Annotated in this window: 49 protein-coding genes and 3 pseudogenes (1 of these 52 only partly in view); 31 read left to right on the top strand and 21 right to left on the bottom strand. The window is 73.4% G+C overall.

Annotated features, from left to right (window positions below):
• Positions 1 to 76: 76 nt before the first annotated feature.
• The 10 genes from WIS52_RS30095 to WIS52_RS30050 form a co-directional block, all read right to left on the bottom strand.
• Positions 77 to 1189: a YeiH family protein gene (locus WIS52_RS30095; RefSeq protein WP_349301803.1), complete on the bottom strand. Its 1113-nt coding sequence runs from the start codon at positions 1187 to 1189 to the stop codon at positions 77 to 79.
• Positions 1174 to 1341, bottom strand: a complete 168-nt coding sequence (locus tag WIS52_RS30090) for a hypothetical protein (protein WP_349301802.1) — start codon at positions 1339 to 1341, stop codon at positions 1174 to 1176. Before WIS52_RS30090 ends, WIS52_RS30095 begins: the two co-directional genes overlap by 16 nt.
• A gap of 85 nt (positions 1342 to 1426) precedes the next feature.
• Complete coding sequence (locus tag WIS52_RS30085) at positions 1427 to 1567, bottom strand: hypothetical protein (RefSeq protein WP_349301801.1); 141 nt, start codon at positions 1565 to 1567, stop codon at positions 1427 to 1429.
• A gap of 89 nt (positions 1568 to 1656) precedes the next feature.
• Entirely contained in the window at positions 1657 to 2562 is a 906-nt protein-coding gene (locus tag WIS52_RS30080) for a sulfite exporter TauE/SafE family protein (RefSeq protein WP_349301800.1), read from the bottom strand.
• Between the two features lie 73 nt (positions 2563 to 2635).
• The gene (locus WIS52_RS30075; RefSeq protein WP_349301799.1) at positions 2636 to 2788 is read right to left on the bottom strand and encodes a hypothetical protein; all 153 of its coding nucleotides are present in this window, start codon (positions 2786 to 2788) and stop codon (positions 2636 to 2638) included.
• Between the two features lie 171 nt (positions 2789 to 2959).
• Positions 2960 to 4240 carry a sulfate adenylyltransferase subunit 1 gene (locus WIS52_RS30070; RefSeq protein ID WP_349301798.1) on the bottom strand — a complete coding sequence of 427 codons (1281 nt, stop codon included), beginning with the start codon at positions 4238 to 4240 and terminating at the stop codon, positions 2960 to 2962.
• The gene (gene cysD, locus WIS52_RS30065; RefSeq protein ID WP_349301797.1) at positions 4240 to 5154 is read right to left on the bottom strand and encodes a sulfate adenylyltransferase subunit CysD; all 915 of its coding nucleotides are present in this window, start codon (positions 5152 to 5154) and stop codon (positions 4240 to 4242) included. Before cysD ends, WIS52_RS30070 begins: the two co-directional genes overlap by 1 nt.
• A gap of 28 nt (positions 5155 to 5182) precedes the next feature.
• A complete protein-coding gene (locus WIS52_RS30060) occupies positions 5183 to 5887 on the bottom strand; it encodes a phosphoadenylyl-sulfate reductase (RefSeq protein WP_349301796.1) in 705 nt (234 codons plus the stop codon).
• Positions 5884 to 6084: an Insertion element protein gene (locus WIS52_RS30055; RefSeq protein WP_349301795.1), complete on the bottom strand. Its 201-nt coding sequence runs from the start codon at positions 6082 to 6084 to the stop codon at positions 5884 to 5886. Before WIS52_RS30055 ends, WIS52_RS30060 begins: the two co-directional genes overlap by 4 nt.
• A gap of 11 nt (positions 6085 to 6095) precedes the next feature.
• Entirely contained in the window at positions 6096 to 7763 is a 1668-nt protein-coding gene (locus WIS52_RS30050) for a nitrite/sulfite reductase (protein ID WP_349301794.1), read from the bottom strand.
• Between the two features lie 269 nt (positions 7764 to 8032).
• Between WIS52_RS30050 and hemW the strand changes: the two genes are divergently transcribed.
• The 17 genes and pseudogenes from hemW to WIS52_RS29965 all read left to right on the top strand — a co-directional run bounded on the left by hemW (position 8033) and on the right by WIS52_RS29965 (position 23777).
• On the top strand, positions 8033 to 9229 hold the full coding sequence (gene hemW / locus WIS52_RS30045) for a radical SAM family heme chaperone HemW (RefSeq protein WP_349301793.1): 1197 nt from the start codon (positions 8033 to 8035) through the stop codon (positions 9227 to 9229).
• 147 nt (positions 9230 to 9376) lie between these two features.
• A complete protein-coding gene (gene hrcA / locus WIS52_RS30040) occupies positions 9377 to 10396 on the top strand; it encodes a heat-inducible transcriptional repressor HrcA (protein ID WP_349301792.1) in 1020 nt (339 codons plus the stop codon).
• An 85-nt stretch (positions 10397 to 10481) separates the two neighbouring features.
• Positions 10482 to 11648 carry a molecular chaperone DnaJ gene (gene dnaJ, locus WIS52_RS30035; RefSeq protein WP_349301791.1) on the top strand — a complete coding sequence of 389 codons (1167 nt, stop codon included), beginning with the start codon at positions 10482 to 10484 and terminating at the stop codon, positions 11646 to 11648.
• Positions 11649 to 11661: 13 nt separating this feature from the next.
• On the top strand, positions 11662 to 12408 hold the full coding sequence (locus tag WIS52_RS30030) for a 16S rRNA (uracil(1498)-N(3))-methyltransferase (protein ID WP_349301790.1): 747 nt from the start codon (positions 11662 to 11664) through the stop codon (positions 12406 to 12408).
• Positions 12409 to 12568: 160 nt separating this feature from the next.
• Positions 12569 to 13492: an alpha/beta hydrolase family protein gene (locus WIS52_RS30025; RefSeq protein ID WP_349301789.1), complete on the top strand. Its 924-nt coding sequence runs from the start codon at positions 12569 to 12571 to the stop codon at positions 13490 to 13492.
• Between the two features lie 101 nt (positions 13493 to 13593).
• A pseudogene (locus WIS52_RS30020) lies at positions 13594 to 14352 on the top strand (PhoH family protein); the annotation flags it as partial.
• Positions 14341 to 15168 (top strand): annotated as a pseudogene (locus WIS52_RS30015) (LAGLIDADG family homing endonuclease); the annotation flags it as partial. The pseudogenes WIS52_RS30020 and WIS52_RS30015, both read left to right, overlap by 12 nt.
• 258 nt (positions 15169 to 15426) lie before the next feature.
• Positions 15427 to 15792 (top strand): annotated as a pseudogene (locus tag WIS52_RS30010) (PhoH family protein); the annotation flags it as partial.
• Between the two features lie 69 nt (positions 15793 to 15861).
• Entirely contained in the window at positions 15862 to 16407 is a 546-nt protein-coding gene (ybeY, locus tag WIS52_RS30005; protein WP_349301788.1) for an rRNA maturation RNase YbeY, read from the top strand.
• Between the two features lie 4 nt (positions 16408 to 16411).
• The gene (locus tag WIS52_RS30000; protein ID WP_349301787.1) at positions 16412 to 17845 is read left to right on the top strand and encodes a hemolysin family protein; all 1434 of its coding nucleotides are present in this window, start codon (positions 16412 to 16414) and stop codon (positions 17843 to 17845) included.
• The gene (gene lhgO / locus WIS52_RS29995) at positions 17842 to 19077 is read left to right on the top strand and encodes an L-2-hydroxyglutarate oxidase (protein ID WP_349301786.1); all 1236 of its coding nucleotides are present in this window, start codon (positions 17842 to 17844) and stop codon (positions 19075 to 19077) included. Before WIS52_RS30000 ends, lhgO begins: the two co-directional genes overlap by 4 nt.
• The gene (era, locus tag WIS52_RS29990) at positions 19074 to 19967 is read left to right on the top strand and encodes a GTPase Era (protein ID WP_349301785.1); all 894 of its coding nucleotides are present in this window, start codon (positions 19074 to 19076) and stop codon (positions 19965 to 19967) included. The genes lhgO and era overlap by 4 nt, the downstream gene beginning before the upstream one ends.
• Positions 19968 to 19977: 10 nt before the next feature.
• Positions 19978 to 20877, top strand: coding sequence for a DNA repair protein RecO (gene recO, locus WIS52_RS29985; protein ID WP_349301784.1), 900 nt, complete (start codon positions 19978 to 19980; stop codon positions 20875 to 20877).
• A gap of 91 nt (positions 20878 to 20968) precedes the next feature.
• On the top strand, positions 20969 to 21346 hold the full coding sequence (locus tag WIS52_RS29980) for a hypothetical protein (RefSeq protein WP_349301783.1): 378 nt from the start codon (positions 20969 to 20971) through the stop codon (positions 21344 to 21346).
• Positions 21347 to 21392: 46 nt separating this feature from the next.
• On the top strand, positions 21393 to 22172 hold the full coding sequence (locus WIS52_RS29975) for an isoprenyl transferase (RefSeq protein WP_349301782.1): 780 nt from the start codon (positions 21393 to 21395) through the stop codon (positions 22170 to 22172).
• A 20-nt stretch (positions 22173 to 22192) separates the two neighbouring features.
• The gene (locus tag WIS52_RS29970) at positions 22193 to 22570 is read left to right on the top strand and encodes a hypothetical protein (protein ID WP_349301808.1); all 378 of its coding nucleotides are present in this window, start codon (positions 22193 to 22195) and stop codon (positions 22568 to 22570) included.
• Between the two features lie 34 nt (positions 22571 to 22604).
• A complete protein-coding gene (locus tag WIS52_RS29965) occupies positions 22605 to 23777 on the top strand; it encodes a multidrug effflux MFS transporter (protein WP_349301781.1) in 1173 nt (390 codons plus the stop codon).
• On the opposite strand, the gene WIS52_RS29960 is transcribed toward WIS52_RS29965, so the two are convergent.
• The 4 genes from WIS52_RS29960 to WIS52_RS29945 all read right to left on the bottom strand — a co-directional run bounded on the left by WIS52_RS29960 (position 23778) and on the right by WIS52_RS29945 (position 25694).
• Positions 23778 to 24113: a DUF2795 domain-containing protein gene (locus WIS52_RS29960; RefSeq protein ID WP_349301780.1), complete on the bottom strand. Its 336-nt coding sequence runs from the start codon at positions 24111 to 24113 to the stop codon at positions 23778 to 23780.
• Positions 24114 to 24174: 61 nt separating this feature from the next.
• Positions 24175 to 24813, bottom strand: a complete 639-nt coding sequence (locus WIS52_RS29955) for a hypothetical protein (RefSeq protein ID WP_349301779.1) — start codon at positions 24811 to 24813, stop codon at positions 24175 to 24177.
• A 63-nt stretch (positions 24814 to 24876) separates the two neighbouring features.
• Positions 24877 to 25326: a Fur family transcriptional regulator gene (locus WIS52_RS29950; RefSeq protein ID WP_349301778.1), complete on the bottom strand. Its 450-nt coding sequence runs from the start codon at positions 25324 to 25326 to the stop codon at positions 24877 to 24879.
• The gene (locus tag WIS52_RS29945) at positions 25323 to 25694 is read right to left on the bottom strand and encodes an ArsR/SmtB family transcription factor (RefSeq protein ID WP_349301777.1); all 372 of its coding nucleotides are present in this window, start codon (positions 25692 to 25694) and stop codon (positions 25323 to 25325) included. The genes WIS52_RS29950 and WIS52_RS29945 overlap by 4 nt, the downstream gene beginning before the upstream one ends.
• A 101-nt stretch (positions 25695 to 25795) precedes the next feature.
• Here WIS52_RS29945 and WIS52_RS29940 point away from each other — a divergent pair, with 101 nt between their 5' ends.
• The 3 genes from WIS52_RS29940 (at position 25796) to WIS52_RS29930 (ending at position 28805) form a co-directional block, all read left to right on the top strand.
• Positions 25796 to 26125: an antibiotic biosynthesis monooxygenase gene (locus WIS52_RS29940; RefSeq protein WP_349301776.1), complete on the top strand. Its 330-nt coding sequence runs from the start codon at positions 25796 to 25798 to the stop codon at positions 26123 to 26125.
• Between the two features lie 170 nt (positions 26126 to 26295).
• On the top strand, positions 26296 to 27222 hold the full coding sequence (locus WIS52_RS29935) for a hypothetical protein (RefSeq protein ID WP_349301775.1): 927 nt from the start codon (positions 26296 to 26298) through the stop codon (positions 27220 to 27222).
• 176 nt (positions 27223 to 27398) lie between these two features.
• Positions 27399 to 28805 carry a glycine--tRNA ligase gene (locus WIS52_RS29930; protein WP_349301774.1) on the top strand — a complete coding sequence of 469 codons (1407 nt, stop codon included), beginning with the start codon at positions 27399 to 27401 and terminating at the stop codon, positions 28803 to 28805.
• Between the two features lie 4 nt (positions 28806 to 28809).
• On the opposite strand, the gene WIS52_RS29925 is transcribed toward WIS52_RS29930, so the two are convergent.
• From WIS52_RS29925 to WIS52_RS29915, 3 genes are all read right to left on the bottom strand, one after another.
• Complete coding sequence (locus tag WIS52_RS29925) at positions 28810 to 29010, bottom strand: hypothetical protein (protein ID WP_349301773.1); 201 nt, start codon at positions 29008 to 29010, stop codon at positions 28810 to 28812.
• Between the two features lie 104 nt (positions 29011 to 29114).
• A complete protein-coding gene (locus WIS52_RS29920) occupies positions 29115 to 30104 on the bottom strand; it encodes a hemolysin family protein (protein WP_349301772.1) in 990 nt (329 codons plus the stop codon).
• Positions 30101 to 31522: a hemolysin family protein gene (locus tag WIS52_RS29915; RefSeq protein ID WP_349301771.1), complete on the bottom strand. Its 1422-nt coding sequence runs from the start codon at positions 31520 to 31522 to the stop codon at positions 30101 to 30103. The genes WIS52_RS29920 and WIS52_RS29915 overlap by 4 nt, the downstream gene beginning before the upstream one ends.
• 272 nt (positions 31523 to 31794) lie before the next feature.
• On the opposite strand from WIS52_RS29915, the gene WIS52_RS29910 reads away from it, so the two are divergent.
• From WIS52_RS29910 to WIS52_RS29895, 4 genes are all read left to right on the top strand, one after another.
• Entirely contained in the window at positions 31795 to 32166 is a 372-nt protein-coding gene (locus tag WIS52_RS29910) for a VOC family protein (protein ID WP_349301770.1), read from the top strand.
• 54 nt (positions 32167 to 32220) lie between these two features.
• On the top strand, positions 32221 to 33297 hold the full coding sequence (locus tag WIS52_RS29905; RefSeq protein ID WP_349301769.1) for an XdhC family protein: 1077 nt from the start codon (positions 32221 to 32223) through the stop codon (positions 33295 to 33297).
• Between the two features lie 137 nt (positions 33298 to 33434).
• Positions 33435 to 34013 carry a YdcF family protein gene (locus WIS52_RS29900; RefSeq protein WP_349301807.1) on the top strand — a complete coding sequence of 193 codons (579 nt, stop codon included), beginning with the start codon at positions 33435 to 33437 and terminating at the stop codon, positions 34011 to 34013.
• Complete coding sequence (locus tag WIS52_RS29895) at positions 34010 to 35311, top strand: deoxyguanosinetriphosphate triphosphohydrolase (RefSeq protein ID WP_349301768.1); 1302 nt, start codon at positions 34010 to 34012, stop codon at positions 35309 to 35311. The genes WIS52_RS29900 and WIS52_RS29895 overlap by 4 nt, the downstream gene beginning before the upstream one ends.
• A 275-nt stretch (positions 35312 to 35586) precedes the next feature.
• Here the strand turns inward: WIS52_RS29895 and WIS52_RS29890 are convergent, their stop codons facing one another.
• Together WIS52_RS29890 and WIS52_RS29885 are read right to left on the bottom strand one after the other, a co-directional pair.
• Positions 35587 to 36393, bottom strand: coding sequence for an HNH endonuclease family protein (locus WIS52_RS29890; RefSeq protein WP_349301767.1), 807 nt, complete (start codon positions 36391 to 36393; stop codon positions 35587 to 35589).
• Positions 36394 to 36485: 92 nt separating this feature from the next.
• Entirely contained in the window at positions 36486 to 37742 is a 1257-nt protein-coding gene (locus tag WIS52_RS29885) for a metal-dependent hydrolase family protein (RefSeq protein ID WP_349301766.1), read from the bottom strand.
• Between the two features lie 78 nt (positions 37743 to 37820).
• On the opposite strand from WIS52_RS29885, the gene WIS52_RS29880 reads away from it, so the two are divergent.
• The 3 genes from WIS52_RS29880 (at position 37821) to WIS52_RS29870 (ending at position 40877) form a co-directional block, all read left to right on the top strand.
• On the top strand, positions 37821 to 38759 hold the full coding sequence (locus WIS52_RS29880) for a MurR/RpiR family transcriptional regulator (RefSeq protein WP_349301765.1): 939 nt from the start codon (positions 37821 to 37823) through the stop codon (positions 38757 to 38759).
• 41 nt (positions 38760 to 38800) lie between these two features.
• The gene (locus tag WIS52_RS29875) at positions 38801 to 40207 is read left to right on the top strand and encodes a sodium:solute symporter family protein (protein WP_349301764.1); all 1407 of its coding nucleotides are present in this window, start codon (positions 38801 to 38803) and stop codon (positions 40205 to 40207) included.
• 70 nt (positions 40208 to 40277) lie between these two features.
• The gene (locus tag WIS52_RS29870; RefSeq protein WP_349301763.1) at positions 40278 to 40877 is read left to right on the top strand and encodes a carboxymuconolactone decarboxylase family protein; all 600 of its coding nucleotides are present in this window, start codon (positions 40278 to 40280) and stop codon (positions 40875 to 40877) included.
• Here the strand turns inward: WIS52_RS29870 and sigJ are convergent.
• Complete coding sequence (gene sigJ, locus WIS52_RS29865) at positions 40844 to 41698, bottom strand: RNA polymerase sigma factor SigJ (protein WP_349301762.1); 855 nt, start codon at positions 41696 to 41698, stop codon at positions 40844 to 40846. The genes WIS52_RS29870 and sigJ overlap by 34 nt on opposite strands.
• A 67-nt stretch (positions 41699 to 41765) precedes the next feature.
• Here sigJ and WIS52_RS29860 point away from each other — a divergent pair, with 67 nt between their 5' ends.
• The 4 genes from WIS52_RS29860 to WIS52_RS29845 are packed head-to-tail and all read left to right on the top strand — an operon-like array spanning position 41766 to position 45876.
• On the top strand, positions 41766 to 42689 hold the full coding sequence (locus tag WIS52_RS29860; protein ID WP_349301761.1) for a DMT family transporter: 924 nt from the start codon (positions 41766 to 41768) through the stop codon (positions 42687 to 42689).
• A gap of 42 nt (positions 42690 to 42731) precedes the next feature.
• Positions 42732 to 44594 (top strand): DNA primase, encoded by a 1863-nt coding sequence (gene dnaG / locus WIS52_RS29855; protein WP_349301760.1) that lies wholly within the window; start codon positions 42732 to 42734, stop codon positions 44592 to 44594.
• Positions 44591 to 45109, top strand: coding sequence for a hypothetical protein (locus WIS52_RS29850; RefSeq protein WP_349301759.1), 519 nt, complete (start codon positions 44591 to 44593; stop codon positions 45107 to 45109). The genes dnaG and WIS52_RS29850 overlap by 4 nt, the downstream gene beginning before the upstream one ends.
• The gene (locus WIS52_RS29845) at positions 45106 to 45876 is read left to right on the top strand and encodes a trans-aconitate 2-methyltransferase (protein ID WP_349301758.1); all 771 of its coding nucleotides are present in this window, start codon (positions 45106 to 45108) and stop codon (positions 45874 to 45876) included. The genes WIS52_RS29850 and WIS52_RS29845 overlap by 4 nt, the downstream gene beginning before the upstream one ends.
• 45 nt (positions 45877 to 45921) lie before the next feature.
• Here the strand turns inward: WIS52_RS29845 and WIS52_RS29840 are convergent, their stop codons facing one another.
• Positions 45922 to 46027, bottom strand: the 3' portion of a protein-coding gene (locus tag WIS52_RS29840; protein ID WP_349301757.1) for a GNAT family N-acetyltransferase. It continues 326 nt past the right edge of the window; 106 of the gene's 432 nt are visible here — the last part of the coding sequence; its start codon lies off the right edge, out of view; it ends in the stop codon at positions 45922 to 45924.

The raw sequence follows: 46027 nt of genomic DNA, 5'->3' as shown, positions 1-46027 counted from the left end.
CTCATGGAGCTTGAGTTCGGTGCCACCGAACTCAAGCTCCATGAGTCCGGGCTGGGGTGGGACGGCTGGGGTGGGGTCAGACCGTGACGTTCGAGAAGAGCAGCACGGCCAGGCCCAGGCCGACGGCCAGGTTCATCCCGGTCGCGGCGGCGAACACCCCGATCGGCCGCCAGCCGGCCTCGCGCAGCGGCGCGACCCGGAACTCCAGCCCGATCGAGACGAACGCGAGGATCAGGAACGTCGTCCGGAACGCGTTGACGTCGCTGATCAGCGGGTCGGCCACGTCCTCGCCCACCGCGGCGACGAAGACGGTCGCGACGACCGAGGCGGCCAGGAAGCCGAGCACGAACTTCGGGAACCGCTCCCAGAAGTCGCGCAGCCCCGGACGCGTCGCGGCCCCGGCGCGCTCGACCTTCAGCGCGAAGTAGGCGGTGAGCGCCACCGCGACCACGCCGAGCAGCGCGTTCTGCGTGGTCTTGACGATGGTGGCGATCTGCAGCGCCTCCTCGCCGACGATCGCCCCGGCCGCGCTGACCGCCGCGGTGGTGTCGATGTTGCCGCCGATCCAGGCACCGGCGACGGCGGGGGACAGGCCCATCGCCTGCACCGCGGCGGGCAGCAGGAAGATCGACGGCAGCGCGAAGATGATCACCAGGCTGGCGGTGTAGGCGAGCTGTTCCTTCTTCGCCTGCACCGCACCGGCCGCGGCGATCGCGGCGCTGACCCCGCAGATCGACACCGCGGACGCCAGTAACGCGCGCAGCTTGTCGTCCACGCCGAGCTTCCCGGCCAGCCACCACGTGAACCCGAACACCACCGTGATCAGGACGAACGCCTGCAGCACCGCGGGCCCGGCGGCGCCGACGATCACCGAGAAGTCGATCGAGGCGCCGAGCAGGACCAGCCCGGTCTTGATGAAGAACTCGGTACGGAAGCCGCCGGAGAGCCGCTCGCGCAGCCCGGTGACGGTGAGCAGCACGTTGCCGAGCAGGCCGAGCAGGATCGCGTAGACCGGGTACTCGATCGCCCCGGCGATCTCGGCCCAGGCGGTGCCCTCGGCGGCGTCCGGGACGGTCTGTTCCAGGAAGCGGACGAGCGCGCCGATGGCCAGGACGACGGCGACGCCGCCGAGCGCCCACGCCGTCGTCGAGCGGGTCGTCGTCTGCTGGTCGGTCACGGGACCAGCCACCCGGGCCAGAGTCCGGCGAGGACCAGGACGAGCAGCAGCAGGCCGACGATCGTGGCCGCCCAGTCCTCGTTGAGGGCGAGGCGACGCTGGGTGGAGACCTCCTCGCCGACGGGGTCGGGCTCGGGGTCGGAGGGGGTGCCGGGCGCGCTCATGAGCGCCCCCCGGTGCGGGGCATGCGGATCACGGGAGTTCCTTCGAGGAGTTCGGACGCGTGGGCGTGGACCGGCCGCGCGCGGGTCAGCGGCGCGGGCCGGTGCCCGGACAGAACTCGTCGAAGGCGGCGGGGCGGCGCGACGGCCAGAACTCCTCGAGGTGCACGACGAGGTGCCCGGCGGCGGCCGGGTGCGTCGCACCGGCACGGGAGTCCGAACACCTCACCCGGCAATCGTGAGCGGCGAGCACGATCAGGACAACCGGGCGTCCACCCGGCGGACGACTGTCCGGACAACCGCGTCGCCGGTGGTCGGTCAGGGCTGCGCGCCGACCTCCTCGGGCTGCGCGGCGCCCTCGTCGCGGCTGCGGCGCAGCCGGGTGACGGCGACCGAGATCGCGGCGATCCACGCGGCGACGACCACCACGTAGGTGGCGACGGTCGTGGCGGTGCCCACCTCCAGGGTGCGCAGGATGGTGCGCGCGTTGGTCAGGATGATGATCCCGCCGACCGCGGTGCCCAGCACCGGCGCGGGGATCTTCGTGACCAGCCAGGCCGCGAGCGGCGCGGCGAGCACGCCGCCGATCAGCAGGCCGCCGATCGTGTACGGGTCGAGCACCTCGTGGCCCAGCCCGATCAGGAACCCGATGCTGGCGGCGACGGCGACCATGAACTCCGAGGTGTCGACCGAGCCGACGACGGTGCGCGGCGCGGTCTTGCCGGCGCCGAGCAGGGCCGGGGTGGACACCGGGCCCCAGCCGCCACCGCCGGAGGCGTCGACGAAGCCGGCGACCAGGCCGAGCGGGGACAGGAACCGCGCGCCGTGCGGGGACCGCCGGGCCGTCGCGACCTTCGGCGGGCGGATCGAGAAGCGCAGCAGGATGTAGACGCCCAGCGCGAGCAGGATGCCGGCCATGTACGGGGCGGCGGACTCGGTGGACAGCGCCGACAGCATCGTCGCGCCGAGGAAGGCGCCGACCGCGCCGGGGACGCCGAGCTTGAGCACCAGCTTCCAGTCGACGTTGCCGAACCGCCAGTGCGCGGCACCGGAGGCCAGCGTGGTGCCGACCTCGGCGAGGTGCACCGAGGCGCTGGCGGTGGCCGGGTTGATGCCGGCGACCAGCAGCAGCGACGTCGAGGTGACGCCGTAGGCCATGCCGAGGGCGCCGTCGACCATCTGGGCGGCGAAGCCGACGATCGCGAAGACGATGAGCGTGCGCACGAGTGATCCCTGGTGAGGTGGCGGCGGGCACGACAGGTGACCCGCCGGAACGAGCGGGGTGGCAGGCGGAGTCTCAGCAGGGGCGACAGAACTCGTCGAAGGCGTCGAGGCGGCGCGAGGGCCAGAAGCGCTCGAGGTGCGCGACGAGGTGCCAGGAGACCGCGGGAGCCGACGCCGAGCGGCCGGACGGGGGCGTCCGGTCGGCGCGGTCGGTGGCGTCCTGCATCGTTCCATCGTGAGTCGGTCCACCGGTCGCGACAACTCGGTGTCCGGCGGGCGGGACGGGCCGGAACCTGTCCGGACACCCGGGGTGGAGAGGCTCGGGGGGCGACGGCGGCCGCCCGATAGCGACGGGCCCCACCGCGCCGTACGCGATGGGGCCCGGGGTGCACGCCGCTCAGCCGGCGGAGACCGCCGCCAGCGGGTCGCCGACGAGACCGGCGGCGAGGGTGTTGCCGGTCGGCGGGTCGATCAGCAGGAACCCGCCGGTCGTCCGGATCCGGGCGTAGGGGTCGACGGGCAGCGGGTCGGCGACGCGCAGCGTCACCCGCCCGATGTCGTTGATCTCCAGCCGCTCCGGGGCGTCGGTGTAGGACACCGTCTCGGTGTCCAGCCGGGACGCCAGCCCGCCGACGATCACCTGCGTGGTGCGGGTGCCGTGCTTGAGCAGCAGCCGGGCGCCCGGCGTCAGCGGCTTCTCGGCGAGCCAGCACAGCGTCGCGTCGAGCTCGGAGACGACCTCCGGCGCATCGGCCGCGGTGGCGATCAGCGCGCCGCGCGGGGCGTCGATGTCGTCGGTCAGCAGCACGGTGACGCTCAGCCCGGCGCTCGCGGCGTCGAGCGGGCCGTCGGCGGTGCGGACCTCGGAGACCGTGGTGCGCTGCCCCTCGGGCAGGACGACGACCTCGTCGCCGGCCCGGACGGTGCCCGACGCGACCTGGCCCGCGTAACCCCGGTAGTCGTGCAGCTGCTCGGTCCGGGGACGGATCACGTACTGGACCGGCATCCGGAACGGGGCGTCGGCGTCCGGTCCCTCCACGGGCACCGACTCCAGGTGCTCGAGCAGCGTCGGGCCGTCGTACCAGGGGGTGTGCGCGCTCCGGAACGCGACGTTGTCGCCGACCAGCGCGGAGAGCGGGATGACCTCGATCGACGCGTCGTCGAAGCCCAGCGAGCGGGTGAGCTCGGAGAACTCGGCGGCGATCGTGCGGATCTTGTCCTCGTCGTAGTCGATGAGGTCGATCTTGTTGATCGCGAGCACCAGGCGCGGGACGCGCAGCAGCGACAGCACCGCGGCGTGCCGGCGGGTCTGGGCGACGACGCCGTTGCGGGCGTCGACCAGCAGCACCGCCAGCTCGGCGGTGGAGGCCCCGGTGACGGTGTTGCGGGTGTACTGCACGTGGCCCGGGGTGTCGGCGAGCACGAACTCCCGGGTCGGCGTGCCGAAGTAGCGGTAGGCGACGTCGATCGTGATGCCCTGCTCGCGCTCGGCGCGCAGGCCGTCGACCAGCAGGGAGAGGTCCGGTGTGGACATTCCCTTGTCGACCGAGGCGCGCTCGACGGCCTCGATCTGGTCGGCGAGCACCGACTTGGTGTCGTAGAGCAGGCGTCCGACCAGGGTGGACTTGCCGTCGTCCACCGAGCCGGCCGTCGCGAACCGGAGAAGGTCACGCCCCATCAGAAGTAGCCTTCCTTCTTGCGGTCCTCCATGGCGGCCTCGGACAGCCGGTCGTCGGCCCGGGTGGCGCCGCGCTCGGTCAGCCGGGACGCGGTCACCTCGTCGATCACCTCGTCCAGAGTGGACGCGGTCGACTCGACGGCGCCGGTGCACGAGCCGTCGCCGACGGTGCGGTAGCGCACCGAGCGGGTCTCGAGGGTCTCCCCGTCGCGCGGGCCGCCCCACGGGCCCTCGGCCAGCCACATCCCGTCGCGGCGGAACACCGGCCGCTGGTGGGAGTAGTAGATGGACGGGAGCTCGATGTTCTCCCGGCGGATGTAGCGCCAGACGTCGAGCTCGGTCCAGTTCGAGATCGGGAACACCCGGACGTGCTCGCCGGGGGCGTGCCGTCCGTTGTAGAGGTTCCACAGCTCGGGGCGCTGCTTGCGCGGGTCCCAGCGGCCGAACGCGTCGCGCAGCGACATGATCCGCTCCTTGGCCCGGGCGCGCTCCTCGTCCCTGCGCCCGCCGCCGAACACGGCGTCGAACCGGTGCTCGGCGATGGCGTCGAGCAGCGGCTGGGTCTGCAGCGGGTTGCGGGTGCCGTCGGCGCGCTCGACCAGCCGGCCGTCGGCGAGGTAGTCCTCGACCCGCGCGACCTCCAGGCGAAGGCCCAGCTGCGCGGCGATCCGGTCCCGGAACTCGATGACCTCCGGGTAGTTGTGCCCGGTGTCGACGTGCAGCAGCCCGAACGGCACGGGGGCCGGCGCGAACGCCTTCACCGCCAGGTGCACCAGCAGCGTCGAGTCCTTGCCACCGGAGAAGAGGATCACCGGGCGGTCGAACTCGCCGGCGACCTCGCGGAAGACGTGGATCGCCTCGGACTCCAGTGCGTCGAGCGCGTCCAGCGTCGGGGTCGTGACAGCGGTGGTCACGGGCTCTCCTTCATCGACGTCGGGGTGGTCATCCGTGCAGGCCGCACTCGGTCTTGGCCCGGCCGGACCAGCGACCGGAACGCGGATCGGAACCGGGTGCGGGCTTCGCCGTGCAGGGCGCGCAGCCGATGCTCGGGTAGCCGGCGTCGACCAGCGGGTTGACCAGGACGCCGTGTTCGGCGATGTAGGCGTCCATCTGCTCGTCGCTCCACGCCGCGATCGGGTTGATCTTGACCAGCCCGAACTTGTCGTCGTAGGTGATCAGCGGGGTGCCGGCCCGGGTCGGGGCCTCCACCCGCCGGACGCCGGTGACCCAGGCGTCGTAGCGGGACAGGGTGTCCTGCAGCGGCGCCACCTTCCGCAGCGCACAGCAACGGTCGGGTTCGCGGGCGAACAGATCCTTGCCGTACTCGGCGTCCTGCTCGGCGACCGACTGCCGGGCCGTGGCGTTCACGATCGACAGCTCCGGGTAGACCGCGTCGACGGCGTCGCGGGTGCCGATCGTCTCGGCGAAGTGGTAGCCGGTCTCCAGGAAGAGGATCCGCACATCGGGCTTGGCGCGGTGGGCCAGGTCGATCAGCACCGCGTCCTGCATGTTCGACGCGACGATCAGCTCGTCGCCGAAGGTCTCCGCCGCCCAGGCGAGCAGCTGCTCGGCGGTCGCGTCCGGCCCGAGCTCGTCGGCGCCACGCTCGGCGGTGGTGCGCAGGTCGGTCTCGAGGGCAACACTCATGACGGCTCCGTTCCCGAGGGGACCGTGGGGGACGAGGGGCCCGAGGGCACACCGATCCCGACGAAGGACACGACGAAGGTGCGCAGGCAGCCCGCGCACCACCAGGCGGCGCCGGGGACCTTCTCCGACCTCTGGGCGGGTCGCAGGTCCTCCTCGCCGCAGTACGGGCAGTAGAACGGTGCCGCTCGCTCGCTCATTCCGGGCGCCCCTACTTGAGATCGTTCTCGTCGGCCCGCAGCACCCACTGCGCGAACCGCTCGTCGCCGTCGCGCTGGTCGGCGAAGTTCCGCACGACGCGCTCGACGTACTCGCCCAGCTCCGCGCTGGTCACCTTCAGGCCACGCAGCTTCCGCCCGAAGCCGGCGTCGAGCCCGAGCCCGCCGCCCAGGTGCACCTGGAAGCCCTCGACCTGGTTGCCGTCGGCGTCGGTGACGATCTGGCCCTTCAGCCCGATGTCGGCGACCTGGGTGCGCGCGCAGGCGTTCGGGCAGCCGTTGAGGTGCAGCGAGATCGGGACGTCCGGCACGACGTCGGCGAGCCGCTTCTCGAGGTCCTCGACCAGCCGGATCGCGCGCTCCTTGGTCTCGACGATCGCGAGCTTGCAGAACTCGATGCCGGTGCAGGCCATCGTGGCCCGGCGCCAGGTCGACGGCTGGGCGGGCAGGCCGAGCGTGTTGAGGTCCTCGATCAGCCCGTCGAGCTTCTCGTCGGCCACGTCCAGCACGACGATCTTCTGGTACGGCGTGAAGGTGATCCGGTCCGACCCGGCGCGCTCGGCCGCCTCGGCGACGGCGACCAGCGTCGTCCCGGACACCCGGCCGGACGGCGGCGCGACGCCGACGTAGTTGCGGCCGTCCTTCTGCTTGTGGACGCCGACGTGGTCGATCGGCCGCTCGGGGATCTCCGGCGCGGGGCCGTCGACCAGCTTCCGGCCCAGGTACTCGTCCTCCAGGATCTGGCGGAACTTCTCGGCGCCCCAGTCGGCGATCAGGAACTTGATCCGGGCCCGGTGCCGCAGCCGGCGGTAGCCGTAGTCCCGGAACACCTGCACGACGCCGTGCCACACGTCGGGCACCTCGTCGAGCGGCACCCAGGCGCCGAGCCGCTGCGCGATCTTCGGGTTGGTCGAGAGCCCGCCACCGACCCAGAGGTCGAAGCCCGGACCGTGCTCGGGGTGGTCGACGCCGACGAAGGAGATGTCGTTGACCTCGTGCGCGACGTCCTGCTGCCAGGAGATCGCCGACTTGAACTTGCGCGGGAGGTTGGACAGCTCCCGGTCGCCGATGAACCGGCGGACGATCTCGTCGATCGCCGGCGTCGGGTCGATCTTCTCGTCGGCCGACACCCCGGCCACCGGCGAGCCCATCACGACGCGCGGGCAGTCGCCGCAGGCCTCGGTGGTCTGCATGCCCAGCGGCTCGATCATGTTCCAGATCGCGGGCACGTCCTCGACGCGGATCCAGTGGTACTGGATGTTCTCCCGGTCGGTGACGTCGGCGGTGTCCCGGCCGTAGCGCTGGGAGACCTCGCCGAGCGCCCGGAGCTGGGCGACGTTCACGGCGCCGCCGTCGAGCCGGACCCGCATCATGAAGTAGGAGTCGTCGAGCTCCTCGGGCTCCAGCGCCGCGGTGCGTCCGCCGTCGATCCCGGGCTTGCGCTGGGTGTAGAGGCCCATCCAGCGGAACCGGCCGCGCAGGTCGGCCGGGTCGATCGAGTCGAAGCCCCGCTCGGCGTAGATGTTCTCGATCCGGGTGCGGACGTTCAGCGGGTTGTCGTCACGCTTGCTGCGCTCGTTCGGGTTGAGCGGCTCGCGGTGGCCGAGTTTCCACTGGCCCTGGCCTTTCGCTCGGCCGGGGGCGGTCTTCGAGGGCGCCATGTGGTGGGTGCTCCGGGAGTCGGGTTCCGGGCACACGGCACACCCGGGACGGGGCGCGACGCGACCCGGGAGATGTCAGACGGGGCCGTCAGGAAGGACGGCGACAGAGCGCGCTGCGGGTCCGGTTCAGGTCCACGTGGCGTCGGGCCACGAGGCGGAGACGGAGCGCGTGCACGTCGTCCAGCTTCGCACGGTGTCCGGACGTGGGCCACCGTGACGTCCGGATCGTGGGAGTCGGCACATCGACCCGCCTGGCAGACTCGGGAGACGTGCCACCCGCCGTCGGGAACCCCGCCGATCCACCGCCCTTCGGGCTGTACGTCCACGTGCCGTTCTGCGCGACCCGCTGCGGCTACTGCGACTTCAACACCTACACCGCCTCCGAGCTGGCGGGCGATGCCTCGTCCCCGGACGGCTGGCTCGCCGCGGCCCGCGCCGAGATCGCGCTGGCCGCCCGCACGGTCGGCGACCGCACCGTGCAGACGGTGTTCGTCGGCGGCGGGACGCCGTCGCTGATCGGCGCCGATCGGCTGTCCGCGGTGCTGGCCGCTGTGAAGGAGCACTTCCCGCTCGCCCTGTACGCCGAGGTCACCACCGAGTCGAACCCCGAGTCGACGTCGCCGGAGTTCTTCGCCCGCATCCGCGAGGGCGGCTTCACCCGGGTCTCGCTGGGGATGCAGTCCGCGGCCCGGCACGTCCTCGCGGTGCTGGACCGCACGCACACCCCGGGGCGCGCCGTCGAGGCCGCGCGGGAGGCGCGGGCGGCCGGGTTCGGGCACGTCAACCTGGACCTGATCTACGCCACGCCGGGCGAGCGCGACGAGGACCTCCAGCGCTCCGCCGACGCCGTACTCGAGGCCGGGGTCGACCACGTCTCGGCCTACTCGCTGATCGTCGAGGACGGCACCGCACTGGCCCGGCGGGTCCGCCGTGGCGAGCTCCCGGCCCCCGACGACGACGTCGCCGCGCACCGCTACGAGCTGCTCGACGCGCGGCTGCGCGCGGCCGGGATGGCCTGGTACGAGGTGTCGAACTGGTCGCTGCCGGGTGCCGAGTGCCGGCACAACCTCGGGTACTGGCACGACGGCGACTGGTGGGGGATCGGCCCGGGCGCGCACTCGCACCTGGCCGGCCGGCGCTGGTGGAACGTGAAGCACCCGGCCCGCTGGGCGGGGATGCTGGAGGCCGGCGAGCGCCCCGAGGCGGGCGGCGAGGACCTCACCGACGAGCAGCGGCACACCGAGCGGGTGATGCTGCGGCTGCGGTTGGCCGAGGGGCTCCCGCTGGAGCTGCTGGAGCGCGACGCCAGGGCCGCCGCGGCCCGGGCCGTCGCCGACGGTCTGCTGGTCCACGACGCGCACGCGGCCGGCCGGGCGGTGCTGACCGACCGGGGACGGCTGCTGGCCGACCGGGTGGTGACCGACCTGCTGGTGCCCGAGCCGGCCTCGGCGTCCGGTCCGCGCTGACGCGTCCGGGACCCGCGGGACGCCGAGCGGGCGGGGTGAGCAGCGCCGACGCGCGGTCTCGGCCGTCCGGTGCACGGGACGCCTACGATGGTGGCGGAACGTCAGGTTCGTTCCGAGGAGTCCGCGTGACCCGGGGAGGTGCGCCGAGTGAACGCCGATGAACGACGCTTCGCGGTGCTGCGGGCCATCGTGGCCGACTACGTGGCGACCCAGGAGCCGGTCGGGTCCAAGGCGATCGTCGACCGGCACAACCTGGGTGTCTCGAGCGCCACCGTCCGCAACGACATGGCCGTCCTCGAGGACGACGGTCTGATCGCGCAGCCGCACACCAGCGCCGGGCGGATCCCGACCGACAAGGGCTACCGCCAGTTCGTCGACCGGATCTCGCAGGTCAAGCCGCTCTCGGCGGCCGAGAAGCGGGCGGTGCAGACCTTCCTCGACGGCGCGGTGGACCTCGACGACGTGCTGCGCCGCAGCGTCCGGCTGCTGGCCCAGCTGACCCGGCAGGTCGCCGTCGTCCAGTACCCGACGCTGACCCGGTCCACGGTGCGGCACCTGGAGGTCGTGCAGCTGACCCCGGCCCGCCTGATGCTGGTGCTGATCACCGACTCGGGCCGGGTCGACCAGCGGGTGGTCGACCTGGGCGACGTGCTCGACGACGCCGCGCTCGCGCGGGTGCGGGAGATCCTGGGCAACGCGCTCAACGGACGCCGGCTGGCCGAGGCCTCGGTCGCCGTCGCCGAGCTGCCCGAGACCGGGCCGGACGACCTGCGCGTCCCGCTGACCCAGCTCGCGACGGTGCTCATCGAGACCCTCGTCGAGCACCCGGAGGAGCGCATGGTGCTCGGCGGCACCGGGAACCTCACCCGCGGTCACGCCGACTTCCCGGGCTCGCTGCGCCAGGTCCTGGAGGCGCTGGAGGAACAGGTCGTGGTGATGCGGCTGCTGGCCGCGTCCCAGGAGTCCGGCCTGGTCACGGTGCGGATCGGCGAGGAGAACGAGTCCGAGGACCTGCGGACGGCGTCGGTGGTGACGATCGGGTACGGCGCGGGCACCCCGCTGGGCGGCATGGGTGTCGTCGGGCCGACCCGGATGGACTATCCGGGCACGATCTCGGCGGTGCATGCCGTCGCCCGGTACGTGGGTGAGATCCTGGCCGGGCGCTGAACATCACGGAGAGACACACACATCCGCGCCCGCCCGGACGATCCCGGGCGGGCGTTGTCGAGGGACATTGAGGACGAGAAGCCAGGTGGCACGCGACTACTACGGGATCCTGGGCGTCGAGCAGGGCGCCGACGCGACGGAGATCAAGCGGGCATACCGCAGGCTCGCCCGTGAACTGCACCCCGACGTCAACCCCGACGAGGCGGCGAAGGAACGCTTTCGCGAGGTCAGCACCGCCTACGAGGTGCTGACCGACCCGGAGAAGCGCCGGATCGTCGACCTCGGCGGCGACCCGATGGACCCGCGCGGCGGGGGCGGGACCGGCGGCCAGGACCCGTTCGCCGGGTTCGGCGGATTCAGCGACATCATGGACGCCTTCTTCGGCGGGACCGCCGGCGGTGGCCGCGGTCGCGGCCCGCGCAGCCGGGTGCAGCCCGGTGCGGACGCGCTGATCCGGATGGAGCTGTCGCTGCAGGAGTGCGCGGCCGGCGTGCAGCGCGACCTCGCGGTCGACACCGCGGTGCTGTGCACCCTGTGCCAGGGCTCCGGCTGCGCCGAGGGCACCCACCCCACCGCCTGCGACACCTGCAACGGCTCCGGCGAGATCCAGAGCGTGCAGCGCTCGTTCCTCGGCCAGGTCGTCACCGCGCGGCCGTGCCCCACCTGCCGCGGGTTCGGCGAGGTCATCCCCGAACCCTGCCGGCAGTGCGCCGGCGACGGGCGGGTCCGGTCCCGACGCACGGTGTCGGTGAAGATCCCGGCCGGCGTCGCCGAGGGCATGCGGGTGCGGCTGTCCGGGCAGGGCGAGGTCGGCTCGGGCGGCGGCCCCGCCGGCGACCTCTACGTGGAGGTCGAGGAAGCCCCGCACGAGATCTTCACCCGGGATGGCGCGGACCTGCACTGCACGCTGCCGCTGCCGATGACGGCGGCCGCGCTCGGCACCACCCTGCCGCTGGAGCTGCTCGACGGGACGGTGCAGGAGCTCGACGTCGAGGCCGGCACCCAGCACGGCACCGTCCGCACGCTGCGCGGCAAGGGTATGCCCCGGCTGCGCTCCACCGGGCGGATCGACGGCTACGGCGACCTGCTGGTGCACGTCGAGGTGGCGGTCCCGAGCAAGCTGGACAAGGAGCAGACCGAGCTGCTGCGCCAGCTCGCCAAGATGCGCGGCGAGGAGCAGCCGGACCTGGTCGGCGGCAACCGGAACGGGCACGGCCTGTTCTCCCGGCTGCGCGACTCCTGGACCCGGTGACCGGCTCCGGTTCATGACGACCGCTCCGCTCTTCCTCGTCGACGCGCTTCCCGCCGCGGGCGCCGAGGCCGTCCTCGACGGTCCGGAGGGGCGGCACGCCGCGACCGTGCGGCGGCTGCGCCCCGGCGAGGAGCTGGTGCTGTCCGACGGCCGCGGCGGCGTCGCGCACGCGTCGGTGGTCGCCGCCGCCGGGCGCGACGCGCTGTCGGTGCGGGTGGCCTCGGTCGAGACCGTGCCCGCGCCCGCGGTCCGGGTCGTCGTCGCGCAGGCGCTGGTGAAGGGCGACCGGGGCGAGCTCGCGGTCGAGACGGCCACCGAGGCCGGCGCGGACGGGTTCGTGCCCTGGCGGGCGGCCCGCTGCGTCGCCCGCTGGGACGACGGCCCGCGCGGCGCGAAGGCCCTGGAACGCTGGCGCAGCAGCGTGCGGGAGGCGGCCAAGCAGGCCCGCCGCCCGTGGCAGCCGGAGGTCGCGGCACCGCTCAGCACCCCGCAGCTGGCGCGGCGCGTGGCCGAGGCCGACACCGCACTCGTGCTCCACGAGTCGGCCAGGACCGGTCTGGCCGACGTCGACCTCCCGGCCGCCGGCGAGGTGCTGCTGGCCGTCGGGCCCGAGGGCGGGGTCGACGACGGCGAGCTGGCCGCGCTGACCGCCGCCGGTGCGGTTCCGGTGCGGCTGGGGCCCGAGGTGCTGCGCGCCTCGACCGCGGCCTGCGTGGCGCTGGGCGCGCTGGCCGTGCGCACCGGGCGCTGGGCCCGCTGACGCCGGGCCCGCCGAACCGCTCGCGCGGTGCCGGTCCCCGCCGAGATACGGCTGAGCGGGCCACAGAGATCAACAATCCCCGCTGAGGCGTATCTCGGCGGTGAGAACCGGGGCAGGACGTGCCACGGCTCCCGTCCCGGCGCACTGACATGATCGGCGGATGGACGTCCCGGCCAGGATCCCCGACGGCGCCCGCCGGCTCGACCGGCGCGGCTTCGGCCGCCTCGTCGGTGCGGTCGCGGCGACGTCGCTGGTGGCGGGCTGCGGGCCGGATCGTCCCGCCGGGTTCGACAGTGCGCCGATACCCGCGGCGCCGCCGCCGGCCGGGGCCCGGCGGATCGCGTACGGCGACCACCCGGACCAGTACGGCGACCTCACGCTGCCCGAGGACCGGCCGGAGCCGCGCGCGCTCGTCGTCGTCGTACACGGGGGGTCGTGGCGGGTCGGCGTCGGTCCGGAGAACATGCGCTCGGTGGTCCCCGCCCTGGTCGCGGCCGGGTACGCGACCTGGAACATCGGGTATCGGCGGGTCGGTTCCGGTGGCGGCTGGCCGGGCACGCTCTCCGACGTCGCCGCGGCCACCGACCACGTGACCGAGCTGGACGCGGTCCCGTTCGACCCGGACCGGACGTTCGCGCTCGGGCACTCCGCCGGCGGGCACCTGGCGATGTGGCTGGCCGCGCGCGGGCGGCTGCCGGCGGGAGCGCCCGGTGCGGACCCGCGGGTCACCCCGGCCGGTGTGGTCAGCCAGGCCGGGGTGCTGGACCTGGTCAGCGCCGCGGGGCACCGGGGCAGCAACGTCCCGCCGCTGCTCGGCGGCACCCCGGAGGAGGTCCCCGACCGGTACGCGGTCGCGAGCCCGATCGCGCACGTCCCGTCGGGCGTGCCGTCGGTGTGCGTGCACGGGACCGCCGACCAGGTCGTGCCGATCGCGCAGAGCGAGGAGTTCCTGGCCGCCGCGACGGCCGCCGGGGACCGCTCCGAGCTGGTCCGCGTGGACGGCGCGACGCACATCTCGGTGATCGACGCGAGCACCCCCGGCTGGCGGGAGTCCCTGGCGGGCCTGGAGCGGCTCACGGGATGACGTCCGGCTCGCCCGGAATCGGCGGGTGTGCCCGGGCGTTTCACCGGTACCATCCTCATCCGAACCGATCCGGCGACATCTCGAGGCAGGCGATCACACTCTTGACCGGAACCGAACCCGGCCCCACCCCGCCGACCGGCACGGTCGGCGTGCACGCAGCACCGGGCGGGACCGTCCGGTCGAAGCTGTCGGTGCCGGACACCGCCCTGCTCGCCCTGCTCGGCTCCCGCGACGAGAGCCTGCGCGCCGCGGAGGAGGAGCTGACCGCCGACGTCCACGTGCGCGGCAACGAGCTGACCCTGTCCGGGGATCCCGGCGACGTCGCGTTCGCCGAGCGGGTCTTCACCGAACTGATCACGCTGGCCCAGCGCGGTCAGCTCGTCGGCGCCGACACCGTGCGGCGGACCGTGCAGATGCTGGCCGACAGCGACGAGGCCTCCGGTCCCGACGACCGGTTGGCGGAGTCCCCGGCCGAGGTGCTCAGCCTGGACATCCTGTCCCGGCGCGGGAAGACCATCCGGCCCAAGACGCTCAACCAGAAGCGCTACGTCGACGCCATCGACTCGCACACGATCGTCTTCGGGATCGGTCCGGCCGGTACCGGCAAGACGTACCTGGCGATGGCCAAGGCGGTACAGGCGCTGCAGGCCAAGCAGGTCAACCGGATCATCCTGACCCGGCCGGCGGTCGAGGCGGGGGAGCGACTGGGGTATCTGCCCGGCACCCTCTACGAGAAGATCGACCCGTACCTGCGCCCGCTCTACGACGCGCTGCACGACATGCTCGACCCGGAGTCCATCCCGAAGCTGATGGCGGCCGGGACGATCGAGGTCGCGCCGCTGGCGTACATGCGGGGCCGCGCGCAGCCGGTCGAGACGCCGGTACTGACACCGGACGGCTACCGCAGGATCGGCAGCCTCCGCGTGGGCGACCTGGTCACCGGACGGGACGGGCGCCCGACCCCCGTACTCGGGGTGCACCCGCAGGGCATCAAGGACATCTACCGCGTCACGACCCAGGACGGCGCGTCGACCCTGGCGTGCGGCGAGCACCTGTGGACCGTCCGGACCCCGGACGACCGCAGGCGCGACAAGCCTGGGCGGGTGCTGCAGACGACCGACATGATCGGGAATCTGCGGTGGTCGCACGCGCACCGCTACGAGCTCCCGCTCGTCGAGCCGGTGCAGATGCCCGCGCACGAGGTCCCGATGGACCCGTACGCCGTCGGCCTGCTGCTCGGTGACGGTTGCATCACGACGAGCACGACGCCGTCGTTCAGCACGCGCGACCCCGAACTCGCCGAGGCCCTCGGCGCGGCGCTGCCAGGTGTCGAGGTCCGGCGTAGGTCGGAGTTCGACTACGTGCTGAACCGGGCGGGCGGCGGCCGGGGAGGCGTGATCGTCGCCAACCCGGTGACCGAGATCGTCCGCGACCTGGGGCTGGCCGGGACGCGCTCGACGACGAAGTTCGTGCCGGGGGCCTACCTCGACAACGACGCGGACACCCGCCTGGCCGTCCTGCAGGGGCTGCTGGACACCGACGGCGGACCCGTCCGTCAGAGCGGCCGCTCGTGCCGGATCCAGTACACGACGTGCTCGGACCGGCTCCGCGACGACGTCGTGTACCTGGTGCGCTCGCTGGGTGGCGTGGCGTACACACGGACGCGCAGGGCCGAGGGGCGCACGCCCGGCTCCGTGAACGGGCGACCGGTGGGGTACCGCGCGGACGCGCATGTCCTCGACATCCGGCTGCCGGCCGGTCTCGCACCGTTCCGGCTCGCGCGCAAGCGGGACGCCTACGACTGCGACGGTGGCGGCCGTCCGATGCGCTTCATCTCCTCGATCGAGCCGGCGGGTGAGGCCGACTGTGTCTGCATCTCGGTCGCCGCGCAGGACTCGCTGTACGTGACCGAGGACTTCATCGTCACGCACAACACGCTCAACGACGCGTTCATCATCCTCGACGAGGCGCAGAACACCACGCCCGAGCAGATGAAGATGTTCCTCACCCGGCTCGGGTTCGGCTCGCGGATCGTGGTGACCGGTGACGTCACCCAGATCGACCTGCCGGGCAGCGCCCGGTCCGGGCTCGCCGTGGTGCAGGACATCCTCGACGGCGTCGACGACGTGCACTTCTCCGAGCTCGACAGTGCCGACGTGGTCCGGCACCGGCTGGTGTCGGACATCGTCGACGCCTACGCACGCTTCGACGCCGTGTCGAACCGCCGGGCCGCGGTGAACAGCGGTAATTCCGCGCCGCGCAACGGTCCGCCGATCCGGCACGGCGGTCGCCGCCGATAGTGTCGGTGGCCCCGTCTACCCTGGGCTCGATCTGATGGACGAGACAGGTGGGGACGGGGCGCCGGCGGCGTGAGTATCGAGGTCGTCAACGAGTCCGGGGTCGCGATCGACGAGGCACAGATCGCCTCGGTCGCCCGGTACGCGCTGGATGCCATGAAGGTGAACCCGGCGGCCGAGCTGGCCGTCACCGCGGTTCCGCTGGACGCGATGGAGGAGCTGCACGTCCGCTGGATGGACGAGCCGGGCCCCACCGACGTGATGGCGTTCCCGATGGACTCGGTGGCCGAGGACGGCCGCCGTCCGGATGCCCCGGACCTGGGGCCGTCGCTGCTGGGCGACGTCGTGCTGTGCCCGGCGTTCGCCCGGGACCAGGCCAAGAAGGCCGGGCACACCCTGGCCGACGAGCTGCACCTGCTGACCGTGCACGGCATCCTGCACCTGCTCGGCTACGACCACCTCGAACCGGAGGACGAGCGCGAGATGTTCGCGTTGCAGAACCGGCTGCTGGTGCGCTGGCGCTCGGACCGGGCCCAGGCCGCGGCCCGGGACGCCCAGAAGCGCAGCGACGACCGGCTGCTCGGCGCGGCCGGCTTCGAGGACGAGCCGGAGCGCTGACGACGTGACCACCGTCTGGCTCATCGCCACCGCTGTCGGGCTGGTGCTGGTCGCCGGGGTGTCCGCGGCCGCGGACTCCGCCCTGATGTCGATCTCGCGCGCCCGGGTCGAGGAGGTCGTGCGGTCCGGCCGGGGCGGCGGGCGCGCGCTCGCCGCCGTGGTCGCCGACCGGCCGAAGCACGTCAACCTGCTGATGCTGCTGCGGGTGATCTGCGAGGTCGCCGCGATCATCGTGCTCGCCGTGGCGCTGGCTCCGCTGTTCTCCTCGCCGTGGATCGGCCTGCTGATCACCGGCGTGATCATGGTGCTGGCCAGCTACGTGCTGGTCGGCGTCGGGCCCCGCACCCTGGGCCGGCAGCACCCGTACCGGATCGGCCTGGCGCTCGCCGGACCGGTGCGTGCGCTGGGCACGGTCCTGTCGCCGCTGGCGAAGCTGCTGATCCTGCTCGGCAACGCGATCACCCCGGGCCCCGGGTTCCGGGAAGGCCCGTTCTCCACCGAGATCGAGCTGCGCGAGCTCGTCGACATGGCCAGCAACCGCGGCGTGGTCGACGAGGGCGAGCGCAAGATGATCCACTCGGTGTTCGAGCTGGGGGAGACCCCGGTCCGGGAGATCATGGTGCCGCGTCCGGACGTCGTGTGGGCCGAGCGGGACACCCCGGTCGACAAGGTGCTGCGGCTGGCGCTCAAGAGCGGCTACTCGCGGATCCCGGTGCTCGGCGACGGCATCGACGACGTGATCGGCGTGGCCTACCTCAAGGACCTGATCCGGGCCCGGGACGACGTCGAGCGCGGCGGCGCCCCGCAGCGCAGCCTGCCCGAGATCATCCGGTCCGCCGCGTTCGTGCCCGACTCCAAGCGCAGCGACGAGCTGATGCGGGAGATGCAGCGCACCCGCAACCACATGGCCGTCGTGGTCGACGAGTACGGCGGCACCGCGGGCGTCGTGACGATCGAGGACATCCTCGAGGAGATCGTCGGGGAGATCACCGACGAGTACGACGCCGAGGAGATCCCCGAGGTCGCGGAGGCCGACGAGGGTGCGTTCCGGGTCGCGGCGCGACTGCCGGTCGAGGACCTGCAGGAGCTGTTCGCGGGTCGCTTCCGCGGCACCCCGCGGGAGGACGAGCTGCGCGAGGCCCTGGAGTCCGCGGACGTCGACACCGTCGGCGGGCTGCTCGCGCAGCGGCTCGGCAAGGTGCCGCTGCCCGGCGCGACCGCCGAGGTCGAGGGACTGCTGCGGCTGCAGGGCGAGGGCGGCAAGGACGCCCGCGGCCGGGTCCGGATCACCGCGGTGCTGGTCAGCCCGCTGGATCCGGCCGAGGAGGGCGAGCCGTCCGACTCGCAGGGACACGACGTTCCGGCCGCGGTGATGGGCGACCCGAACGAACCTGCTGACGCGCACCCCGAGGCCACGAGCATGAAGGACCGAGCATGAGCCTGCCCCCCACCCCGTCCTATGACCTGGTCGTCGTCGGTGGCGGCATCGTCGGTCTCGCCACCGCCTACGCCGCGACGAACGCGGGCCTCTCGGTCGCCGTCGTCGAGCGGGAGATGCGGCTGGCGAACCACCAGACCGGGAACAACTCCAACGTCATCCACTCCGGGCTCTACTACGCCCCCGGCGGCTACAAGGCCCGCCTCGCGGTGGCCGGCTGCGCGGAGACCGTCGCGTTCTGCCGCGAGCACGAGCTCCCGCACCAGGTGTGCGGCAAGCTCGTCGTCGCCACCGAGCCCGAGGAGCTGCCCCGGCTCGACGAGCTCGCTCGGCGCGGCGACGCCAACGGCGTCGAGAACCACCGGCTCGACGAGCACGGGATGCGCGAGCACGAGCCCGACGTCCGCGGCCTGGCCGCGCTGTGGGTGCCGTCCACCGGCATCTGCGACTACCGCTCGATCGCGGAGAAGCTCGGCGAGCTGGTCGAGAAGCAGGGCGGCGAGGTGCACCTGGGCCGCACCGTCACCGGGTTCGCCCGCAGGCCGGCCGACGTCGTCGTGCGGACCCAGCGCGGCGACCTGCTCGGGAAGCGGGTCGTGGTCTGCGGCGGCCTGCGCTGCGACGAGCTCGCGACGATGGCCGGGGCGGACCCGGGCGTGCGGATCGTCCCGTTCCGCGGTGAGTACTCCGGGTTCTCCGAGCGGGCGGCGTCGCTGGTCCGCGGCCTGATCTACCCGGTGCCCGACCCGGCGTTCCCGTTCCTCGGGGTGCACGCCACCCGCGGCATCGACGGCCACGTGCACGCCGGCCCGAACGCCGTGCTGGCGATGGCCCGGGAGGGCTACTCCTGGGGCACGATCAAGCCGAAGGAGCTGCTCGGCACGCTCACCTACCCGGGCATGCTCAAGGTCGCGCGGACGCACTGGCGCTACGGCATCGGCGAGGTCCAGCGGTCGCTGTCGCGCAAGGCGATGGTCCGTCAGATCCAGCGGATGCTGCCCGACGTGCAGGCCGAGGACCTGCACCCGGCCGGCGCGGGCGTCCGGGCGCAGGCGGTCAAGGCCGACGGCACGCTGGTCGACGACTTCCTGTTCCTCGACCAGCCGGGACCCGGTGGCGCCGGTGGGGCGGGCTCGATCCTGCACGTGCTGAACGCGCCGTCCCCGGCCGCGACCGCCGCGCTGCCGATCGGCCGCGAGATCCTCACCCGGCTCGGGGCGGACTCCGCGTGACGGCGCCCGGCTTCAGGTCCGGCTTCGCCTGCTTCGTCGGCCGGCCGAACGCCGGCAAGTCCACGCTGACCAACGCGCTGGTCGGGCAGAAGGTCGCGATCACCTCGTCGCGGCCGCAGACCACCCGGCACGCGATCCGCGGCATCGTGCACCGCGAGGACGCGCAGATCGTGCTGGTCGACACGCCGGGCCTGCACCGGCCGCGGACGCTGCTCGGGTCCCGGCTCAACGACGTGGTGCGCGAGACCTGGGCCGAGGTCGACGTCGTCGGGTTCTGCGTGCCGGCGAACGAGAAGGTCGGGAAGGGGGACCGGTTCATCGCCGAGGAGCTGCGCAAGGTGGCCGCGCACACCCCGGTGATCGCGATCGTCACCAAGACCGACGTCGCCCGCCCCGAGCAGGTCGCCGAGCGGCTCACCGAGGTGTCCGCGCTGATGGACTTCACGGAGGTCGTGCCGACGAGCGCGCAGTCCGGGTTCCAGGTGCAGCTGCTCTCGGACCTGCTGGTCGCCCAGCTGCCGGCGGGCCCGCAGCTCTACCCGGACGGTGATCTGACCGACGAGCCCGAGGACGTCCTGGTCGCCGAGCTGGTGCGGGAGGCCGCCCTGGAGGGTGTGCGGGACGAGCTGCCGCACTCGATCGCCGTCGTCGTCGAGGAGACGATCGAGAAGAAGGACCTGCTCGAGATCTACGCGATCATCTACGTCGAGCGGTCCAGCCAGAAGGGCATCGTGATCGGACGCGGCGGGGCCCGGCTCAAGCAGGTCGGTACCGACGCGCGCCGGCAGATCGAGAAGCTGCTGGGCACGAAGGTGCACCTCGACCTGCACGTGAAGATCGCCGAGGACTGGCAGCGGGATCCGAAGCAGCTGCGCAAGCTGGGGTTCTAGACTTCCTCCCATGGCCCAGCTGTACCGCGACACCGGTGTGGTGCTGCGCGTGCAGAAGCTCGGCGAGGCCGACCGGATCATCACCATGCTGACCAAGCAGCGCGGCAAGATCCGGGTCGTCGCGAAGGGCGTGCGCCGCACCCGGTCCCGCTGGGGTGCCCGACTGGAACCGTTCAACCACGTCGACGTGCAGTGCTACACCGGCCGCACGCTCGACGTCGTCACCCAGGCGCAGACCGTCGACGCGTTCGCCCCCGCCGTCGTCGCGGACTGGTCGGCGTACTCCTGCGGGTGCGCGATCCTGGAGACCGCCGACCGGCTGGTGTCCGAGGAGGGCGAGCCCGCGCTGCGGGTGTACCTGCTGCTGCTCGGCGCGACCCGCGCGCTCGCCGACGGGGTGCGGGAACCGGCCCTGGTGCTCGACGCGTTCCTGCTGCGGGCGATGAGCCACGCCGGGTGGGCGCCGTCGCTGTCGGACTGCGCGCGCTGCGCCACGCCGGGTCCGCACCGGTCCTTCACCGTCGCCGGCGGTGGGATGGTGTGCCCGCGGTGCCGGCCGCCGGGGTCGGTCACCCCGGCCGCGGAGACGGTGGCGCTGCTGGACGCGCTGCTGCACGGCGACTGGGACACCGCCGACGCGTCGGTCGCGGCGAGCCGGCGGGAGGCGAGCGGCCTGGTCGCGGCGCACCTGCAGTGGCACCTGGAACGGCAGCTGCGGTCGTTGCCGCTGGTGGACCGGCAGGGCCGGCTCCGGCGGACGCTCCCGACCGCCCCGGAGCCGATCATGGCCGCTGACATCGGGGCGCCGGACGGTCCGCGATCACCGACGGACGGTTCCGCCGTACCTCCTGTGACCACCGGTCCGCCGCCGGTCGCGGCTCGCGCGACACCCACCGACTCCGCCGGGTGATCCGGGCTTCCACGGGGCAACCGGACGATCACGTCGTTACGATCTCCCATGATCGAGGGGGCCTGAGGGCCCCGCCGACGGAGAGGTGCTCGTGACCCGACCCCAGACCCCGGCGGACAGCGACGGCACGACCGAGCGGACCCGCAGGCTCCCCGCGGCGACGCAACGCATCCCGGTGCCGCCCACCCAGCAGATCCCGGTGCGGACCGAGGCGCTGCCGGAGTCGCCGCAGGACGGACCGACCCGTGCTATGCGCCAGGTCCGAGCCCTGACCGAGGACGGATCCTGGTCGGGCATCCCGATGCTGCCGGTGATCCGCCCCGACGAGGGCGAGTCGCTGACCGAGCAGGACCGGGTCCGCGGGCACCGGGGCATGCGCGAGCTGCGCGAGACGATGGAGCGCCTCGACGACCCGGACGTGCCGGCGTGGCCGCACCGCGAGGAGCCGGACGAGAAGTTCCGCATCTGAGCCTCCCGCGGCGGCGCCCGGTCTCCGCGGACGTAGGGTGCGGTACGTGCCGTTCCAGCCCCCTCCGCCGCACCCGTCGGGCGCCCGGCCACCGGTGATCCCGCCGGAGCTGGTGCCCCGGCACGTCGCCCTCGTGATGGACGGCAACGGCCGCTGGGCCAACGCCCGCGGCCTGCCCCGCACCGAGGGGCACAAGCGCGGCGAGGAGTCCTTGATGGACGTCGCGCGCGGCTGCATCGACGTCGGCGTGCGGTGGCTCTCGGCGTACGCGTTCTCCACCGAGAACTGGCGCCGCAGCCCGGACGAGGTCCGGTTCCTGATGGGCTTCAACCGCGACGTCATCCGGCGCCGGGTGGACGAGATGCACGCGATGGGCGTGCGCGTCCGCTGGGCGGGCCGCCGTCCGAAGCTGTGGCGCTCGGTGATCAAGGAGCTCGAGGTCGCCGAGGAGAAGACCCGGCACAACGACGTCCTGAATCTGACGATGTGCGTGAACTACGGCGGCCGCGCCGAGATCGTCGACTCGGTCCGGCAGATCGCCCGGCTCGCCGCCGAGGGCCGGATCAACCCGGACAAGATCGACGAGCGGATGCTGGCCCGGTACCTCGACGAGCCGGACATGCCCGACGTGGACCTGTTCGTGCGGTCGTCGGGGGAGCAGCGGACGTCGAACTTCCTGCTGTGGCAGTCCGCCTACGCCGAGATGGTCTTCCTGGACACGCTGTTCCCGGACTTCGACCGCCGGCACATCTGGCAGGCGATCGAGATCTACGCCCGCCGGGACCGCCGCTTCGGCGGGGCCATCGACACGGCGGGTGCCCCGTGACCGGCACCGTGATCCCCGGGATGCTCGCCACCGCGCAGGCCGCGCTGGAACGCTTCCACGACGTCCAGGTCGACGACGACGGCGCGCTCACCTTCGCGCACGGCGGCGTGCTGTGCGTCGTGCAGGGCACCGAGCTGGAGGAGGGCCTGCCGGTCCTCAACATCACCTGCGTCGTCGCGTGGGACCTGCCCGACGACGACATCCCCGCCCGGGTGGGGCTGGGGGTCGGCGAGGGGCTGTTCGGCACCCCGCGGGTGGTCCGCGGCGAGCACGGCTGGGACGTGACGCTGCGCTACGCGTTCCCGGCCGCCGGGCTGGACGAGCAGCCGATGGGCACGCTGCTGATGCTGGTCGTGTCCTCGGCGTCGTCGATGCGCGCGGAGCTGGTGAGCGAGTGAGGCCCGGCGGTCGAGAGCCGAAGCGGCGGCACTGATGGCCCGGGTACCGGCATCGCAGGTGCTGGTGCTCGGCGGGCTGACCGCGTTCGGCCCGCTGGCGCTCGACCTCTACCTGCCGGCGCTCCCGGCACTGACCCGCGACCTCGGCACCACCGAGTCGCTCGGCCAGGCGACCATGTCGGTCTGCATGCTCGGGCTGGCCGCCGGGCAGCTGCTGTTCGGCCCGCTGTCGGACCGGTACGGCCGCCGGGCTCCGCTGCTGATCGGCGTCGGCGCGTTCGCGGTGACGGCGGCGCTGTGCGCGCTCGCCCCGTCGATCGAGCTGCTGCTGGTGCTGCGGCTGCTCGGGGGGCTGGCCGGCGCGTGCGGGATCGTCTGCGCGCGGGCGATGGTCCGCGACCTGTACGACGGCGCGGCCGCCGCGCGGATGTTCGCGTTGCTGCTGCTGGTCAGCGGGGCTGCGCCGGTCGTCGCGCCGGTGCTCGGCAGCCAGCTGCTGCGGATCACGGACTGGCGCGGGCTGTTCTGGGCCCTCGCCGCGATCGGGATCGTGCTGTTCGCCGCCGCGCTGACCCGGCCGGAGACGCTGCCGGCCGACCGGCGCCGGGCCGGTGGTCTCCCGGCGACGGCACGGTCGGTCCGCGTGGTGACGGCCGACCGCAGCTTCCTCGGCCCGACCCTGGTGCTGTCGCTGACCTGCACCGGGATGTTCGTCTACATCGCGATGGGCAGCTACGTCCTGCAGGACGGCTACGGGCTCGGCGCCCAGGCCTACGGCGCGGTGTTCGCGGTCAACGCGGTCGGCATCGTCGCCGCGGGCCGGGTGAGCGCCGCGCTGGTCGACCGGACCGGGCCGCGCCGGCTGCTGCTCGCCGGGGTGGCGGTCGCGCTGACCGGCGCGCTCGGGCTGCTCGCCGGGACGCTGTTCGCGACGTCGGTGTGGGCGGTGCTCGTGCCGCTGTTCCTGGTCGTGGCCGCGGTCGGCTTCGTGCTGCCGAACGGGACGGCGCTCGCACTGGACGGGCAGCGCGAGCGGGCCGGGACGGCGTCCGGGGTGCTGGGACTGGCCCAGTTCGGGTTCGGCGCCGTGGTCCCGCCGGTGGTGTCGCTGGGCGGGGTCACGGCCGTCGCGATGGCGGTGACGATCCTCGTCTCCGTCCTCGCCGGCGCGGCCGCGCTGGGCCTGCTCCGCCGCCCGGCCCGCTGACTACTTCTTGCGGTTGGTCCCCAGCTCCTCCTCGATCGGGTTCACCGGGTCGACGTCCTTCGTCCCCTCCGACAGGCTGCTGTGCGTGTGCTCGGTCCGCCGCTGCTTGCGGAGCTGCTCGGTCTCCTCACCGGACTCGTCGGCCGTGTCGACGACGGCCACCACGTCGGCCGCCGACCCGTAGTCCTCCGCGGGCACCGCGCGGATCGCTTCGACGGTCGCGGCGTCGGCCTCGTTGCGTTCGGCACCGGCGGCCAGTTCGTCCTTGCCGGCCGGGAACCTCACGCCCTGCAGGGCGGCGCGGACGGCATCGGGTGTGGTCGTGCGGGACGTCATGCTGTCTCCTCCTCGGGATCGTGTTCCGAGGAGGGTTGCCGGTGTGCGGCCGATCATGCACTCAGTCGTCGTGTTCCTCGGCGTCGTGTTCCCCGGCGTCGCCGGACAGGTGGACGATCGGGAGCTCCGCCAGCTGTGCCGCGGTCATCCCGTGCGCGACGCCGAGGACGTCGTTCTGCGCCTTCGTCATCCGGGCGTCGACCAGCGCGGACAGCGCGTAGGCCACCCGGCCGAGCAACCGGACCGTCGTCTCGTCGACCAGCGGGCGCGGCGTCGAGATCACCGCGACACCGCGCGGTGAGCCGTCGTTGGACTGGGCGACGCCGACCTCGTAGGACTCGCGCGGGTTCACGTGCCGGGACGCGTAGTGGTCGCGCAGCTTCAGCACCATGTCGTGGAAACCGGTGACGTCGCCGTCGAGCTCGAGCTCGGTCAGGTCGTCGCGGGTCAGCGTCTTCGTGCGCCCGCTGAAGCAGCGGACGTAGCCCAGCACCGCGCCGGTCCACAGTGCCTCGACCAGCGCCGGGTCCGAGTCGACCCGGGCCGGGCCCGCATCGGGGGCGCCGAGCGCGGTGACCAGGTGCTCGCAGCAGCGCAGCACGTACTGGAGATCGTCGAAGACGGCCGCGAGCTGGGCCAGCCCACCGGACTCGGGGACGTCGATCCGCCGTACGGCCGTCGGCGACTGCGTCTCGCTCATACCGGGACCGTATCGGTGTGATCGCGGACACGGTGTCGCGTTATGAGACGGGGCCGTGCCGGATCAGGACTCCCGGGCCGACGCGCAGCGCCGGCACAGCCCGAAGATCTCCAGGGTGTGCGAGAGCTCGGTGTACCCGTGCTGCTCGGCGATCGACTGTGCCCAGGACTCGACGGCGGGGCCCTCGATCTCGACGGCCGCGCCGCACCGCCGGCAGACCAGGTGATGATGGTGGTGGTCGGTGGCGCACCGCCGGTAGACGGCCTCCCCGGACGCGGTGCGCAGCACGTCGACCTCGCCGCCCTCGGCGAGGGTCTGCAGGGTCCGGTAGACGGTGGTCAGGCCGATGCCCTCACCGGCCCGGCGCAGCTCCTCGTGGATCTCCTGGGCGGAACGGAAGTCCTCGATCCGGTCGAGCAGCGCGGTCACCGCGGCCCGCTGCCGGGTGGCGCGGATGCCGCGCGGCCCGGCCGTCGACCGGACGGGTTCGTCCTGCAGCGCCTGATCGGTCACGAGTCCTCCTCCACGTGTGCGACCGCGTCCACGACGATGTGGGCGAGGTGGTCGTCCACCAGGGAGTAGAGCACCTCGCGTCCCTTGCGCTCGCCCTCGACCACCCCGGCCGCCTTGAGCACCCGCAGGTGCTGGCTGATCAGCGGCTGGGTCACACCGAGCGCGTCGACCAGGTCGTGCACGCACCGCGAGTGCTCCAGCAGCTGCAGGACGATCGCGATCCGGACCGGCGCGGCCAGCGCGCGCAGCAGGTCACCGGCCGCGGTCAGCGTGCGCGGGTCCCGGATCGGGCCGGGCACGGGCGCGGGACGGTCCCCGGGGTGCCCGTCGGGCTCCTCGATCCGGGTGGTCTCCGCGGGGGTCGCCATCACATCACTCGTCCTGTCCCCGGGGGCGGCGGCCACACCCCTGGCTGCATGCCGTCACCGGCCGCACCCGTCATGATAGGCGTGTTCGTTATCGTCGCGTCGTGCTGCTGGTCTGCCGCTTCACCGTGCCGGTCCCCACCGCGGACACCTTCGTCACCCGCGCGGCCCGTGCCCTGGAACTCCTTGCGGCCCGGCCCGGTTGCCGGGGCGGGGAGGCCGGGCAGGCGATCGAGGACCGGGAACAGTGGGTGCTGACGGTCCGCTTCGACTCCGTCGACGCCTACCGCCGCGCCCTGAGCCCCTTCGAGGTCCGCGAACACGTCCATCCCCTCCTGGCCGAAGCGGACACGACGACCGAGATGACCCACGAAACCCGCCTCACGGCCACCCCCGGCCGGCCGCCCCGACACCACCCCACCCTCCTGACCTGACTCCTCCGAGTACGCGATCGGGATCGGAGAACGCGTTCCCGATCGGGCGCGCGTTTTCCGAAGCCGATCGCCTATGGGAGCTGTCCACCGGGGCGGGGGAGTCGGGGTGGGTGTCCACAGGGGTGGGATTCGGGGGTGCGGGGGCCCGGATGGCGGGCAGGGTCACGGGTATGGGGACGCTGCACCGTCGATCCGACCTGCTCGGCGAGGGCCACACGGACGAGACCGTCCGTGGCGCGATCCGGGCGGGTCAGCTGACCCGGGTGCGACCCGGTGCCTATGTCGAGCCGGACGATCGGGGCCGCCCCGACGCCGACGCCCGGCATCGCACGCTCGTCGAGGCGACCCATCCGCTGCTCGCGCGGGACGCTGTGCTCAGCCACGCGTCAGCGGTCGTCGTGCATGCCCTGCCGTCGTGGGGGATAGGGCTGCGACGCGTCCACGCGACGAGGGACCTACCCTCCGGAGGGCGGACGAGCCGGCACGTGACCGTGCACGCGGCACCGCTCAGCGAGGGCGACGTGGTCGGCGTCGACGCGCTCCGGGTGACCTCGATCGCCCGGACGGTCGTCGACGTGGCGCGGAGCTGCTCCTTCGAGGCGTCGGTCGCCGTCGCCGATGCGGCGCTGTTCTCCGGACGGATGACCGTCGTCGAGTTCGACGGCGCGGTCGAGGCGGCTGCCGGACGGAGGGGAATCGCCCGCGCACGAGCCGTGCTGGCCTTCGCCGACGGGCGCGCCGGCGGCCCGGGTGAGTCGCGCAGCCGGGTCCGGATGGGGCGGCTCGGTGTGCCTGCGCCGACCTTGCAGCACGTCGTCCGTGACGTGCGTGGCCGGCACGTCGGGCAGGTCGACTTCTGGTGGAAGGAGGCCGGTGTCGTCGGGGAGTTCGACGGGATGGAGAAGTACGGCCGGTCGCTGCGCCCGGACGAGAAGCCCGGCGACGCGGTCGAGCGGGAGAAACGCCGGGAGGACGCCCTGCGGGCACAGCCCTCGGTCCGTCACGTCGTCCGATGGACCTGGCACGACCTCGACGACTTCGACGCCGTAGCCACCCGCCTACACCACCTGCTGGCCACCGCCCGACCCCACTCGTGATCGTGTACGCGATCGGGCTCGGAGAATGCGATCCCGATCGGACGCGCGTTCTCACAACCCGATCGCGTTCACCGGGACCGGGGTGGGGCGAGGCGGGCGGGATCCGGGGGTGGGGGGTCGGTAGCCTGGGGGCCCCTGCCGGGGAGAATCCGATCCACGTTTCTGGAGTGCCGCCCGTGGCCAGCAAGCCCACCTCCGCCAAGATCGAGACCATCGTTGCGCTGACCAAGCGGCGCGGATTCGTCTTCGCCTCCGGCGAGATCTACGGCGGAACCCGGTCGGCGTGGGACTACGGGCCGCTCGGCGTCGAGCTCAAGGACAACATCAAGCGGCAGTGGTGGAAGACGATGGTCACCGGCCGGGAGGACGTCGTCGGCCTCGACTCGTCGGTGATCCTGCCCCGCGAGACCTGGGTGGCGTCCGGCCACGTCGGCACCTTCACCGACCCGCTGGTGGAGTGCACCTCCTGTCACAAGCGCTTCCGCGCCGACCAGCTGGCCGAGGAGTTCGCCTCGCGCAAGGGCCGCGACCCGGAGCAGGCCGACCCGAACGATCTCTCCGAGATCCCCTGCCCGAACTGCGGCACCCGCGGCCAGTACACCGAGCCGCGCGACTTCAACATGATGCTCAAGACCTTCCTCGGCCCCGTGGAGTCCGAGGAGGGCATGGCCTACCTGCGTCCGGAGACCGCGCAGGGCATCTTCGTCAACTTCCTGAACGTGCAGACGACGTCGCGCAAGAAGCCGCCGTTCGGCATCGGCCAGATCGGCAAGAGCTTCCGCAACGAGATCACCCCGGGCAACTTCATCTTCCGGACCCGCGAGTTCGAGCAGATGGAGATGGAGTACTTCGTCGAGCCGGGCAGCGACGAGGAGCTGCACCAGTACTGGATCGACGAGCGCACCCGCTGGTACACCGACCTGGGCATCGACCCGGAGAACCTGCGGCACTACGAGCACGCCAAGGAGAAGCTCTCCCACTACTCGAAGCGCACCGTCGACATCGAGTACCGGTTCAACTTCACCGGCCAGGAGTGGGGCGAGCTCGAGGGCATCGCGAACCGCACCGACTTCGACCTGACGTCGCACTCGAACCACTCGGGCGTCGACCTGTCGTTCTACGACCAGGCCAGCGACACCCGGTACAAGCCGTACGTGATCGAGCCGGCGGCCGGCGTCGGGCGCTCGATGATGGCGTTCCTGATCGACGCCTACGTCGAGGACGAGGCGCCGAACGCCAAGGGCGGCGTCGACAAGCGCGTCGTGCTGAAGCTGGACCGCCGGCTCGCGCCGATCAAGGCCGCGGTGCTCCCGCTGTCGCGCAACGCCGACCTGTCGCCCAAGGCGAAGGACCTGGCCGCGCAGCTGCGCAAGCACTGGAACGTCGACTTCGACGACGCCGGCGCCATCGGCCGCCGCTACCGCCGGCAGGACGAGATCGGCACGCCGTTCTGCATCACGGTCGACTTCGACACCCTCACCGACCAGGCCGTCACGATCCGCGAGCGGGACTCGATGGCGCAGGAGCGGGTGGCGCTCGACCAGGTGGAGACCTACCTGGCGACGCGGCTGCTCGGCTGCTGATTCCTCAGGGCCGGTAGGCCAGCAGCTGCACCCCGAGCTCGGCCTCGGCGCGGCGGACCTCGGCGAGCTGGTCCGCGCTGAGCGCCGCGTACGGCGGCTCGGGACGGTAGGCGACGAGCGCGACGCCGATGTGCGCTTCGAGATCCCGCACGCGGGACAGCGCGACGTCGTCGAGCTCGGCGGGGTGCAGGGACGGTGTGGTCATCGCCGGTCCTCCCGGGGTTGCGCGACAACACGAGCGCGGCTACTCACGAGGGTAGGACCGCCCCGGACCGGGCGCAGCTCGTGCGCCCGATCCGGGGAACAGCCTCAGACGGGCTCGGGCAGCAGCCGTTCCACCAGGTCGGACAGCGTCACGATGCCGACCAGCCGACCGTCGTCGGAGACGAGCGCCAGGTGCGCCCGCTGCTCGCGCATCGTGTTCACCGCGGAGTGGTACGCGGTGTCCGCCGACAGCGTGAGCACCGGGCGCATCAGCTCGCGGGCCCGGGTGCCGGGCTCGCGGGTCAGCGTGTCCCGGACGTGCACGTAGCCGATCGGGGTGTCCCCGTCGCGCACGATGAGCCGGAGGTGCCCGGTCCGGCGCGCGGTCGCCTGGATCGTGGCGACGTCGTCGTCGGCCCCGACCCCGGACGGCTCGTGCGCCAGCTCGGAGAGCGGGGTGCGCTCGAGCTCCAGGGCGGTGACCAGCTGGTCGCGCCGCCCCTGGTCCAGGGTGCCCGCCTTCGCCGAGTGGTCGACCAGCTGCCGCAGGTCGTCGGCGTTGCGGCCGGATGCCATCTCGTCCACCGGCGTGACGCCGACGGCGTGCAGGCACCGGTTCGCCATCCCGTTCAGCATCACCAGCAGCGGCCGGGTCAGCACCATGAACCCGCGCATCGGCAGCGCGAGCATGATCGCCGACTTCTCCGGGTGCGAGATCGCCCAGGACTTCGGCGCCATCTCACCCACCACCAGGTGGACGAAGGTGACGATGATCAGCGAGAGCATGAACGAGAGCACCGTGGCGATGCCCGACGCCAGCCCCCAGCCCTCCAGGACCGGACGCAGGGCGTAGTCGACGGCCGGTTTGGCGACCGCACCGAGGCCCAGCGTGCACAGCGTGATGCCCAGCTGGGACCCGGCCAGCAGCAGCGACAGGTCCTTCGAGCTGCGCAGCGCGGCCCGCGCCGACGCCGAGGTCTGCGCGGCCTCCTCCAGCCGGTAGTTCCGCGCCGCGATCAGCGCGAACTCGATGGCGACGAAGAACGCGCTCAGCCCGACCAGGGCGATCGAGACGACGATCGAGGTGACGCTCATGCCCGCACCTCCTGCTCGTCGTACTCGTCGTCCTGTTCCGGCGACGACGGTTCGGTCCAGGCCAGCCGCACGGCGGACGGCACCCGGCGGTCGACGTCCTGGACGGTCAGCCGCAGTGCGCGGTCCGGGTCGTCCGGGTTGTCGGTGTGCAGGGTCAGCACCACCTCGTCACCGGGTTCGGGCAGCCGCTGCAGCTCGGCCATCACCAGTCCGCCGATCGTCTGGTACTCGCCCTCCGGCAGCTCGGCGTCGATCAGCCGGCCCACCTCGTCGATGTGCCGGTCACCGGGGACGACCCAGCCGTCGTCGGCCTCGAGGGCCTGGTCGGTACCGGCCTGGTCGTGCTCGTCGGTGATCTCGCCGACCAGCTCCTCGGCCACGTCCTCGACGGTGATCACCCCGGCCAGCCCGCCGTACTCGTCCAGCACGCAGGCCAGCTCCTCGCCGGCCTCGCGCAGCCGGGCCAGCACCTGCGGCAGCGGCAGCGACGACGGCACCAGCACCGGCGTGCGCATCAGCTCGGAGACCCGCACCTGCGCGGGGTCCACCTCGGGACGGTCGCCGAGGGCGAGCACGTCCTTCAGGCACACCACGCCGACGAGCTCCTGCGCGTTGTCCGGGTCGGTCGCGCCCGGCGGAGTGCCGAGCACCGGGTAGCGGGAGTGCTGCGCCGCCATCTGGCTGATCAGGCTCTCGACGGTGGCGTCGTCGCGCACCCAGGACACCCGCGGCCGCGGGATCATCGCCGCCCGCGCGGTCCGGTCGGAGAAGTCCACCGCCCGGTCCAGCAGGGTCGCCAGCTCCGGGTCCAGGTCGCCGGAGTCCTTGGAGTCGTCGATGATCGCCTCGAGGTCGCGGCGGGTCGCCGAGTGCTCGACGTCGTGCACCGGCTCGATCCGCAGCGCGCGCAGCAGCGCGTTGGACGCGGCGTCGAAGATCCGGATGATCCACCCGAACAGCGCCAGGTAGGTCTTGGTCGACAGGGCCAGCCAGCGCGCGACCGGCTCCGGACGGGCGATGGCGAGGTTCTTCGGGAACAGCTCGCCGAACACCATCTGGACCACGGTCGAGAGCAGCAGCGCGAACGTGATGCCGATCGCGAGGCCGATACCGGACGGCACGTTCACGACACCGAGCAGCTCGGCGATCCCGTTGCCGATCAGCGGCTCGGCGACGTAACCGACGAGCAGACCGGTGACCGTGATCCCCAGCTGGGCGCCGGAGAGCATGAACGACGTGCGGCGGGTGATGTCGAGGGCGCGGACCGCGCCGGTGTCACCCTCGGCGGCGCGGGCCTTGAGGCGGGAGCGGTCGACGGCCATGTAGCCGAACTCCTGCGCCACGAAGTACCCGGTCAGGGCCGTGATGGCGAGGACGACCAGGATGCCGAGCAGGATGCCCAGGATCGTGCCGATCACCGGAGCGTCACCGCCCGGGTCTCGGGCCCGTGCTGCTCACGGGCGGGGACGGGGGCGATGCGGGGTCGCCGTCCGGGTGTGGGCCGGACGGCGCCGGGACTGTCGCTGGGGTCCATGACTCCTTCACTCGCGATGCGGTAGGTCTCGACGCGTACAACGCGTGCCCGGATCGTACGGTTCCGGCCTGCACACGTCTCGTTGGTAACGCCTATCACGCCGAATCGTCACCTGGGAACCGATGAGATGTGATCGACCACGCGGTCGGTACGTGCATGGTTCCCCGACTCGACCCGATGATCGTCAGCACCGACGGCGAGCGGCTCGCGGCCTTCTACCGAGAGCTGCTCGGCGCCGTCGAGACCGTCCGCCAGCCCGCCGAGGGACCGGCGTTCTACCTGGGCCTGGAGCTGGGCGGGACCCGGCTGGGGATCGTGTGCGACGCCGGCGCCCAAGCCGGTCCGCAGCGGTTCCTGCTGTCCGCGGAGCTGGACTCCGCCGCGGACGTCGACGTGCTGCTGCCGCGGGTGCGCGAGCTCGGCGGGACGGCCGAGGGTGAGGCGAACAACATGCCGTGGGGTCAACGGGTCGCGCACGTCACGGACCCGGACGGCAACACGCTGAACCTGGCGGGCCCGATCGCCTGACTCGCGGCCGCGCCTGCGCGTGGAATGTCGGGGCCCGTCGCTACCCTGGCCACCGTGACCACCGCGACTCCACCGGCCGACAGCCCGGAGACGGGCGGCAGCGTGCCGGCACAGTCCCGTCGCCTGCTCGGTGCGGCGCTGCGCCGCTGGTCCGCGGGCGGAGCTCCGGGGCCCTCGGGGATCGGCGTCGTCCGGGTACTGGAGCGGCACGGGTTCGGCTCGGTCGAGTCCGGGCAGATCCTGGCCGGGACGCGGGACGGCGAGTTCAGCGGCCTGCTCTACGCCGGCGCGCTGGACGACACGGCCCGCCCGCTGGTCTCCGAGGCCGCGCACGGGGCGGGCACGACGCGCGAGGCGCACGTCGCCGAGACCGCGGCCCTGGACGCCGGGCTGGCCTGCGCCGGTGGGGCGACGCTGGTCGGGCACCCGCTGCCCGGCGACGTCGCGGTCCGGCTCGGCGAGGCCCTGGAGGCGGCCCGGCCGGCCGCGCTGGCGTCGGTCGTCGGCGGCGGGACGGTGCTGCTGCTGACCGGTGACGACCTCACCGACCGGCTCGGCGGGCTCGGTGAACCGGATGCGACGGCCGCGGCCACCGAGGCGGCACGGGACCTGCTGCGCCGCGGCGCGACGGCCACCGAGCGCCTCTCCGCCGCCGGGACCGACGTGCTGCTCGACGTCTGGGTGCCGGTGCCGTCGATGCTGATCGTCGGCGCGGGCGCGCTCGGCGCCGCGCTGGACGCCCAGGCCGGCCTGCTCGGCTGGTCCACCCGCACCGTCACCACGCTCGACGAGGCGCGCGCGGCGGTCGCCGGCTTCACCGACGCCGACGTGCTCGTGCTCCTGGACCATGACCCGGCGTTCGACGCGGTGCTGCGCGACGGGCTCGCGCACGGCCGCGGCTTCCTCGGCGCGCTGGGCTCGCGCCGCACCCAGGCCGCGCGCCGCGGCCGGCTGGTCGCCGCCGGCGTCGACGAGGCCGGGCTGGCCGCGATCCACGGCCCGGTCGGGCTGGACCTGGGCGCGCGCACCCCGGCCGAGACCGCGGTGTCGATCGTCGCGCAGGTGATCGCGCGCCGGGCCGGGCGGACCGCCGGTGCGCTCGCGGCGTCGGCCGGGCGGATCGGCGGATGAGCGCTCCCTCCTCGCGCCGCGGCCTGGGCGGGCCGGGTGCCGCGCCCCCCGTGCCGCGCCCACCGGCGCCGCCGCGGCCGACCCCGGTGCGCCGCGGCCTGACCTGGGGCGCCCGGCTGCTCGTCGGCGGCCTGATCATGATCGTCGCGGTGGTCGGGGTGACGGCGCTGCGGGTCTGGCAGGTCGCCCGGGTCGACGACCAGCGCCCGGTGGACGCCGTCGTCGTGCTGGGGGCCGCGCAGTACAACGGCGAGCCGAGCGCGGTGCTGGCCGCGCGGCTGCGGCACGCCGCCCAGCTCTACGCCGACGGGATCGCGCCTCGGATCGTCACGGTCGGCGGCGGCCGCACCGGGGACCGCTACACCGAGGCCGAGGCCAGCCGCGACTGGCTGATCGGCCGTGGGGTGCCGGCCTCGGCGGTGGAAGCGGTCCCCGAAGGCGTCGACACCCTCGGCAGCCTGGAGGCCGTCGCCGCGGACGCCCGCGAGCAGGGCTGGTCCTCGGCGCTGCTGGTGTCCGACCCGTGGCACAGCCTGCGCGCCCGGACGATGGCCCGGGACGCGGGGCTGGAGGCCTGGACGTCGCCGACCCGTAGCGGGCCGATCGTGCAGACCCGCGAGACGCAGGCCCGCTACATCTACCGCGAGACCGGCGCGATGCTGTTCTACGAGCTCACCCACGCCTCGGTCGACACCGCGAGCAGCGGGCTGGGATGAGCGCGTTCGCCACCTCCGCCGAACCCGGATACACATCTGCCGATGCCGAGCGGCCGCATCCGGAGCCGCCGAAGGGCTCCGGGCTGGGGGAGCGTGGGCGGGTCGAGCGGCGCAGCCCGTTCTCCCGGGACCGCGCCCGGGTGCTGCACTCGGCGGCGCTGCGCCGCCTGGCCGGCAAGACCCAGGTCGTCGGGCCGGGGGAGGGCGCCGAGGTCACCGGCATCCCGCGGACCCGGCTCACACACTCGCTGGAGGTCGCCCAGATCGGCCGCGGCATCGCCGAGGACCTGGGGCTGGACCCTGATGTCGTCGACGCCGCCGGGCTCGCCCACGACATCGGCCACCCGCCGTTCGGGCACAACGGCGAGCGCGCCCTGGACGAGGCCGGGGCCGGGTGCGGCGGGTTCGAGGGGAACGCGCAGACTCTGCGGATCCTCACCAGGCTCGAGCCGAAGGCCCGCTCGCTCGACGGCCGCGTCCCCGGCGGGCTCAACCTGACCCGGGCGACGCTGGACGCGTCGGCCAAGTACCCGTGGCCGCGTCGTGGGGCGGAGCGCAAGTTCGGCGCCTACCCCGACGACGTGCCCGCCCTGGACTGGGTGCGGATCGGTGCCCGTCCCGGCGTGCGCAGCATGGAGGCCCAGGTCATGGACTGGGCCGACGACGTCGCCTACTCGGTGCACGACGTCGAGGACGCGGTGCTGGCCGGCCGGATGGACCTCGCCGTGCTGTCCTCACCGGTCGAGCGGGCCGCGCTCGCCGCGGAGGCCGCGCGGCTGTTCGGGCCCGAGACCGGGGCGTGCGCCGAGGCCGCCGCCCGGCTCGACGCGCTGCCGGTGGTGCGGGCGGTCCGCGGGTTCGACGTCCGCGCCGCCGCCGGGGACGACCTCGTCGCGATGAAGCGGATGACCAGCGAGCTGGTGGGCCGGTTCGCGCACGCCGCCACCGACGCGACCCTCGACACCTACGGCGACGCCCCGCTCGCCCGGCACCGCGCCGACCTCGTCGTCCCGGCCGGCGCCGAGGCCGAGGTCGTGCTGCTCAAGGCGCTGGCCACCCGTTACGTGATGAGCGACCCGGAGCGCCTCGCGATGCAGGCGCGGCAGCGGGAGCTGCTGGCCGAGCTGGTCGCGGCCCTGACCGCCCGCGCCCCGGACGTCCTCGACCCGGTGCGGGCCGAGGACTGGGTGCGCGCCGGCGACGACGCGGCCCGGCTCCGGGTGGTGATCGACCAGGTCGCGCTGCTCACCGACGCGCACGCCGTGGCCTGGCACCGGGAGCTGTGCCGCCCCTCCTGAGCCGCCCCGGCCGTGTCGGGCCCGCCCGGCGCGAGCCTCACCCATGATCCTTCTCTGTGGAAGCCACGTGCAGGTGGAGTCGCGCGCAGGTTCCGCGGAGAAGGTTCATGGGCGCATGATCCTTCTCTACGGAACCCGGGAAGCGGTGCGGTGCGACGCGGATTCCATAGAGACGGATCATGAGAGTGATCCCTGTCTGTGGAACCTCGCGGGCAGTGCAGTACTCACCGGATTCCGCGGAGAGGGATCATGGGCGTGGCACGGGGTGGCGCCGTTCAGCGCAGGGTGTGCGCCGGCTGCGCCGCGTCGGCGTCGGTGGTGGAGGCCCGGTCCGGGCAGCTGCCCAGCACGCGGTTCATCGCGTCCCGCTCGGCGGCGGTGACCCAGAGGTCGTACTTGGCCTTCACCGCGACCTGCCGGGCGACGTAGGCGCACCGGTAGCCGGCGTCCGGCGGGAGCCAGGTGGCGGCGTCGCCGTCGCCCTTGCGGGCGTTGGTCGGGCCGTCGACGGCGATCAGGTTCAGCGGGTCGTTCCCGATCATCTCGCGGGTCTGCGGGTCGAGCTGCTGGGCGCCCTTCTGCCAGGCGTCGGACAGCGCGACGACGTGGTCGATCTGTACCGCCGTACTGGTGTCCTGCCCGCGGGTGAACTCGATGGTCTTCCCGGTGTAGGAGCCCTGCAGGACGCCGGTGAGCACGACACAGTCCCGTGTGCCCGGCTTGAAGGTCTCGCCGTCCATGTCCCGGGCGAGGACCTGGTTGCGCTGGTCGCAGCCGTCCCGGTCGACGTCGGCCCAGCGGCGGCCGAACTCGTCGCGCGAGTAGCCGGTCTTCGGGGCGCGCCCCTTGACCTCCAGCCCGGTCACCTGGGCGGCGGCGCTGCCGGGGGCGGCCTCCCGGCCGTCGGCCCACACGGCGTAGGTCCCGGCCGAGTCACCGGCGCCGGACTCCGCCGGGTCGAACACGCCCGCCTCGATCGCCGAGTCCAGGGCGTCGGCGAACGCCCCCGGCGACCCGCATCCGGACACCGTCACCAGCACCGTGGCCGCCAGCGCGACCTGCTTCCACCGTCGGACTCGCACGAGGGGAGATCCTCGCGAATCCGGACGCGCCAGCCGTGCGGACACGCCGTCACCCCGCGATGAGTGATGACACAGGGTGAAGGGGGTTGCGTTCAGCCGGTCCGGACGAGCCCGGCGTCGTCGACGACCGGGCGGCCGCCCTTGACCACCGTGTGCAGCGCGTGCGCCGGGTCGGCGAGCACGGTGACGTCGTCGAGCGGGTCGCCGTCGACGACGACCAGGTCCGCATGCGCACCGGGCGCGACGACGCCGAGTTCGCCCTCGGCGCGCAGCAGCCGCGCGGCCGTCGTCGTCGCCGAGCGCAGCACGTCGGCCGAGGACACGACCTGCGCCCGGATGCGGAACTCGGCGGACTGGTGGGACTGCATCTCACCGAGCAGGTCGGTGCCGAACACGACGTTCACCCCGCCCTCGGTCGCCAGCCGCAGCGCGTCGAGCCCGCCGGCGAGTACCTGGTCGATCTTGAGCTGCGAGGCGACCGGAAGGCCGTGCCGGGCACCCTCGGCCTTGAGCCGGTCGTAGGTGACCAGGGTCGGGACCAGGAACGCGTCGTGCTCGCGGAACAGCGCGACGCTGCCGGAGTCGATCAGGTTGCCGTGCTCGATCGAGCGCACGCCGAGCCGGAGCCCGCGGTCGACGGCGCGGGCGGTGTAGGCGTGCCCGAGCACGTAGCGGTCGGCGGCCTCGGCCTCCTCGACGATCGCGCGGACCTCGTCGTCGGAGAACTGGGTGGAGTCGATCCGGTCGGTCGGGGACGCGACCCCGCCGGAGAGCATGATCTTGATGTGGTCGGCACCGGTGCGGAGCTGGTCCCGGGCGGCGCGGCGGACCTCGCTCACGCCGTCGCACACGATGCCCAGGTGCGGGCAGCAGACGTGCTGGTCGAGCACCTGGGTGCCGGGGCCGCGGACGTCGCCGTGCCCGCCGGTCTGGGACAGCGCCTTGCCGCCGAAGAACAGCCGCGGTCCGACGAACAGGTCGCGGCGGACCGCCTCGGCGATGCCGTGGTCGGCGCCGGCGGCGTCACGGACCGTGGTGAAGCCGCGGGCGAGCATGCCGTTCAGCAGCCGCTGCGCCTGCGCCGCGACCAGGAACGGCGAGGTGTCGCCCAGGGTCGCGAGGTCGGCGGTGGAGGCGGTGACGTGCACGTGCGCGTCGATCAGTCCGGGAAGGACGGTCCGGCCGCCGGCGTCGAGGGTGTCGTCCTCGGTCCCGGCGGTGCCGGCCGGCGCGACCTCGGTGATCCGACCCTCCCGGATCAGGACGTCACGCGGCTCGCTCACCGTCGCCGTCTCCGGATCGGCGACGCGGGCGTTGCGGACGGCCGACAGCACGGGGGACAGGTGCACGATGCCTCCAGCGACACGGAACAGTGACTTCACTGCAATATATGTTGCAGACGACGGGGACGCGAGAGGACAACGGCGATGGCCGATCTGCGGCGGTGGCTCGACGGCCTGGTGGGTGATCGCGTGCCGGGCCGGGGCGTCCGCGCGGTGCTCGACGCCGCGGTGACCGACCCCGAGCTGTGCGCCTACGCCTCCACCCATGCGGTCGCGCGTGCGGCGGGGGTGAATCCGGCGACCGTCGTGCGGGCGGCGCAGGCGGTCGGCTTCGGGGGCTGGCCGGAGTTCGCGACCGAGCTGCGCAGCCGCTACCTGTCGTCGCTGGCCGTCGACCGGATCTACGACCTCTACGCCGACGACCGGTACGCCGACGACCCGGACGGCCCCGGCCGTGTCGACCCCGGTCCCGCCGGTGCGGACGAGCCCGCGAGGTCGGCACCGCCCGGGACCGGCGACGACGTGGTCCGCCGGGTCGTCGGGCACGACCTGCACCTGCTGCACACCATGCTCGCGAGCACCGATCCCGCGGCCGTGCACCGGGCCGCCGAGGCCGTCCGCACCGCCCGCCGGACCGTCGTGTTCGCCACCGGCACCTACGCCGCACCGGGGATCCAGCTCGCGCACGTCGCCCAGATGCTCGGACACGACGTGACCGTCCAGAACGGCGCCGCGACCGCGATGCTCAACAGCGCCCGGCTGCTCGGCGAGGGGGACTGCCTGTTCACCTTCAGCCTCTGGCGCACCTCGGTCACCGTGCGGCAGGCGGCCGAGGTGGCCCGGCGCGCCGGCGCGACCGTCGTCGCCGTGGTGGACCGCCGCTCGGCGGTCGCCGAGCTCGCCGACGTCGTCGTGACGGTCCCGAGCGAGGGCCGCGGCTTCGTCCCCTCGATCGTCTGCGCGGTGAGCGTCACCCAGACGATCCTGCGGTTGCTCGCCGACGCCGATCCGGTGACGACGCGGGCCCGGCTCGCCGAGCTCGACGGGCTCTGGGGCTCGCTCGGGATCGTGGAGGACGACTAGCAGCCCTGGTCTGCAACGAATATTGCATCTAGGCTCCCGCCATGGCCGCGCTCAACGTCACGCTGCTGGTGCTCTACCTCGGCTTCATGGCCGTCGTGGCGCTGCGGTTCTCCCGCGCGTCGTCGATGCGCGACGGCGAGGACTTCGTGCTCGCCGGGCGCTCGCTGTCCACGACGGTGCTGGGCGCGACGATGCTCGCGACGTTCGTCGGCAGCGGGTCGATCGTCGGTGGGGCGAACTTCGTCTACACCTACGGCCCGATCGCCGGGATGTTCTTCTTCGCCGGCACGCTGATCGGGATCCTGTGCCTGCTGATCCTGGTGACCCGGGTCCGCACCGGCGGCTTCCGGACGGTGCCGGAGCTGTTCCAGGACCGCTACGGCACGGCGGCGCGCTACATCGGCACCGTCATGATCATCATCGCGTTCGTCGGGATCACCGCGTACCAGTTCACCGGCGCCGGCTACATCATCTCGCTGCTGGTGCCGGTGTCCGAGACCCAGGGCGCGATCGTCGCCGCCGTGCTGGTCACCGTGCTGTCGATGTCCGGCGGGCTCAAGTCGGTCGCCTGGACCGACGCGATCTCCTCCGCGCTGGTCGTCCTCGGGCTGTTCGTCTGCCTGATCTACGTCTTCGCCACCGACGTCGGCGGGCTGGGCGGCTACGTCGACCGGCTCGACCCCGCGCTGCGCACGGTGACCGGCGGTCTCGGCCCGCTGGCCCTGCTCGGCTACTTCCTGCCGGTGTTCCTGCTGATCCTCGGTGACCAGAACATGCACCAGCGCCTGTCGGCCGCCCGCGACTCGAGGACGGCGGTCCGGGCGACGCTGCTGTTCTTCGGCGGCGCCCTGCTGATGATCACCCCGATCGTGCTGCTGGCCTCGTCGTCGAGCTTCCTGCTGCCCGGCATCGAGGCCGACACCGCGGTGCTCGCGCTCGCCGGCGGCGACATCACCCCGCCTGTCGTCGGCGGGCTGCTGCTGGTCGGCGCGTTCGCACTGATCGTCACGACCGGGTCGTCGTACCTGCTGACCAGCTCGGCGAACATCGTCTACGACGTCGTGTTCCTGCGTCGCCCCGAGCGCGCCGGCGGACCGCTCGGGGTGCTCGTCGGACGGTCGTCGGTGCTGGTGCTGGCGGTGCTGGCGTTCGTGATGGTCCAGTTCTTCCCGTCGGTGCTCGCGCTGCAGATGTACGCCTACACGATGTACGGCGCGGCGCTGACCCCGGTGATCCTCGCGGCGCTGTTCTGGCGGCGGGTGGGCGCCGTCGCGGCGATCGCGACGATCGTGGTCGGCGGCGCGGTGACGGTGTTCTGGGAGGCGACCGGACGGGCGGACGACCTCAACTCGGTCGTGGTCTCGCTGCCCGCGGCGCTGGCGATGCTGGTGGTGACGGCCCTGGTGTTCCCGCGCCGGGAGGCGGCCGAGGAGCCGGTCGCGGTCTGAGGGCTGTCACGTTCCGCGCGGCCGTCCCGTCCTCCTGGTGACACACCCGTCACGACACCGGGAGGACATCGTGCCCCGCATCCCCGCCGTCCCCGACTCCGATGCCGGCCCGTTCGGCCGCCTCGCCTACCGGCTGGCCCGCCGGTGGTTCGGCGAGGTGCCCGAGCCCATGGCCGTCGGCCGGCACCACCGGCGCCTGTTCTGGGCCGACGCCGTCGCCGAGCTCGCCTGGCAGGCCGCCGCGACCGGGCTGCCGGCGAACGTGCGCGAGCTCGCCGTGTACCGCACCGCGACCGTCGTCGGCTGCTCGTGGTGCGTCGACTTCGGTGCGATGCTGCAGCGACTGTCCGGACTGGACGTCGACCGGCTCGCCGAGATGGACGCCGTCGCCACCAGCCCGCGGTTCACCGGTGCCGAGCGGCTCGCGATCGCCTACGCCGACGCGATGACCGCGCAGCCGATGACCGTCACCGACGACCAGGTCGCCGAGCTGGAGCGCGAGTTCGGCCGGGCCGGGCTGGTCGAGCTGACCCGCATGATCGCGGTGGAGAACATGCGCGCCCGCGCCAACCACGCGCTGGGGATCACCGACCAGGGCTTCGCCGCGTCCTGCGCGGTCCCGCCACGCGGGAGCGCTCAGCGGAGCTTGGACGGGTCCAGCACCCCGTAGATCCCGGTGATCAGCCCGTCCCGCACGGCCACCGAGGTGACCGACGCGGGACGGGCGTCGCCGGGCAGCAGCCACCCCGGCGCGCCGTTGACCCGCACGACCAGGCCGTCGAGCAGGTTCTCGGTGCGCGCCAGCCCGGCCAGCAGCCGGGACACCTTGTCCGCCCCGTGCACGGGGTGCAGCGCCGCCCGGACGACGCCGCCGCCGTCGGACACGAACACCACGTCCGGCGCCAGCGTCGCCGCGACCGCCCCGGCGTCGCCGGTGGCCAGCGCGGCCCGGAAGCGGTCGAGCACCTCGGTCGCCTCGGCGTCCGGAACCCGCGGCGGGACGGGGGAGCCGGCCAGCACCCGCCGGGCCCGCGACGCGTGCTGCCGCGCGGCCGCGACGCTGCAGCCGAGCACGTCGGCGATCTCGGTGAACGGCACGTCGAGCGCCTCGTGCAGCACGAACGCCACCCGCTGGGCGGGGGTCAGCCGGTCCAGGACGAGCATCGCCGCCGTGCGCACGTCGTCCTGCGCGAGGACCGCGTCGAGGGCCGGATCGTCACCGCCGACGACCGGCTCCGGCAGCCACGGCCCGACGTGGCGCTCGCGGCGCGCCGCGGCCGAGCGCAGCCGGTCCAGGCACAGCCGTCCGACGGCCGTGGTCAGCCAGCCGCGCAGGTCCCGCACCGCCGACGGGTCGGGCAGCCGGGACAGCCGCAGCCAGGCCTCCTGGGCGGCGTCCTCGGCGTCGGCGAGGCTGCCGGTCATCCGGTAGCCGACACCTACCAGGTGGGCCCGGTGCGCGGCGAAGGCCTCGGCGAGCTCGGCGGTCACCCGGCGAACCCTACGACGGTCGTCACCTCCGCTTGCCGATGTCGTGAGCATTGCGATGGAGTGGGGCGTGACCGACTCCGGCCCCCGGCGGGGACGCCTGCTGGTGCCCCTGCTCAGCGTGTTGTTCGTGCCGCTCTGGGCGTCCGGGTTCATCGTCGGCACCATCGCCACCGGCGAGATGGCGGTCCCGACGGTGCTGCTGTGTCGGTTCGTGATCGCGCTGGCGGTGATGCTGGCGGTCGCCGCGTTCGTCCGGCCCGCGCTGCCGCGGGGGAGGGCCTGGCTGCACCTCGCGGTGACCGCGCTGCTGCTGCAGGTCGGCCAGTTCACCTTCGTCTACAGCGGACTGTCGGCCGGCGTGCCCGCCGGGCTGAGCAGCCTGATCATGGGCATGGCGCCGCTGCTGGTGGGTCTGCTGACCCCGCTGCTGCTGACGACGCGGCTGGGGGTCGCCCCCGTGCTGGGCCTGCTGATCGGGGCGGCCGGTGTCTACGTCGTGCTCTCCGACGAGCTCGGCGGGGGCGCGGGCACGGCGGCGGTCTTCCCGCTGCTGGGGATGTTCTCGCTGGCCGCCGGCACGCTCTACCAGAAGCGGTTCAACGACGAGACCCCCATCGTGACCAGCGTCGTCGTGCAGATGGCGACGTCGCTGATGGTCACCCTGGTGGCGTGGCCGCTGCTCGGCGCGGCCTGGCTGCCGACGTCGGCGGCCGGCTGGGGCGCCGTCGCGTTCCTGGGGGTCGTCAACTCGGCCGGCGCGTTCGCGCTGCTGTTCGTGCTGCTGCGACTGCGCTCGACGGTGCACGTGTCGGCGCTGCTCAACCTGGTGCCGGCGACGACGGCGCTGGCCGCGGTCCCGATCCTCGGCGAGGAGCTCACCGTCCAGGCCCTGCTCGGGCTGGCCATCGCGCTGGTCGGCATGTACGTGGGGATCGGCCGGTTGCCCTGGCGGCGGCGGACACCGGAGCGGCGCGTCGCGGCGCGGGCCTGACCTGCGCCCGGATCGTCGTACCCGGCGCCTAGACTGGCACGCGTGGCGGGACGGATCCGGGACTCAGACATCACCGAGGTCCGCAACCGCACGCCCGTCGAGGAGATCGTCGGCGAGTACGTGGCGCTGCGCCGCGCGGGCGCCGGTTCGCTGAAGGGCCTGTGCCCCTTCCACGACGAGAAGACCCCCTCGTTCAACGTCCGCCCCTCGCACGGCACCTACCACTGCTTCGGCTGCGGCGAGGGCGGCAGCGTCATCGACTTCGTCATGAAGATGGAGGTCATCGGCTTCCCGGAGGCCGTCGAGCGGCTCGCCGAGCGGGCCGGGGTCCGGCTGACCTACGAGGGCGGCGGCAGCTCCGTGCAGCGCGACCGGGGCACCCGCTCCCGCCTGCTGGAGATCAACAAGGCGGCGGCGGAGTTCTACGCCGAGCAGCTGCGCACCCCGGCCGGGCGGGCCGCGGTCCAGTTCCTCGCCGAGCGCGGGTTCGACGACGCGGCGGCCGCCAAGTTCGGCTGCGGGTACGCCCCGGCGGGCTGGGACACCGTCACCAAGCATCTGCTGGCCAAGGGTTTCCAGCTCGACGAGCTGATCAAGTCCGGGGTCTCGAAGGAAGGCCGGCGCGGCGCGATCGACCGGTTCCACCGGCGGCTGCTGTGGCCGATCCGGGACCTGGGCGGCGACGTCGTCGGCTTCGGCGCGCGGCGGCTGTTCGACGACGACGGCATCGACGCCAAGTACCTCAACACCTCCGAGACGGCCGTCTACCGCAAGACCCACGTGCTGTTCGGGCTCGACCAGGCCAAGCGGGACATCGCCAAGCAGCGCCAGGTCGTCGTCGTCGAGGGCTACACCGACGTGATGGCCATGCACCTGGCCGGGGTCACGACCGCGGTCGCCTCCTGTGGCACGGCCTTCGGGTCCGAGCACATCTCGGTGATCCGCCGGCTGATCGGCGACGACTCGTTCGACCGCGGCGAGGTCATCTACACCTTCGACGGCGACGCGGCCGGCCAGAAGGCGGCGATGAAGGCGTTCGAGGGCGAGCAGAGCTTCGCCGCGCAGACCTTCGTCGCCGTCGCGCCGGACGACCAGGACCCGTGCGACCTGCGCAACAACCACGGCGACACCGCGGTGCGCGACCTGGTGGCCCGGCGCGAGCCGCTGTTCGAGTTCGCGATCCGTGCCGAGCTGCGCGAGCACGACCTGAACTCCGCCGAGGGCCGGGTCGCGGCGCTGCAGCGCACGGTGCCGCTGGTCGCGCGGATCAAGCGGGAGGACCTGCGGGACGAGTACGCCCGCCGGCTGGCCGGGTGGGTCGGCTGGGAGGACATCGCCGTCGTCGTGCGGCGGGTGCGGGAGACCGCCGGGGCGCCGACCGACGGCCGGACGAAGCGGCGCGCCGCGCCCCCGCCGCGCCGCGACGACGCCCAGCTGCACCTGCAGCGGGAGGCGCTCAAGGCCGCACTGCAGATCCCCGGCGTCGTCGGGCCGGCGTTCGACGAGCTGCCCGAGGCCGGGTTCGCGCACCCGCAGTTCGCCCAGGTGCACCGGGCGATCATGAACGCCGGCGGGGTGGGCGCGGGGCTGGAGGGGCCGGCCTGGCTGGACGCGGTGGTCGCCGAGGTGACGACCGACGACGTGAAGCGGCTGGTCAGCGAGCTCGCCGTCGAGGACCTGGAGCTGCCCCGGCGCAACACCGACGAGGTGCGCTACGTGAACGGGGTGCTCGCCGGGGTGCGGCTGGGGCTGGTGGAGCGGGAGATCGCGGACCTGAAGTCGCAGCTGCAGCGGACCAACGCGACCACCGACTTCGAGGAGTACAACGAGCTGTTCGGCGTGCTCGTGCCGCTGGAGCAGTACCGGATCCAGCTGCGCGAGCAGGCCTCGGGGGTGGCCTCGTGAAGCAGCTCTGGCAGCGCCTGCTCGGCCGCGACCCGGTGCCGGACGCCGTCGCCGAGCAGCTCGCCGCCGACGAGGCGGTCGTCGCCACCGCGACGGTGACCGGCGGCGGGACGCTCGTCGTCACGTCGTGGGGGGTGTGGCCGCCGGACGGCTCGGAGCGGATCGGCTGGCACCAGATCGGCAAGGCGACCTGGGACCGGGCGTCGCTGGTGGTGACGCCGACGGTCGCCGAGGAGATCGCGCCGGGCACCGAGCTGCTCGCCGACGTCGTGCCCCGCCGGTTCCGGCTGGCCGAGCCCGGCACGGTGCCCGAGGCCGTCCAGGAGCGGGTCAACCAGTCCATCCGGACCCGCAACCGGCGCGAGCTGCCCGGCGGCGGAGCGTGGGTGCTGCAGCGCAAGGTGCCCGGGCGGGACGGCCTGGTCGTCCAGGTCCGCCCGGACGCGGGCACCGACGTGGCCGCGGCCCGCCTGCTGGCCGAGGGCATCGCGCAACGGCTGCCGGGATCCCCGTGAACCCGGCCTGGGACCCGGAGCTGTACCGGGCGTTCGACGATCATCGCTCGCGCCCGTTCCTGGATCTCGTCGGACGGATCGGTGCACCCGACCCCGCCCTGCCGCGGGTGGTGGACGCCGGCTGTGGGCCCGGTCATCTCACGGGTGTGCTGGCACAGCGCTGGCCGGGGATGACGGTCGAGGCGTTCGACTCGTCGCCGGAGATGGTCGCCGCCGCCCGGGCCGCCGGGGTCGAGGCGTCGCAGGTCGACGTCCGCGACTGGACGCCGCCACGGGACACCGGGGTGCTGGTCACCAACGCGGTACTGCAGTGGGTGCCCGAGCACCCGGACGTGCTGCGGCGCTGGGTCGCCTCCCTGGCGCCGGGGGCGTGGCTGGCGATGCAGGTGCCGGGCAACTTCGACGCGCCCTCGCACGTGCTGACCCGCGAGGTGGCCGCCCAGCCGCAGTGGCGGGAGAGGATCCTGCTGCGCGGTGCGGAGACGGTGCTCGACCCGGTCGGCTACGCCGATCTGCTCGCGACCGCCGGGGCCGAGGTCGACGCCTGGGAGACGACCTACCTGCAGCGGCTCGACGGCGCAGACCCGGTGCTGCGCTGGATCTCCGGCACCGCGCTGCGGCCGGTCCGCGACGCGCTCGACGACGCCGCGTACGCCGCGTTCGTGGACGAGCTGGGGCCGCGGCTGCGGGCGGCCTATCCGCCGAGTGCCGACGGCGGCACCTGGTTCCCGTTCCGCCGGGTCTTCGCGGTGGCCCGGATACGCTGAGCGGGCCGGGCCCGGACGTGCCGGTCACCCGGTCGATGCGTCCCGCTACAGCGGCTTGCGGAAGTACACCGCGCTCTCCACGTAGCCGACGGAGCGGTAGAAGTCGGCGGCCCGCCGGGTCGCGAGGGCGACCACCCGCGCGCCGGCCTCG

Origin of the sequence: Pseudonocardia nematodicida (assembly GCF_040105385.1) — a bacterium.
Lineage (GTDB): Bacteria > Actinomycetota > Actinomycetes > Mycobacteriales > Pseudonocardiaceae > Pseudonocardia > Pseudonocardia nematodicida.
Note: the sequence above shows the minus strand (reverse complement) of the source record. Positions and strands in the feature narration are given on the sequence as shown.

Bases quoted from the DNA above. Each gene is read 5' to 3' on its own strand.
- WIS52_RS29880 (WP_349301765.1), top strand. From the start codon at position 37,821: ATGGCCGATCTGCGGCGGTGGCTCGACGGCCTGGTGGGTGATCGCGTG.
- WIS52_RS30025 (WP_349301789.1), top strand. From the start codon at position 12,569: ATGGACGTCCCGGCCAGGATCCCCGACGGCGCCCGCCGGCTCGACCGG.
- WIS52_RS30030 (WP_349301790.1), top strand. From the start codon at position 11,662: ATGACGACCGCTCCGCTCTTCCTCGTCGACGCGCTTCCCGCCGCGGGC.
- recO (WP_349301784.1), top strand. From the start codon at position 19,978: ATGGCCCAGCTGTACCGCGACACCGGTGTGGTGCTGCGCGTGCAGAAG.
- WIS52_RS30075 (WP_349301799.1), bottom strand. From the start codon at position 2,788: ATGCAGGACGCCACCGACCGCGCCGACCGGACGCCCCCGTCCGGCCGC.
- WIS52_RS30070 (WP_349301798.1), bottom strand. From the start codon at position 4,240: ATGGGGCGTGACCTTCTCCGGTTCGCGACGGCCGGCTCGGTGGACGAC.
- WIS52_RS29970 (WP_349301808.1), top strand. From the start codon at position 22,193: ATGCTCGCCACCGCGCAGGCCGCGCTGGAACGCTTCCACGACGTCCAG.
- WIS52_RS30090 (WP_349301802.1), bottom strand. From the start codon at position 1,341: ATGAGCGCGCCCGGCACCCCCTCCGACCCCGAGCCCGACCCCGTCGGC.
- WIS52_RS30060 (WP_349301796.1), bottom strand. From the start codon at position 5,887: ATGAGTGTTGCCCTCGAGACCGACCTGCGCACCACCGCCGAGCGTGGC.
- WIS52_RS30055 (WP_349301795.1), bottom strand. From the start codon at position 6,084: ATGAGCGAGCGAGCGGCACCGTTCTACTGCCCGTACTGCGGCGAGGAG.
- WIS52_RS29935 (WP_349301775.1), top strand. From the start codon at position 26,296: ATGGGGACGCTGCACCGTCGATCCGACCTGCTCGGCGAGGGCCACACG.
- WIS52_RS29925 (WP_349301773.1), bottom strand. From the start codon at position 29,010: ATGACCACACCGTCCCTGCACCCCGCCGAGCTCGACGACGTCGCGCTG.
- WIS52_RS29875 (WP_349301764.1), top strand. From the start codon at position 38,801: ATGGCCGCGCTCAACGTCACGCTGCTGGTGCTCTACCTCGGCTTCATG.
- WIS52_RS29920 (WP_349301772.1), bottom strand. From the start codon at position 30,104: ATGAGCGTCACCTCGATCGTCGTCTCGATCGCCCTGGTCGGGCTGAGC.
- WIS52_RS29955 (WP_349301779.1), bottom strand. From the start codon at position 24,813: ATGAGCGAGACGCAGTCGCCGACGGCCGTACGGCGGATCGACGTCCCC.
- WIS52_RS29965 (WP_349301781.1), top strand. From the start codon at position 22,605: ATGGCCCGGGTACCGGCATCGCAGGTGCTGGTGCTCGGCGGGCTGACC.
- WIS52_RS29900 (WP_349301807.1), top strand. From the start codon at position 33,435: ATGATCGTCGCGGTGGTCGGGGTGACGGCGCTGCGGGTCTGGCAGGTC.
- WIS52_RS29945 (WP_349301777.1), bottom strand. From the start codon at position 25,694: ATGGCGACCCCCGCGGAGACCACCCGGATCGAGGAGCCCGACGGGCAC.
- lhgO (WP_349301786.1), top strand. From the start codon at position 17,842: ATGAGCCTGCCCCCCACCCCGTCCTATGACCTGGTCGTCGTCGGTGGC.
- WIS52_RS29910 (WP_349301770.1), top strand. From the start codon at position 31,795: ATGGTTCCCCGACTCGACCCGATGATCGTCAGCACCGACGGCGAGCGG.
- WIS52_RS29895 (WP_349301768.1), top strand. From the start codon at position 34,010: ATGAGCGCGTTCGCCACCTCCGCCGAACCCGGATACACATCTGCCGAT.
- WIS52_RS29960 (WP_349301780.1), bottom strand. From the start codon at position 24,113: ATGACGTCCCGCACGACCACACCCGATGCCGTCCGCGCCGCCCTGCAG.
- WIS52_RS30050 (WP_349301794.1), bottom strand. From the start codon at position 7,763: ATGGCGCCCTCGAAGACCGCCCCCGGCCGAGCGAAAGGCCAGGGCCAG.